The following is a 55,204-nucleotide window of genomic DNA, read 5'->3' on the forward strand; positions in this document are numbered from 1 at the left end:
CGGAGCTCTGGGCTCCGGGGCCGGAAATGGAGGGGCCGCGCCGAGCCTCGGCGGTCGGCCCCGGCGGGGTCGCGAGCCTTGTAAGCGCCGATCGCACGTCGTCAAGCAGACGTTCCCAGTCACGGTCGGCCGTGCCCATGCGGGCGATCAGCACATAGTCGTCGCCCGGGCGTCCATGAAGGGGAAGAAGCCGCCGCGCGGCCTCTCGCAGCCGACGCTTGGCGCGATTGCGCACCACGGCGCCGCCGATCTTGCGGGTGGCGGTGAAGCCGACGCCGATGTGGTCCGATCCGTCCTCGCGCCGCAAGGCCTGGACCACGACGGCGCCGCGCGCTTGGGAAACGCCTTTCGCGGCCGCCAGAAACTGGGGCCGCGATACCAGGCGATGGATTTTCGGGGAATCCGTCATGCGCCTGCTTCCAGACGCATCAGGCGGCAAGTCCGACGACCCGGAGCCGACCGGCTCAGGCGGTCAGCTTCTTGCGGCCCTTGGCGCGACGACGCGCAACGATCTTCTGTCCGTTCTTGGTGGCCATCCGCGAACGGAAGCCGTGACGGCGCTTGCGCACGAGTCGCGACGGCTGATAGGTCCGCTTCACGGTCGGCTCCTGAGACAAAAAGGTGGAGCGGGTCGGACAAGGATTGGCGTCCGCCGCAGGAAGGGCGGGCGTATAAGGGCGGAGGCCGCGCCTGTCAACGCTGGAGCACTCATGAGCCTCATCCGGCGTTTCGGTCCCCTGATCCTTCTCGCGGCCGTCATCGCCCTGATCTTCGGCATGGGCTGGAACCGATATCTGTCGCTCGACACGCTGCGTGAGCACGGCGGAGCGCTGCGCGCCTTCGCCGAAGACAACTATCTCCTGTGCCTCGTGCTGACGATGGCGATCTTCGCGATCCTGACGGCCAGCGTCGTGCCCGGCGTCTTCTTCGTCACCATCACCGCCGGCTATCTGTTCGGCCCCTGGGTGGGCGGCGTCTCCACCTCGATCGCGGCCACCCTGGGCGCCCTGATCGTCTACGGCGTGGCGCGTTCGGCGCTCGGGCGATCCCTGCGCGACCGGGCCGACCGCAACGGCGGCCTGATGGCCAAGGTCTGCGCCGCCATAGACAAGGACACGTTCTGGTATGTCCTGGCGTCGCGCCTGGCGGTCGTCGTCCCCTTCCACATGATCAATGTGGCCGCCGGCGTCATGGGGGTGCGGCTGGTTCCCTACTCCCTGGCCACCGTGATCGGCCTGTTGCCGGCCCACACCATCTATTGCTGGATCGGCGCCCGACTTAACGCCCTCCTGGCCGATGATCCGGACCCCGATGTCCAGGCCCTGTTCGCGCAGTTCTGGGCGCCGCTTCTGGGCGTCTTCGTCCTGGCGGTCGTCCTGCCCTTCATGCTCAAGACGCTCCAGGCGGCGATCGAAGCCCGCAAGGTCCGACGCCCGTGACCTCGCTGCACACCGCCCGCTCACGATTGATCCCCGGCCCGAAGCTTGCGATGCGGGGACCATGAACCCCGTCGCGGTGCATATCGAGGGCCTGAAGGACCGTCTGGGACGGCTGGCCGCCCGACGGCCCCACGCGCCGGACGGCCTGTCCTCGCGCCTTCTGGTGCTGACGACCGCCTTCGCCGTAGCGGTCTGGCTGCTGATCACGGGCCCGAACGCCGCGTCCTTCCATGAGCAGTGGCTGACCGATCGCCTCCAGGCGGCGGAGCTGGCCTCCGTGGGCGTCGAGGCCCTGCCCTATAACGCCGTCGACGACGACACCGCCGAGCAGTTGCTGCGCATCGGCGGGGTTTCGGCTGTCGCGATCAGCGATCAGGGCGTGCTGCGTCAGTTGCTGAGAGCACCGGACCTGCCTCGCGCGCCCGACTTCATCGATCTGCGCCGGCCCAGTCTCACCGCCCGGCTCTGGGACCCCGTGCGCACCCTGTTCGGGCCGCCGGACCGATCCATCCGCGTGCGTGACCGGCCGCGATACCGCTCCGGCGACTTCATCGACGTTGTCGCCCCGGCCGAGCCGCTGAAGCTCGAGTTGCGCGCCTTTCTTCTAAACGGCCTGCTGGTCTCGCTGGTGGTGTCGCTGGCGGCGGGCGCCCTGCTCTACGCCGGCCTGTCCTATCTTGTGCTCCAACCCCTGCGTCGCGTGACCCGGTCCATCGAGGGTTTCGCGGCCGACCCGGAAACGGTGGCGGCCACGCCGTCGGACCGTCAGGACGAGATTGGCCGTGTCGAGCGCGAACTGGCGCGCATGCAGGACGAGGTGCGCCAGTCGCTGCGCGCACGCTCCCGCCTTGTGGCCCTCGGCGAGGCGGTGGCCAAGATCAACCACGACCTGCGCAACATGCTGACCTCGGCCCAGATGGCCTCGGAACGGCTGGCGGATTCCGCCGACCCACAGGTGGCCAAGGCCATGCCGCGTCTTGAACGCGCCCTGGGCCGCGCCGCCGCATTGACCCGCAACGTGCTGGACTACGGCAAGTCGGAAGAGCCGCCTCCAGTCCTGGCCCGCATCGCCCTCGCTTCGGCGGCGACAGCGGCGGCCGAGGACGCCGGTCTGGAACGCGACGGCGTTCGCCTGGTCAAATCGCTTCCGGCCCGGCTGTCGATCCAGGCGGATCCCGACCAGCTGCACCGGATTCTGGTCAACCTGATGCGCAACGCCCGTCAGGCGATCGAGGGCGACCTGACGCGCGGCGTCCGGCGCGGCCGGGGTTCCGTTCGCCTGTCGGCTGACGTGACGGCCTCGGATGTCGCCATCCGGATCGCCGACGACGGGCCCGGCATCCCGCCGCGTCTGTCAGAGCGGCTGTTCGAACCCTTCGTCAGCGGCAAGTCGTCCGACGGCACCGGCCTGGGACTGACGATCTCGCGCGAGCTGGCCGCCAACCATGGAGGCGACCTGCGCCTGGTCCAGACCGGACCGCAGGGCACGGTGTTCGAACTGCGCCTGCCCCTCCAGGACTGAACGTCGCCCGATCCTGGGACGTACCGCGTCCACCTCTACCGATCAGGCTCTACTGGGTGCGGGCCTGCCCCTCGCGGCGGTCGTCCGCCCCGCCGTCCCAGCCCCAGCGCCCGTCCGCGCCCTGCCGCCACAGGCCGCCGTGCAGACCGGAATTCTCCGAGGTGTTGGGCTGGATCCGAACCCCACGCGCCGCCAGGTCCTCGGTCAGGGCCGGGCTGAACCGCTCCGCATCGGCCCCGAATCCGTCGCCTCGCGCCACCAGATTGGGCAGGTCGAACGCCGCCTGCACCGGCAACCCCCAGACCAGGGTCCCGATCAGGGCCTTGGCGTTATAGGCCAGGATGGACGATCCGCCCGGCGACCCCATGGCCCCGACCAGCCGGCCCTCGGCATCGAGGATGATCAGCGGCGACATCGAGCTGCGCGGCCGCTTTCCCGCCGCCACGGCGTTCGCCGCCGCGCCGCCGTCGGGCCGGGTCGGCGTAAAGGAGAAGTCCGTGAGCTGGTTGTTCAGGAAGAAGCCCGCCGCCATCCGCCCCGAACCGAAGATGCTCTCGACCGTGGTGGTCATGGAGACGGCGTTTCCGGCGGCGTCGACCACGACAAAATGGCTCGTCCCGGCCGGTTCGCGGGTGGCGTCGGGCCCGGTGAAGACCCCGCCGGGCGGATCGCCGGCCTGGGCCGCGCCGGTCAGTCGGGGCGCCAGGGCGGCGCGTTCCGCGACATAGTCGGCATCCAGCAGACCCTGAACCGGAACACCCACGAATCCGGGGTCGCCGACATAGCGATCACGGTCGGCGTACATCAGGCGCTGCAGTTGGGCGAAGGCGGTCCAGGCCGCCCCGTTCTCCGGCCCCCACGCGAGGTCGGGCGCATACTCGCTCATCGCCATCAGTTGCAGGACGGCCACGGCGCTGGACGGCGGAGGCGGGGCGCACAGGACATAGACCCGGAACGGCCGACACAGGGCGCCGCGCTCGACCGGACGATAGGCGGCCAGATCCTCCAGGCTGAGGGCGCCGGGTCTGGGCCCCTCGCGCACGGTCGCCACGATCGCCTCGGCGATACGGCCCCTGTAGAAGGCGCCGGCGCCCTCGCGGGCGAGGGTCGCCACGGTGTCGGCGTAGGCCGGGTTCCTCAACACGTCGCCGGCGACATATCGCGTCCCGTCGGGTTTGGTGAAATAGGCGGTGGCCCAGGGCGAGCGCGCCTGGCCTCGGGGCTGGGCGATCATGCCCGCCAGCCGCGGACTGACCACGAAACCGTCGCGCGCCAGAACCTCGGCCGCGCCGAACAGCTCGCTCCAGGCCAGGCGTCCGTGCGCCTTCTGCGCCATGTCCAGCATGGCCACCACGCCCGGCGCGCCGGTCGATCGACCGGACAGAACCGCGTCGCCGAACGGCAGAGGTCGACCATTCTCGTAGAACAGCTCGGGCGTCGCCGCCGACGGCGCCGTCTCGCGCCCGTCATAGGCGGTGATCTCGCCGGTATCGGCCTCGAACACCATCATGAAGGCGCCGCCGCCGAGACCGGACGACTGGGGCTCGACCAGTCCCAGCACCGCCTGGATCGCCACAGCCGCATCCACCGCGGAGCCGCCTCGGGCCAGGACATCGAGTCCGGCTTGAACCGCCAGGGGATTGGCCGCCGCGACGAAGGGGCCTCGCGCCGCCGGTGTCTCTGGCGCGGATACGCCGACCTCGGTCGCGGACGACCGCGCCGGCGCCTCGGACATCGCGGCGCACGCTCCGACCCCAAGGACCAGCGCCAGCGCCGCGGCATGAGACAAAAAAGGGAAGCGGAGGCGTCTGGACATCATCGGAACGTCATTTCTGGGGAGGACGGTGACGGATCGGCGACGTCTGGCCTAAACCGCCGACGGGTCGGGGCCAAGCCCGAAGCGCTCAAGAAACCCGTGTATCATCCTCGGAAAACAGGCTAATCAGCAGCCGTCTTCTTCGCCTACGGACTGTTCAGATCATGCGTTCGGCTCCTCTCGTCGCCCTCGCCGCCCTGCTCGTCGGCTGCTCCAGCCTGCCGGCCGACGCGCCCAGCGGTCGGTCGATCGATCGGAACGCCGGCTTGCCCGCCGGCGGCTTGACCTACGATGTGATCGAGGTGGATTTCGCGCTGAGTGAACGCATTCGGCAGGCGCCGCCCGCCGCCGACGCCAGCCTGGCGGTTCTGGCCAACAACGGCTCGGCCGACATCATCAACGTCGGCGACGAACTCGAGGTCTCGATCTACGACCCAAGCGGAAATCTGTTCGGCGGACGTTCGTCGGGCGGCGCCTCCGGTCCATCCGCCGGCAATCAGACCTTGCCCGCCCTGGTCGTGGATCGTGACGGCACCATCGCCATTCCGTTCGGCGGAACGGTCCGGGTCGCCGGCCTGACGGCGCGAGAGGCCGCCGCCGCCGTGGTGCGGGGCTTGCGCGGCAAGGTCGCAAATCCCCAGGCCATCGTCACCGTGGCCGACAGCCCCGCGAACGGCATCATCGTTCTGGGCGAGGTGAAGACTCCCGGCCGCGCTCCGGTCCAGCCGGGCGCCGAGAATCTTCTGGACGCCATCGCCGCCGCCGGCGGACCGACCCGCAACCCGGACGACATCGTCGTCACCGTCAACCGTGCGGGCGCGACCTATCAGGCGCCGCTGCGCCGGGTGTTGTCGACCTTCGATGAAAACGTGCGCCTGCGTCGCGGCGACCAGATCAACCTCGTCTACACGCCGCGCCGCTTCTCCAGCTTCGGCTCGACCGCCCGCGTGACCCAGACCGAAATGCCGGCGGGAGACCTGACCCTGACCGGCGCCCTGACCCAGGTCGGCGGCGTCAATCCGATCTCCGGCAACGCCCGTTCGGTGCTGGTCTTCCGCTACGAACGGCCCGAGGTCGCCGCCCTGGCCGGCGCTCAGGCCCCCGCGACCTCCAAGGGCGTGCCGGTCATCTACCGGGTGAATATGGCCGAACCCGCCGGGGTCTTCGTCGCGAACAATCTGCTGATCCAGCCCGACGACGTGGTCTTCGTGCCCCTCGCCACTGCGGCGGAGATGCGGAAGTTCTTCGACTTCGTCCGCTCGATCACCGGCATCGCCTATGACGTGCGCGTCGCCGGCACGGTGGCCGGCAACTGATGTGTCGCTGATCGGCAAGCTTCTCGGCCGACTGAACGCGTTCGGTCGCGGCGAGGGCGACATCGATCCCTTTCCGGACGAGCCGGTCGTCGACGGCGGCAGTGTCGGCGCCGGCTCAAGCCGGGTGCGTCGCCTCCTGGATCAAGCCGAAGCCGAGGCCCTGGCCGCCTATGAACGGACCGGTCTGCCGAATGTGCGCGGCGTCTATCGGCGCGGCGCGAACGACGCGGGCTGGTCGCTGATGCCCGAGCTCACGACGCCGGCGGCCCGCTTCGACTATGTCCTGAACGGGCTGGATCAGGGCGAGCGCCATGCCGGTCTGCCCCAGATCGGACGACTGGCGCGGCCGGGCGACCCGATCATCGCGCTCGCCGCCGACCTCATCGAGCAGGTGACGGCCGTGCGCGACCGGCTGGCCGGCGGAGGGATCGACCCTTCCGGGCGACATGATCTGGAGGTGGCGTTCGAACTGACGATGACCTGGATGCGCCTGTGCGAGGCTGTGGCGGAGCCGGAACCCGTCCAGGCCCCCGACGTCGCACCTCGCAAACCCGCTCCCGCCCGCCGCAAGGCCTCGTCCGCAACCCGGCGCCCGCGCAAGACCTCGACGATTGAGAGAGGCGACAAATGACCGCCGTCTGCGTCGACGGCTATAATCTGGCCCTGCCCAAGGGTTCGGGCATCGCCACCTACGCCCGCAGCACCCTTTCAGCGATCTCGGCGCTGGGCCTGGATCGTGAGATTCTGCACGGCCCGCTCGGCCCCACCGGTCGCGACCGCCTCCTGGACGAAAGCCTGATCGGCGACGCCCGCTGGCGACTGAAGACCTTGGCCGAACCCCTGTCCAATCGCCGCGTTCAGGCGGCCCTGGCCCGTTTCGGCCGGACGGCGCACCGCGTGGAGCCCAGCGGCCAGGTCCTGTGGCCGGACGGAGCTCTGCCCGAGGCCGACGCCTTCTGGCTGTCCCAGGACCTCTACCGGATCGCCGGCCGCGCCTTCTCCGACCATCGGGTCGTCACGCCCGTGCGTTTCGATCCGGTGGACAGCGCCCCCGCCGTCATGCACTGGACCCAGCCGAGCCCGCTTCGGGCGCGGGGCGCGGCCAATATCTACACGCTCCACGACCTGATCTCGCTGAAGCTTCCGCACACCACCCTGGACGACAAGGCGAGGGTCCACGACCTGCTGCGCCGCGTGGTCGCCGAGGCCGATCACCTCGTCGCCGTGTCCGAAGCCACCCGGCGCGACGCGACGGAGCTTCTGGGCGTTTCGCCCGACCGGATCACCGTCACCGGCCAGGCCTTCGACCTGCCTCCGGGCGCCCTCGACCGTCCGGACGACGATTGCGCCGTCGAGTTGAACTCGACTTTCGCCCTCGACTGGCAGGGATACTTTCTCTTCTTCGGCGCCGTCGAACCCAAGAAAAACCTCGGCCGCCTGGTCGAGGCCTATCTGCAAAGCGGTGTGACGGCGCCTCTGGTCGTGGTCGGCGCCCGAGCGTGGATGGCCGATGACGAGGTCGGTTTCCTGGAGTCGCTGATCGCCGAGGGAGTCGGCGCAGGCCGGCGGCTGCATCGCTACGATCACCTCCCGCGCAACCTGCTCATGACCCTCGTCAGAGGGGCCAGGGCGGTCGCCTTTCCCTCGCTTTATGAGGGGTTCGGTCTGCCGGCGCTCGAGGCCATGGCCCTTGGCGCGCCTGTGCTGGCGTCGACCGGGGGCGCGCTGCCGGAGGTGGTCGGCGACGCCGCCCTGCTGGCGGATCCCTATGATGTCGAGGACATCGCACGCACCATCCGCCGGATCGACGCCGACGCCGATCTGCGTCAGGACCTTTCCGCCCGCGGCCGCCGTCGGGCCGGCCTCTTTTCGCCCCAGGCCTATGCCGACCGGCTCGGCGCGGTGTACCGCCAGCTCGGCGTCACCCTTCCCTGATCCGCGTCAGGCCCGACGCCGGGTCCGCCAGGCGTCCAGGCTGCGACGAATCCAGGCGTCCGCCTGTTCCGCCGAGGGCATGCGGTGGCCGGCGAACAACCGGACGCCGTCAGGCGCCCAACCCGGATTCAGCGACGGATCGATCAGCGCATCGTCGCCCCAGATGCGGATGAGGTTTCGCCGCTCCGCCTCCGCGCGCGCCTGTCGATCGGGGTCGTCGTCGTGTCCACGCGACAGCGATTCCTCGTGACTCAACTCGATGTCCCCGGCGTACAGCACGCTCAGTCCGAGGGCGCGGACCCGAAGACAGAAGTCCGAATCGTTCCCTCCGACCTGAAACGTCCGGGCGTCGAAGCCGCCGGCATGGACAAATACGGATCGGCGCACAGCCAGGAAGGCGCCGGTCACCGCTGCGGCGGGGCGCGCCCTGACCCATCGGTCCAGGGGCCCGGCGTCGGTCGCCGCCGCCCCCAGGCCTTCATGAAGCGGCCCTGGGGAGATATCGGCAGAAGGCCTCGCGCCCAGGATCATCCCGGCATGCTGAGGGTTTCCAGACGGGTAGACCAGCCGCGCGCCCACGGCCCCAACCGTCGATCGCGCCAGATGCGCCGCCAGTCGCGCATCCCAACCCGACGTTCGCATCTCCATGTCGTTATTGGCGAACAGCAGGATGTCGGCGTCCCGCCCCTCAGCGCCGCGATTGTTCAGGTCCGACCAATTGAAGGGGGCGTCCACTCTCAGCACGTCAATGCGCGGCGTTTCGGTCCAGCGATCGAGCAGGTCCAGAGTTGCGGGGTCTCGGCTGCCATTGTCGATCACGAGGATGCGCAGGCGGCCAGGATCGGCGGCCTTGTCGAACAGACTGTCGACCATGGTCTCCAGGACGTCGCCCCGGTCGCGTGTCGGCATGATCACCAGAATGCTCTGCTGTTCTGCGACGAGGGCGGGTTCGACGGGCGGCGCGGCCGCCGGCCTCGCCACCTCCGCCAGAACCAGGGGCACATGGGCCGCTCGCCCTCGCGCCGCCGCCTGGGCCAGAGCGATCCGGAGATTCACCTCTCCCGCCGGCGCAGCATCGGCGCGAAACAGGGCGACGACGGGCGGGTGGGGGACGAGCTCCAGGTCCAGCGGATGCGGCGCCGCCTGGAGGACCGGCGTCCAGACGGCCGTTGAGCGGTCCGGGCGAAGTTCATGATCCGAATAGGCGACCTCGGCGCTCGTCACGGCCAGGGCATGGGTCAGCCACGCCATGGCTTCCGGCCGCAGGACGACGTCGACACCCGAGGTCAGAACAACGACAGACGCCGCAACGCCTTCGTCAGTCGGCAAGGGTCGCGGATGGTTTCGCACCGTTTCCCAGTCCGGCGGCGATGGCGGCGCCGCCTCCATCTCGGTCAGCGCCCGGGCTAGGGCGCCACTGTCCGATCGACCACGCTTCGCCGTCCGAAGTGCGGCCAGGGCCTCATCCCGTCGTCCGGCCGCCGCCAGGGTCCGGGCCAGCCGCACGACCACGGCCGCGTCGCCCGGCCTCTCGGCCAGATAGGCGCTGTAGACCGCCGCGGCCTCGTCCCAGCGGAACTGCCGACGCGCGACGTCGCCCTCCGGCACGCCCAGTCGCAGCCGCTCCGCCGCGCGGACGGCTTCGGCCCTGGCGCGCCGCGCCCTTCGCCATCTCTGCAGAAGCCCTTCGCTCACGCCTAGCCCTTGGCCGACCATTCCTGACGCCCATCCTAGCCCGGTTCGGCCGGACTAGGCATCGGGGAAGGCGACGTTTATGCAGGGCCGCCCGACACGTCCGCTCGGGCGGTCGCCGCCGTCGCTTCATGCCCGCCACCTCGTCCGTCCCTGTCATCTATCGCCCCCGGCGCTTCGGCGACGCCCGGGGCTGGTTCATGGAAACCTATTCCGAGGCGGCTTTGGCGGCCGTCGGCGTGCATGACCGGTTCGTGCAGGACAATCAGTCCTTCTCGGCCTTCGCCGGCACCATCCGCGGCCTGCATTTCCAGCGCCCGCCCCACGCACAGGCCAAGCTGGTGCGCTGCGTGCGCGGGGAGATCATGGACTATGCCGTGGATCTGCGGCGCGGCTCCCCCACCTATGGCCGCCACGTCGCGGCCCGGCTGACCGCCGAGGGCGGGGAACAGCTCTATGTTCCGGTGGGCTATGGCCACGCCTTCATCACCCTGACGCCCGACGTCGAGGTCGCCTACAAGGTCACCGACGTCTACGCGCCGGACTGTGACGGCGGCGTGATCTGGAACGATCCCGACATCGCCATCGACTGGCCGCTTCCGGCGTCCGGCGCGGTTCTGTCCGACAAGGACCAGACGCTTCCGACACTGGCGGCCTTCGACAGCCCGTTCGACTATGACGGCGCGCCGCTGGTCGAGCTGAAAGACTGATTTCCATGCGCATCCTGATCACCGGCGGCGCCGGCTTCATCGGCTCGGCCCTCGTGCGTCGGCTCATCGAACATACCGACCACGAGGTCCTGGTCTTCGACAAGCTGACCTACGCCGGGGTGCTCAGTTCGCTCGAGCCTGTGGCCCACAGCAATCGCTACGGCTTCGTCCAGGCCGACATCTGCGACGCGGAGGCGGTTTCTAAGGCCCTGGCCGAATTCCGCCCGCAGGTCGTCGCCCATCTGGCCGCCGAAAGCCATGTCGATCGCTCGATCGACGGCCCCGGCGCCTTCGTCCAGACCAATCTGGTCGGCACCTTCGTCATGCTGAACCAGGCCCTCGGCTACTGGCGCGGCCTGGCCGAGGCGGAAAAGGCCGCGTTCCGCTTCCACCACATTTCGACCGACGAAGTGTTCGGCTCGCTCGGCGACGAGGGCTTCTTCACCGAGACCACCCCCTACGACCCGCGCTCCCCCTATTCGGCGTCCAAGGCGGGGTCAGACCATCTGGTGCGGGCCTGGGGCCACACCTACGGCCTGCCGGTGCTGGTCACCAACTGCTCCAACAACTACGGCCCCTACCACTTCCCCGAAAAGCTGATCCCTCTGATCATCATCCGCGCCCTGAACGGCGAGCCCCTGCCGGTCTACGGCGACGGGTCGAACGTGCGGGACTGGTTGTTCGTGGACGACCACGCCCGGGCCCTGCAGGCCGTATTCGAAAGGGGAGCGCCCGGCCGCACCTACAATGTCGGCGGCGACGCCGAGCGAAAGAACATCGAGGTCGTGCGCGCCATCTGCGCCATCCTTGACCAGAAGCGCCCGCGCGCGGACGGCAAACCCTATGCCGACCAGATCACCTTCGTGACCGATCGTCCCGGACACGATCAACGCTACGCCATCGACGCGACGCGACTTCGTGACGAGCTGGGCTGGACGCCCTCAGTGACCTTCGAGGAAGGCATCGAGCGGACCGTAGCCTGGTATCTGGACAATCAGGCCTGGTGGCGGGACATCCTCGACGCCCGCTACGCCACCCAACGCCTCGGCGTGGCGAATGGCTGAACCGGTCCACATCCTGATCACCGGCGGCGCGGGCCAGGTCGGGCTGGAGCTGCTCGCCGCAGACTGGCCGGACGGCGTCGTCCTGCACGCGCCGGGCCGTGATGATCTGGATCTTTCCGATCCCGCCTCGATCCGCCGCGCCTTCGCGCGTCAGACCTGGGCGGGGGTGATCAACTCCGGCGCCTGGACCGCCGTCGACAAGGCCGAGACGGAGGCCGCCGCCGCCTTCGCCGTCAACGGCCAGGCGCCTGCGATCCTCGCCGAACTGGCCCGCGACGCCGGGGTTCCGATGATCCAGGTCTCGACCGACTATGTCTTCGACGGGTCCAGGGCCGACGCCTATGCCGAAGACGACCCGGTGGGTCCGGTCGGGGTCTACGGCGCCTCCAAACTGGCCGGCGAGCTGGCGGTGCGGACCATACAGCCGCGCTCGGTGGTGCTGCGGACCGCCTGGGTGCTCAGCCCGCACCGCGCCAACTTCCTCAAGACCATGCTGCGCCTGGCCGCCGATCGTCCGGTGCTGCGGGTGGTGGACGACCAGCAGGGGTGCCCGACCTCGGCGCGGGACATCGCCCGGACGATCCGAACGATCGCCTTGCGGATGATTCAGGATACGGACGCGCCGGCAGGAACCTATCATTTCGTCAACTCCGGCGTGACGACCTGGGCGGGCCTGGCGCGCGAGATTTTGCGCCTGTCCGCGCGGGACGGCGGCCCTTCGGCCGAGGTCGAGGGCATCACGACCGACCAGTATCCGACGCCCGCGCGCCGCCCGGCCAACTCGGCCCTGGCGACCGGGCGCATCGGCCGCGACTACGGCGTCGTCCCCCGGCCCTGGGCCGAGGCCGTCGCCGACATCATGGCCGAGCTGAAGGCCGAAGGGAGGGCCGAATGAAGGGCATTATCCTGGCGGGCGGGTCCGGCACCCGCCTGCATCCGATGACGACGGTGACGTCCAAGCAGCTGATGCCTGTCTACGACAAGCCGATGATCTACTATCCGCTGTCCACCCTGATGCAGGCGGGCGTCAGGGACGTGCTGGTGATCTCCACGCCTCGCGACGTCCCGTCGTTCCAGGCTCTTCTGCAAGACGGATCGCAGTGGGGCATGAATATCCAGTACGCCGAACAGCCCAGCCCCGACGGCCTCGCCCAGGCCTATGTCATCGGCGCGGACTTCGTCGGCAACAGCCCGTCCGCCCTGATCCTCGGCGACAACGTCTTCTACGGCGCCGGTTTCAATGACCTGTTCAAGAGCGCCCTCGGCCGACCGGCCGGCGCCACCGTCTTCGCCTATCGCGTCGCCGATCCGGAGCGTTACGGGGTCGTCGAGTTCGACGACAAGATGCGGGCCCTGTCGATCGAGGAGAAGCCGGCCCATCCCAAGTCCAACTGGGCCGTGACGGGCCTGTACTTCTACGATTCCGACGTGGTCGACATCGCGCGCTCCCTGCGGCCTTCGGCGCGCGGCGAGCTCGAGATCACGGACGTCAACCGCATCTATCTCGAGCGCGACCGGCTGTCGGTGGAGATCATGGGGCGCGGCTACGCCTGGCTCGACACCGGCACGCCCGACAGCCTGATCGAGGCGGCCGAGTTCGTGCGCACCCTCGAGAAACGCCAGGGCTTCAAGATCGCCTGTCCCGAGGAAATCGCCTTCGAGAACGGCTTCATCGACGCCGCCCAGCTCGAGCGCCTCGCCGACCGACTCGGCAAGGGCACCTACGGCGAATACCTTCGAAAGGTGATTCAGGGCGCTTAGGCGGATCCAGACCGCGCGCGGGCATGGACTTGGCCTGTCGCCCTCTCTAGACACCAGATGGGATGATGTTCGGCCCTGTCGCCCCGTCGACGGAGCCCCGGTCAAAAAAAAGCGCGCCAGAGCCTGATGTCAGATATCCAACGCGATTCCGCCGGTTCGGCGGGATCCCGCCGCCAGAAACAGATCCATCGTTACGCCCTGGCCTGCGATCTGATCGCCGGGATGAAGGTGCTGGAGATCGGGCTGGGCGACGGAACGGGCGCGGCCCTCCTCGCCGGGCGCGCCGGCGTTCTCGAGGGCGTGGATATCGATGCCCGGAACGTCGCCGTCGCGTCCGATCGGCGCCTGCCCCGGACGCGGTTCCAGGTCGCCTCGCCACAGACCCTGCCGTTCGAAGACGGGCGGTTCGACGCCGTCATCGGCTTCAACATCGACTGGTCCGGCGATGTGGCGAGCGCCTTGACCGAAATCCGGCGGGTTCTGACGCCCGACGGCTTCGCCATGCTGCGCACGGCGGCCGGCCAGGCCGAGGCCGTCGGCGTCGAAATCCGACGTGTGTTCAAGCGTCGCTTCGCCCTGGCCCAGCGCGTCATCGCCGCCTCCTATATCGGTCCGGCGTCGGCGACCGCCCTGCCGAACGCGGCCGACTATCGCGGCTACACCCTGGCCCCCGACGGCGTCGTGCCGGGCGTGGTGAGGCCGGCCGAGCCCGAAGACATCATCTGGATCGTCGGCCAGACCGCGCTTCCGCGCGCCGAAGCCGCCGACTCCCTGTTCCGGGATCCTGACGAGGACCTGCAGCTTGACATGGACCCGCCGGCGACGCCCGCGGGGCCGACGGTCACGGCGCCGGTCGCGACCGGCGACATGGCCGTGATCGCCGCTCTCGTGGAGCAAATGGCCGAAGGCCCAGTCGGTGGAGACGCGGCGTCGCTGGCCAGGGCCATCGGCCAGGCCAACGTCAGGCTGGCCGTCCAGGACCTGAAGCTGGCGGATCGCGAACGGCTCAACGCCGGGCTGGCGGCGGCCGAGCAGGAATACCGCCGCCTGGCGGACCAACTGCGCGACAGTCGGGAACAAACGGCCGCCGTTCGCCTGCTGGCGGCGGAACAGCGCGCCCTGGCCGATCAACTGGCCGAGCGCCTGACCGCCGCCACGCGCGAGGCCGACGCCCGACGTCAGGTCATCGACGAGACGCTCGACCAGACCCAGAACCTGGCCGTGTCCCTCGAACAGGCCCGAAGCGATCTGGACCGGGCGAGGGCCGAGGCCGAGGCCACCCGGTCGCTGGCTCAGGACATGGAGGCCGCTCTCGCTCAGGCCCGCTCCGAGATCGACGCCGCACGATCACGGGCGGAGGGGCTTGAGGCGGACGCTGTCCAGGCGCGCGAAGAGCTGGCGACGCTGCGCGAGACCTTCACGACCGAGGCGCAGCGCGCCCATTCGTTCGTGGCCGAGGCCGACGTCCTTCGCCAGATGGTCCAGACGGCCGACGCGGCCGCGCATGACAAGGCCGCGGAGCTCGAGGCGCTGACCCAGGTCGTTCAGCGCCTGGAACAGGAGCGCGACGCCGTCCAGAAGATCCTGGCCGAACAACTCGAGCGCGAGCGTCAGGAAGCCACGGGTCGTGGCCTCCCTCGCCCAGGCGGAAGTCGATTCCCTGAGAGAAAGGGCTCAGGACGCAGAGGCGGCCAAGGCGACCCTGTCGCAAGAGATCGAGCGCGCTCGCGCCGAAGGCGAAATCACCCAAGGCGCCCTGGCCGCCGAGATCGACCGTCTGAGAACGCAGTCGGAGGCGCTGCAGCAGACCCTGGTCGAAGAGATCGATCGGCTTCAGGCGGAGGTGGAGGCCGCTCGGCCCCGCAAGGCGGCGACGGCCGGGCCGGTCCGGGCTCCGGTGGACGCCGGATTCGCGATCGGCCTGCGGGATCGGATCCAGCACGCCGCGGTGGCCGAGGTTCAGGCCTATCGCTCAGGCCTGGCGGCGGCCGCGACGGTCCGCGCCGCGCGCAAGGACCTGACGGCCCAACTGGACGGCGTTCGAGGCTTCACCGATGCAATTCCGGTGGCCTCGCCCCGGTTCGATTCCGGTGAGCGGCGGCCGATCAGCCAGAAGGCGCGCCTGCGCGCCCTGCTGCGCGGCGGGCTGAAGTCCCACGCAGTCCCGGCCGCGCCCCTCGACGCCGTGGCCGCCCTGTTCGACCCGGCTCACTACGTCCAGCGCAACGGCGTCAAGCCGGCGGCCGGAGAGACGCCGTTCGATCACTATGTGCGGGTCGGCCGCCGTCAGGGCCTCTCCCCCCACCCGCTGATCGACGCCGACTGGATTCGCGGAACCTGGCCCGACGCCGCCGAACGTCCGTTTGACCTGTTCGCCTACATCAACGACATCCGCCTGCATGACCGGTCGCCGCATCCGTTGTTCGAGGCGGACCACTATCGCCGCGTCAACCGCGACGTGGCCGACGCCGGGGTCAATCCCCTGGCCCACTATGTGCTGAACGGCTGGCGCGAGGGACGTGCGCCGAACCAGATGTTCGACAACGACTGGTATCTGGCGACGCATGAGGACGTTCTCGCGGCCGGAATACAGCCTCTGGTCCACTACGTCGCCCATGGCGCTTCCGAACTGCGCCGGCCTCACCCGCTGTTCGATCACGGCTTCTACCTGGATCGGTATCCTGACGTGGCGGCCAGCGGCATGGACGCCTACGCCCACTTCATCGCCTACGGGCGCGCCGAGGGCCGACCGCCCTGCCGTCAGGTGCTGGACATGCAGCGTCTGGAGCGCTTCTTCGACGGCGCGACGATCAACGATCTGCTCCTGCTCGGCGATGCGCCGGAGCGTCGCCTGCGGCCTATCGAAGACGACTTCTGGCCGCCCAGGCCGACCCAGGATTACTGGCTGCCGCAACGACTTCGCGATTTCATCATCGACCGTTTCGGCGAGGACCGGCTGCAGCTGAACGCCTGGTTGTTCTCCCTGGTCGAGCGTTTCGCCGAGACGCCCGAAGCCTTCGACCAGAGCCCGGAATGCCGCCGCCTCATCGAGCGCGCGTCCCTTCTGGCCGGCACGCCCCTGAACGGCCGCCCCAAGGCTTCGATCGTCATTCCGGTCTACAACAACCTGCTCTACACCCTGACCTGCCTGGTCTCGGTGCTGGAGAGCGCGCCGAGCCACAGCTTCGAAATCCTGATCGGCGACGACGGATCGACGGACGGCACCGCCGAGGCCATCGCCGAGATCGGCGGCCTGGTGCGCCATGTGCGGCATCCCAAGAACCTCGGGTTCCTCGGTAACTGCAACGCTGTAGCCCGCCGGGCCACGGGCGAGCATCTGGTGCTGCTGAACAATGACACCATCGTCTTCCCCGGCTGGCTGGACGCGCTGGTCGAGACGCTCGACGAGAACCCGCAGATCGGCTTCGTCGGGTCCAAGCTGCTGAACGGCGACGGGTCCCTGCAGGAGGCGGGCGGCGTCTTCTGGCGTGACGGGTCGGCCTGGAACTTCGGTCGCGACGGCGATCCCCAGGCGCCGGAGTTCAACTATCTGAAGGACGTCGACTACGTTTCGGGCGCCTCGATCGCGGTTCCGGCGCGGCTGTGGAAGGCCCTGGACGGCTTCGACACCACCTACAGCCCGGCCTATTGCGAGGACTCCGACCTGGCGTTCCGGGTGCGCGAGGCCGGCTATCGCACGGTCTACCATCCTCACTCGATCCTGGTTCACCACGAAGGCCGCAGTCACGGCCGCGACGTGTCTTCCGGCGTGAAGGCCTATCAGGTCGTCAACCAGCGCAAATTCCTGGAGCGGTGGGGCCCGACCCTGGCGGAGCAGAATTTCGACAACGCCCAGAACGTCTTCCTGGCGCGCGATCGATCGCGCGGACGCCCGCACATTCTGGTGGTCGATCACTATGTGCCGCAGTGGGACCAGGACGCCGGTTCGCGGACGATGTTCCACTTCATCCGCGCCTTCGTGAATCGCGGATTCCACGTCACCCTCTGGCCCGACAACCTGAACGAGGATCGCGACTATGTCGCCCCGCTGCAGCGGATGGGCGTCGAAGTCATCTACGGCCCGCGTTTCGTCGGCGGTTTCGAGGCCTGGATGGCCGAGAACGGCGCCTATCTGGACTACGCCCTGCTCAGCCGGCCGCACATCTCGGAATCCTATATCGATGTCGTGACCCGCGCCGGCGTCAAGACCTTCTACTACGGCCACGACCTCCACTGCCTGCGCGCCCGATCGACCTATCAGGTCACCGGCGACCGGAACGATCTGGTCGAGGCCGAAAAGTGGGAAGTTCGCGAACTGTCCGTCAGCCTGAAGTCGGATGTCGTGATGTATCCGGGCATCGAGGAGATCGACTATATGTCGCGGCTCCTGCCGGCCTCGGCCCGGCTGATCCGCCCGCCGATCACCATCTTCGACGCCGATGAGCTGAACGCGGCGGAGAACGCCATCGACGCCGATTCCGCCGATCCCTATGCGCTCATGTTCGTGGGCGGCTTCTCCCACACGCCGAACGGCGACGGCATCGTCTGGTTCCTCGACCGCATCTGGCCGCGACTGCGCGCCGCCGACGAGCGGTTCTCCCTCCGGATCGCCGGCTCCAGGATGCCTGACGATCTGCGGGACCGGGCCGACCCCGGCGTGGAGTATCTGGGCCGGGTCAGCGACGAGGAGCTGTCTGCCATCTACGAGGGTTCCGGCGTCGCCATCGTGCCGCTGCGCTACGGCGGCGGCATCAAGGGCAAGGTGATCGAGGCTTTCGCCCGGGGCGTGCCGGTGGTCATGACCGATGTCGGCGCCCAGGGCATTCCCGACGCGCATCGTCTCGGCTTCGTCGCCGGCGCCGATGACGGATTCGCCGACGCCGTCGTGGCGGCCGTGACCGACCGCGCCGAAGCGCGCGAACGCGCCCGACGCGCCGTCGACTTCCTGCGCTCGGCCTATTCCGAACAGGCCTTCTGCGATCTTCTGGCCCCGGAGGCGCCGGAACTGGGCGGATCGACGGCGTGACGGACTTCCGCAAGACCCGCGCCCGCGCGCCCCTGCGTCTCGGCCTTGCGGGCGGCGGCACCGACCTGTCGCCCTATTGCGACCAGTTCGGCGGCGCGGTGCTGAACATCACCATCGACCGCTACGCCTTCGCCTCCTTCCTGCCGCGCGACGACGGCCGCGTGGTGTTCGAGGCCGACGACATCGGCGTGTCGGAGGTCTATGAGCCGAACTCGACCCTGCATTCCGAACTGGTCCTGCATCGCGGCGTCTACGACCGTATGATCCGCGAGCACAACGGCGGCCGGGCGCTGGGTCTGACCATCAAGACCACTGTCGACGCCCCGGCCGGTTCTGGCCTGGGGTCCTCATCCGCCCTCGTCGTCGCCCTGGTCGAGGGCATGCGCGCCATCCTGGACGCGCCCTTGGGCGACTATGACGTGGCCCATCTGGCCTATGAGATCGAACGCATCGACCTGGGCCTGTCGGGCGGGCGGCAGGACCAGTATGCGGCGGCTTTCGGCGGGGTGAACTTCATCGAATTCCTCGCCAATGACCGGGTGATCGTCAATCCGTTGCGCGCCTCCGACGCGGTCTGCAACGAACTGGAGAGCTCGCTGGTCGTCTGTTTCTCGGGTCGGTCGCGTAGTTCCGCCGCCATCATCGACCAACAGACGGCCGGGCTGAAGGCGGCCAACGCCGACACCCTCACCGCCATGCACCAGCTCAAGGCCGACGCGGCGGAAATGAAGCGCGCCCTTCTGGTCGGCGACATCGACGGCATGGCCGAAATCCTGAACGCCTCCTGGACGGCCAAGAAGGCGACGGCAGCGGCGGTCTCCAACGCCGGTCTGGACGCCCTGTTCGACCTGGCGATGCAAAGCGGGGCCTTGGCGGGCAAGGTCTCCGGCGCCGGCGGCGGGGGCTTCATGTTCTTCCTCGTCCACCCCGAAAGCCGCTTCCGCCTGATCCAGGCGCTCAACGCCGCGGGGGCTCAGGCCGGACCGGTCAAACTGACCCATCGCGGCTCGGAAGCCTGGCGGTTCTGACGACATGAAGATCGAACAGGCCGTCATTCTGTGCGGCGGACTGGGCAGCCGGCTCGGCGACCTGACCGCGCAAACGCCCAAGCCGCTTCTGCCGGTCGCGGGCGCGCCCTTTCTGGAGGCCCTGGTCCGCGAGATCAGCCGCTACGGCGTCAAACGGTTCCTGCTGCTCGCCGCCTACCGGTCTGATCAGATCGAACGGTTCGCCCGGGAAACGCCCGCCCGCCTTGGCCGGGACGACCTGACCATTTCCGTCTCCATCGAGCCGGATCAGGCCGGGACCGGGGGCGCCCTGTTCCATGCGCGCGACGCCCTGGACGACGCCTTCTATCTGTTCAACGGCGATACCCTTTTGGACACCCGCCTGCCCGAGCTGTCGCGCCTCCTCGACGATCCCGACGCCGTCGGCGTCCTGGCCCTGCGCCCCCTGCCCGAGGCGGGCCGTTACGGCGTCACCGTGCTGGACGGCGAGCGGATCACCCATTTCGGCGTCCGCTCCGACGCACCCGGTCCGGTGCTGATCAACGGCGGCGTCGCCGCCTTCCGCAAGTCCTTTGTCGATCGACTGTCGCCCCAGGGGTCGTTCGAGGCCGACGTCCTGCCGGCACTGGCCCAGGAGGGCCGGCTGCGCGGCCTGGCGACCGACGGCTACTTCATCGACATCGGCGTGCCCGAAGACTACGCCCGGGCCCAGACCGAAGTCCCGGACTTCCAGCGCCGGCCCGCCCTGTTCCTGGATCGCGACGGTGTTCTGAACCAGGATCACGGCCATGTGGGGTCGATCGATCGCTTCGACTGGATCGACGGCGCGCGCGAGGCGGTCGCCCTGGCCAATCGCGCCGGCTGGTATGTGTTCGTGGTCACCAATCAGGCGGGGATCGGCAAGGGTCTCTACAGCCACGACGACTACGTCGCCGTCATGGATCATATCCGCGCCGGACTATCGGAACGGGGCGCGTGGATCGACGACGTCCGCTTCTGCCCGGACCATCCGGAGGCGACGGTCGAAGCCCATCGCCGCATCACCGACTGGCGCAAGCCCGGCCCCGGCATGCTGCACGACCTGATGCGGTGCTGGCCGGTCGACGCCGGGCGCAGCCTGATGATCGGCGACCGCGAGACCGACCGCCTCGCCGCCTCAGCCGCCGGCGTCGCCTCGGCCCTGTTCACTGGCGGGCGACTGGATGATTTTCTGCGCAACCAGCCCCAGTTCGCCGCGCCGACGGAAGGCATCGCATGAGCGCCCGTGACGACCTCATCGACTGGTTGCGAACGACGGCCTTTCCGTTCTGGGCCGGAATCGGCGTCGACCGCGTCACGGGCGGATTCGTCGAGCGACTGACGCCCGGGGGCGCCGTGATCGACGATCCGCGCCGCGCCCGGCTGGTCTCGCGTCAGATCTACGCCTTCGCCGCCGCCGAACGCCTCGGGTGGGACGGTCCGGCGCGGGAGATCGTCCGGCATGGCCTCGATTTCCTGCTGAACCGCATGATGGACGGCCCCGCCATCGCCCCCCTGTGGCGGCCTGGCGACGCCTCCCCCCAGATCGGCTTCGACCTTTACGATCAGGCCTTTGTGCTGTTCGGTCTCGCGGCCGCCGCCGGCACCGGAGAACGCCCTGAAGAGCTGGCCAATCGCGCCCGCGCCGTGCGCGACCGGATGATCGCCGGCTGGAAGCATCCGACCGCCGGCTTCGAGGAATCGTCGCCCCGCAGCCTGCCGCTCAAGGCCAATCCCCATATGCACACCCTCGAGGCCGCCCTGGCCTGGAGCGCGATCTCGGACCCCGACGGCGGCTGGGCCGCCCTGGCCGACGAGATCGTCGAGCTCTGCCTGGCCCGCTTTCTCGACCCCGAGACCGGGGCGCTGCGCGAATATTTCGACGGCGACTGGAACGCCGTGACCGAAGACGGGCAGGATGGCGTCGAACCGGGCCACCAGTCGGAATGGGCCTGGCTGCTGATCCGCTGGGGCCTCTCACGCGGGCGCGACGACGCCCTCGCCGCCGCCCAACGCCTAATCGGGGTGGCCGAGGGAGCGGGCGTTTCGGATCAGGATCTGGCGGTCAACGAACTGTCGCCCGACCTGACCGTTCGAGACGGCCGCCATCGCCTGTGGCCCCAGACCGAACGGATCAAGGCCGCCGTGGCCGAGGGCTGGATCGCCGTAGACGACAGCGACCGGGATCGGGCGCGGGATCGCGCCGAACGCGCCACGCGCGGACTGATGCGCTTCTTCGACCATCCGGTCGCCGGCGCCTGGTGGGAACACCTCGGTCCTGACGGGACGCCCGCCGCCGAACCGACCCGCGCGAGCTCCCTCTATCACATCACTTGCGCCGCCCTCGAGTTGGCCGACGGATCGTCGGAGCCGCGCCGATGAAGACCCGCCGTCCGCTCGTTCCGCTGGTCCAGCCGGCCGTCGCCGGAGGAGGCGACGCCTCCGGACCGACGCCGGCTCCGCTCGAGGATCTTGCGCGTCGCGTCGCCAATATGGCGGCTCGTCTTGAAACGGCCGAAGCCGCCCTGACCCAGCTGCATCGGCGAGAGGATGAGCGGCTCGCCCGCGAAGCCAAGGCCGTGCGACGTCCGCCCCGGCCCTTGCGGGTCTTGAGGAAGCGGTTGCGCGCGGCGGGTCTTTGGCCCGACGACCGACGCGGCGGGGTGGAAGGCGCCGTCGTCCTGGCCGAGGCCAGACGAAATGTGCCTCCCCGGCTGCGGACCTGCTTCGACTCGCGCAGCCCCTACCAGGCCTGGATCGAGGCCAACGTCCTGACCGACGAGGCGCGAGCGGACCTCGAGGCTGTTTTGGCCGGGCGAACGGACCTGCCCCGCATCTCCATCGTCACCCCGGTCCACGACACCCCGCCTGAGTATCTGCGCGCCATGGCGGCCTCTGTGCGGAACCAGATATTCCAGGACTGGGAGCTTTGCCTGGCCGACGACGCCGGGACCTCGCCCATAACCCGCGCCGTTCTCGACGAGATCGCCGCCTCGGATCCTCGCATCAAACTGGTGCGCCGGCCGACCAACGGCGGCATCAGCCTGGCGACCAATTCGGCCGCGGCTCTGGCGACGGGCGAGGTTCTGCTGTTCCTCGACCATGACGACCTGATCACGCCCGACTGTCTGGCCTGGTTCGCCCTGCACTACGCCGACGAGCCCGAGACCGACCTCGCCTACAGCGACGACGACAAGATCGGCGAGGACGGCGACCGCTACGCGCCCCAGTTCAAACCCGACTGGTCGCCGACGCTTCTGCTCAACTACATGTACATGAGCCACGCCCTCACCGTCCGGCGGGATCTGTTCGAGGCGCTGGGCGGCTTCCACGCCGAGTACGACGGCTCCCAGGACTACGAGTTCGCCCTCCGCGCCACGGAACGGGCGCGCAAGATCGGCCACATCTCCCGCGTCCTCTACCACTGGCGCGCCGCACACGGCTCCACCGCCCGATCGGGGGCCGCCAAGCCGCACAGCTTCGAAGCGGGTCGGAAGGCCGTGCAGGGCGCGCTCGATCGTCGCGGGATCGAGGCGCGCGCGATCCATCCGGACTGGGCGCGCGAAGCCAGCGTCGGCATGTTCAGCCTGGTCTTTCCGGACTCCGGCCCTCGTGTGACGATCGTCATTCCGACCTGGAATCGGCCCGAACTGCTGCGCCGCTGCGTCGATTCGATTCAGGCGACCCGCTACGCCGACTATGATGTCCTCGTCGCAGACAACGGCAGCGACGATCCCACCGCCCTGTCCCTGCTGGCTGAAATCGCCGCTCGACCGAACCATCGCGTCGTCCGCATTCCCCGTCGGCCGGAGGGCTTCAGCTTCTCGGCCGTCGTCAATCAGGCCGTCCGTCACGCCCGCGGAGAGTTCATTCTCTTCCTGAACAACGACACCGAGGTCCGCTCGCCGCAATGGCTCAGCCAGATGGTCGGCCATGCCCGGATGGCCGACGTGGGCGCCGTCGGCGCGCGCCTCCTGTTCGAGGATGGGTCCATTCAGCACGCCGGCATCGTGCACGGCCTCAACGACGGCCTCGTCGGGCACGCCTTCCGCCATGCCGCGCCTCATGACTGGGGCTATATGGGCTTCGTTCGGACCTCGCGCGAATATTCGGCCGTCACGGCCGCCTGCCTGCTGACGCCGCGCGCCCTGTTCAACGACTTGGGCGGATTTGACGAGACAGACTTCGCCGTCGCCTACAACGATGTCGACTACGGCTTCCGCCTTGCGGAGCGCGGCCTTCGCTCGATCTACTGCGCCGAGGCCGAGCTTCTGCATCTGGAAGGCAAGAGCCGCGGCTATGTCGACAATCCGCGTGAGACCGCCAATCTGCGGCGCATCTACGGCGACTGGCGCGACCCGTACTTCAACCCCAATCTCAGTCTGGACAACGAGAACTTCCTGCCCGCCGCCCGACGGCTGCCCCGGTTGTCATCGGCGCCGGTGCGCGTGGTCGCCGTCACCCACAATCTCAGCCCCGAAGGCGCGCCGAACACCCTGTTCGACCTCATTTCCGGCCTGAAGGCCGCCGGGATCATCGATCCGGTGATCCTGTCGCCCCGCGACGGCCCGCTGCGCGCCGACTACGAAGCCCTGGGGATCGAGGTCCGGATGTTCGCGGCGCCTCCCGCAGATCCGGGCGGGTTCGAGAACGCCGTCGATCGACTGTCCGGCCTCTTCGACGACCTCGGCGCCGAGGTGGTGATGGTCAACACCCTGCAGATGTTCTTCGCCGTCACGGCCGCGGCCCAATCCGGCGTCGCCTCGATCTGGGCCCAGCACGAAAGCGAGCCCTGGCCCACCTATTTCGACTATCTCGCCCCCGAGGTGCGCGGTTTCGCCTACGCCGCCTTCGGCCAGACCTATCGCATGGTCTTCGTCGCCGACGCCACGCGCCGCGTCTGGGCAGGCGTCCAGACCCGTCATTCGGCCCAGACCATCCGGCACGGCGTGCCGCCCTGGCGTCTGGCCGAGGAAACCGGACGATGGACGCGGGAGCAGGCGCGGGCCGCCCTCGGCGTCGAACCGGGCGAGAAAGTCCTTGTCCTCGCCGGCACGGTCTGTCGTCGCAAGGGTCAGCTCGACCTCGCCCAGGCGCTCTCCGACCCCGGCCTGACTGCTTTGGGGACGATCCGCACCTTCATGGCCGGCGCCCAGCCCGAGCCGGACTACGCCGCCCTGGTTCAGGACGCGATCAACGCCCTGTCGCCGAGCCTGGCGCGTCGAACGGTCCTGACCGGACCTGTCGACGACATGACCGTCTACTACGCCGCCGCCGATATCGTGGTCTGCACCTCACGGCTGGAGAGCGCGCCGCGCGTCCTGATCGAGGCCATGGCCTTCTCTCGCGCCATCGTCACGACCCCGGTCTTCGGCGTCCCGGAACTGGTGGATGAGAACGTCAACGCCCTGTTTTACGCGCCCGGCGACACCGCCGCCCTGGCGAGGCGCCTGGTCGAGCTGCTCGGCGACGACGGCCGCCGCGGCCGGATGGGCGCATTGGGGCCCGAGGTCCTGGCCAGCCGGCCGGGTTACGCCGAGATGCTGGATCAATACGGACGTCTGTTCCGGGAGGCGGCCGACCTCGGCGCCTTCCGTCGCTGACCCCCGGCTCAGCCGGCGGCGAGGCTGATCAGGGCGAAGGCGATGTCGCGCTGCTCCCCCGGCGCGCGGCTCATCTTGTGGGGCGTGGCGATACGCACCGACATCACCTCTCCGTTCCGCCACGAGACCGGCAGACGGAACTCCTTCGGCTCCCCCAGATCGACGAACTCGACCACCGGAGCCGACTTGTCGGTGCCGACAGTCATCAGGACCCGTGACGCCCCCTGTTCTTCGGGCTTGAACCAGACCCCCAGCCTGAATTCCGTGGCGTCGACTGTCGCCGTGAGCGTCAGCCGGGTCTCGCCCCAGCACCAGCCGTCATCATGAAGGCCGTCTGCGGCTCCCACGATCAATCCTGTCGTCTGCATGTCGGCCCCACATCCCCAAGCCAGGCGACACTATGGGAAAACGAAGACGGCGCAATGACTTGCAGGCGATCCTGGCCTGACGCTTCCTGACCTGTGGGAAACGGGCCTTTCCGGAACCGGCCTTGATGCATGTGGAACGATGGCGGAGAGGGGGGGATTCGAACCCCCGGTACCCGTAAAGGCACGCCGCATTTCGAGTGCGGTACATTCAACCACTCTGCCACCTCTCCGCGAGGCTCGTCTTGATAGGCATGGTCGAGCGAGCGGTCTCTCTAATGAAACGATGCGGCCGCCGCAAGCGTCCCGCCGCAAAATCCGTGGATGCGGGATCCGCTGCGTCGCATGATCATCTCTGCGCGGGCAGGGCCAGGCCCGGAGCCTGGCCGCCGCGGAGGTCGGCGGTCGTGAAACGGAACAGTTCGGCCGGGCGTCCGCCGGTGGCCGAGGACAGCCGGCCGGTGGCCGCGACCAGGCCGGTGCGCTCCACGCCGCGCCGGAAATTCTGCTTGTGCAGCGTCAGCCCGGAGACCGCCTCCGCCGCCCCTTGCAGCTCGGACAGGGTGAAGGTCTCCGCCGTCAGCTCGAACAGGACAGGCCGGTATTTCACCTTGCCGCGCAAACGGCCCAGGCCGGTCGCCAGGATCCGGCGGTGGTCGGACGCCAGGGCCAGGCCCGGGCCTGCGGCTTCCGACGTGCCGCGATCGCGCCCGGTCTCCTGCACCAGCCCGGCCTCGTACAGCAACTCGTATCGCTCCAGCGCCCGCTCCTCATTCCAGCGCGCCCCCTCTTCCAGGGCGAACAGGGCGGCCGCACGGTCGCGACGCGCGGCGTCGGACCCGGCCCAGCCCATCAACCCTTCGGCCAGGTCGGGCGGCGTCATGCCCCCGCCCCGGCGGTCCTCCCACGGAAAGACGTCCAGCACCGGCGTCCAGCGCGCCTCGGCCCGGCCCGGCGCCGAGGAGAGCAGCCGGGAGGTCGATACATCCCTCGCGAGCGCCAGATAGCCGACCGACACCTCCCGCAGCCGTTCCGGTCCGGGCGAGGCCCGGGGGGCGTCGCGCCCCGCGTCGCCGAACGTGTAGAGCTGTTCCACGAAGCCGGGGCGAAACCCGGTCTGCGCCTCGACGAACCGACGCAGCGACAGCTCGAAGGTTCGGTCGTTGACGGGGTCGAACGGACCGAACGGAAGGGCCGGCGTCCCGCCGCCGTCGGTCGTCAGGACGCAGAGCTCGGGAACGGCGGCGGCGCGGGGCCCTCTATGGCCCGCTGCGGCCGGGCGCGGACGAAGAGTCATGACCACGGCCGAAAGGCCGATCCGAACGCCCCCTGCCGTGGCTTCGCCCGCGACGGCCATGCCTACTCCGTGTGCCAGGCGTCTGTCGGCGCCAGACCGCCCGCCGCCTGGGCCAGCACCCGATAGCGGTCCAGATACCGGGCCTGTGCGGCGCCCGCCGGCAAGGGGTCGATGGTCAGGTCGTATCCAGAGGGAGGCGCCCCGAACAGTTTCAGGGATTCCGACCGCCCGAACCCGGCCAGCTGGGTCGCCTCGAAATAGGCGCACGCCCGATCCGCCTTCTTGATCAAAGTCTTGATGGCGACCGGGGTCTTGGCCGGCAGGCCGAACCGCACATGGATGGCATGCTCAAGCCGGGCCTCGAACGCCTTGTAGTTGACGCCGAGCGCCGACTTGAACGGCGAGATCATGTCGCCGATCACATATTCGGACGCATCATGCAGCAGGGCGGCCAGACGCCACTTCGGGTCGAGGTCCGGCTTGATGTGCACCGCGATCTCTTCGACCACCACGCTGTGCTGGGCCACGGAAAAGGCGTGCTCGCCGATCGTCTGGCCGTTCCAGCGCGCCACCCGCGCCAGTCCGTGGGCGATATCCTCGATCTCGATGTCGAAGGGCGAGGGATCCAGCAGATCCAGGCGCCGGCCCGAAAGCATCCGTTGCCAGGCGCGCGGGGCCTGGGCCGCGCCCTTGGGCGCCGACTTGACGGTTTCAGTGTTGGATGGGGCGGGATCGGCCAAGACGTTCTCTTACCAGGACAGACGGCTGCGTCAGGTGACCCATCCGCCCTCCCGGATCAACCCCCGCCGACCCCGGGCTTTCAGTCGCCGACGTTCAGCGTGACCAGATCGCGGGCGTCGTCGAACACCCGATCCCGGCCGCGCTCCTTGGCCCGCACCGTGGCGACGACCAGCGGGCCGCCGCGCGGACCCCGGGCCTCATAGCCCACGACGGACCAGCCGCCCGGCTGCGGCGCGCCGTCCGTGAGGATGTAGTTGGCGCGCACCGCCTCGCCCGGCGCGGCGACCCGGACTTCGGTCGCTTCAGAGTTGGCGTTGACGCTGACGCCGGTGGTTTCCGTCCGCACGCCCTGGCCGTCGCGGGAATCGATCCGCATGCCGCCGATCTGAACCCGGGCGTTGTCGCCCTCCGCCTCGATGCGGATGCCCGGCAGGCGGACCGTGGCGCGATCGCCTGCGCCGCCCCGGTCTTCGGCCTCGATCCGCACGCCCGGCGCGACCACGCTGACATGATCGCCGTCGGCGCGCGCAGCCTGGGCGTCGGCCCTGGCGGCTTCGGCGTCGGCGCGGGCGGCTTCGGCGTCGGCCTTGGCCGCTTCGGCCTGCTGACGCGCCTTGTCTGCGCCCACCTTCGCCGCCGCCTCAGGCAACAGCGCCGCCAGCCGTCGTTCAAAGCCGTCTAGGGCCTCGTCGGCTGATCTTCCGTCCAGCCGAACGAGATGCAGGGTCACCTCGGCGCCGCGGGATCCGACATAGTCGCAGGACAGGCCGTCGGCGCTGGCGGAGCCCTTGCGGGTCAGGGATCCCAGGGTGTCGGGGCATTGCAGCGTCTCGACCACCTTCAACACGCCCTTGGCGTCGTCGGTGGTGCGGCTTGAAATGCGCACCGCGCCGTCATCGCACCCGGCGAGGGCGAAGGCGGAAACGGCGGAAAGCAGCAGAAGTCGAACCATGGTCTATCCTCGTGGTCGCCATCCTGCGCCGAACGACCGGGGATTCCAGTGAAATCGCGGTAACGGGCGTGACGAAACCCGACCGAAACGGTGGCGGGGCCGCTTGCTTGAAGCCTCAGACGCCGGGGCGGCCGCCCTCACGCCGGCTCAGAAAGGCCAGCCGCTCGAACAGATGGACGTCCTGCTCGTTCTTCAGAAGCGCGCCGTGCAGGGGCGGAATCAGCTTGTTGGGCGACCGCTCCCTCAGCGTCTCGGCGTCTATGTCCTCGACCAGCAGCAGCTTCAGCCAGTCCAGCAGTTCCGAGGTTGAAGGCTTCTTTTTCAGTCCCGGCGTGTCGCGCACCCCGTAGAAGGTTTTCAGCGCCTCAGCGACCAATCGCGGCTTGATGCCCGGGAAATGCACCTCGACGATGGCCTTTATCGTCTCTTCGTCCGGGAACCGGATGTAGTGGAAGAAGCAGCGACGCAGAAAGGCGTCCGGCAGCTCCTTCTCGTTGTTCGAGGTGATGACCACCATCGGCCGCACCTCGGCCCGGATGGTCTCGTCCGTCTCCTGAACGTAGAATTCCATCCGATCCAGCTCCTGCAGCAGATCGTTCGGGAACTCGATATCGGCCTTGTCGATCTCGTCGATCAGCAGCACAGGGCGTTGCGGCGAGGTGAAGGCCTCCCACAGCTTGCCCTTTTTCAGATAGTTGCGGACGTCGTGGACGCGCTCCTCGCCCAGCTGGCTGTCACGAAGACGGCTGACGGCGTCGTACTCGTACAGACCGTTGTGGGCCTTGGTCGTCGATTTGATGTGCCAGGTGATCAGGGGCGCATTCATGGCCCTGGCCAGCTCATAGGCCAGCACGGTCTTGCCCGTCCCCGGCTCGCCCTTGATCAGCAGCGGCCGTTCCAGGGTCACCGCCGCATTGACCGCGATCTTCAGATCGTCGGTGGCGATATAGTTGGACGTGCCCTCGAAACGATCCGACACCCGCGCCTCCGGTTGGTTGCTCACTGCAACCGACCCCTAAAGCGCGCGGCGGCGGCTGACAACGGCCGCGTCAGGTGATGCGTTTGACCGACACGGGGTCGCTGGCGGGGAAGGTCTCCTCCACGCCTTCGTCGACCAGGGCCTCCTGCCGGTCTTCGGCCTCGTCTTCGCGCTTGCGCAGCTGGTCCGGCTTGCCCCGGACTTCGGCGGCGCGACGGGCATGAGGGGTTTCGGCGTCACGATCCCGCTTTATGTCTTCGCGGTCGGTCATTGCAAATCTCCTTCGGCATCAGGGCCGTATCCCAGGGCGGCGATGTCGTCGTCGGACAGGCGTTTGGCCTCCCAGTGCGCGGCGCTGGCCTGGGCCCCGCGCACGTCCTCCATCAACCCGGCATAGACCAGCTCGATCTCGTCAGCGCCCGACGCGCCGCCGGCCTCGTCGTCCAATCGGTTCACCCGTTCACCGTCCACGCCCAGAAGCGCATCGGCCTCGGCCTCCACGCCCGACGCCCCGAGAACATCGTCCAGGTCGTCCTCATCCTCATCGAAATCCTCGACGTCGGCGTCGCCTTCGGCCTGGGTCACATCCAGAACCCGATCGGCTTCATCCAGCAGGAAATCGCCCTCGCCTTCGTCATCCAGATGGGTCTCGTCGAAGATTTCGGCGCCGGCCTGATCGTCGCTGTCGAAATCCCGATTGGCGGCGTCGAGATCCACGCCGTCCATTTCCGGGCCCTGGGATATGCCGTCCTGGTCCATGGTTTCCTCCGGGCCGTTCGCCCCGTTTCCCTGCTTCAACGGCGCGCCGTCGTCCGACGTTCCCGATCGTCGGCCGCATCGCGATCACAACAGACGGTTAACCACGCCCCTTTAGGGTCCCTTGGCCCCGACCGCCTAAGACTGGCGCCGCGGGGACCAGAGGGAGGCCCGCCCCATGCCGCTGAAGCTGTCGCTCAAGCCCGGCGAGAAATTCGTCCTGAACGGCGCCGTCGTGCAGAACGGCGACCGCCGCGGCGTTCTGGTGCTCCAGAACAAGGCGTCGGTTCTGCGTGAAAAGGACATCATGCAGCCGGAGGAGGTCACCTCCCCGGCGCGTCACGTCTATTTCCCGGTCATGCTGATGTATCTGGACGAGGCGGCGACGCCCAAGGCCTATGACGACTTCGTCCTGCGCCTCAGCGAATTCATGAGCGCCATCCGCAATCCCGATGTCCTTGCGGACTGCGTGACCATCTCAAAACATGTTCTGGCCCGCGAATACTACAAGGCCCTGATGGGTGCGCGGAAGCTGGTGGAATACGAGGACCAGAGGCTCGGCAATGCTGCAGGCTTACAATCAGGCGGCGACGCGGACTGAATCCCCGCGCGAAATGGAGTACCGCCTGTTCGGCCAGGTGACCCGCGCGCTGATGCACGCGGCCACGGTCGACAAGTCGGACCTCGCCACCCGTATCGACGCCCTGGACTGGAACCGGCGACTGTGGTCGACCCTGGCCGCCGCCTGCCAGGATTCCGACAACGCCATGCCGGCGCCCATGCGCGCCCAGTTCATCTCGCTCAGCCTGTTCGTGAACCGCCACTCCTCCAAGGTCATGAAGGGCGAAGAGGACTTCGAGACCCTGATCGACATCAACCGCTCGATCATGCAGGGCTTGGCGGCATAATGCCTGGGGCGCTGACGCGCCGCGCTATGTTCGCGACGCGGTCGCTCACGGCTTGAGCGCATGATCGCTGCACGTTCCCGCTCCGCTTGCGTGAGTTCGCACGTAGCCACGATATCAGATACGTTTTCTGGATGGCGCGTTTCGAACAAGCTTGGGAAAGCTTTTACCCAGGACACCACCCGATCGGCTGGATGCTGCGCGATGAAGGCGCGCAGCATTGGGTGCGTTTCCATTCGCTCCCAGAGTCAAAGCGTTACCCTGATACGGATGAGGAACGCACGGTTCTCTTGGCTCGTCAGAATGCCCTTGCTGCCGAAGTCATTGGAGGCGGACCGTGCTGGTTAGTCCAGACGCACTGGACGACGCTTCCGGGAGATCTCGATTGGCCGGATCAGCACGACTCGTTTTGGGCGACCCGTGAGTACGGCCTAGAATATGTATCTGAATTTATTAGAAAAGATGACGCGGACGCACACGAGCCGGACCGTGAACCTGACCGCCCGTGGCGTGTGTACAGCGGACAGACAGACTGGTCGCCCGGCCGGTTCGATCACTTGCTGCTGTCGATAGCCGATGATGAGGCTGGGCCCACGCTCTGGATGGGGATCACCGGCCAGATCTTTGCACCTTATGACGGCGGCGTTGATCTGTTTCTTTCCAGCCCTGCAGCCGTCGAAGCTATGAGGAAGCAGTATGCGGACTGGCTGTCAGGTCATCCTTCCGGTCTTTGAAGAGGGCCAAGACTTCGCAAACCTCGACATTGACGCGGCACAAAACGAGGCCCACCTTCGACCTCCCTGTTCAACAGTCGAAAGGAGGTGATCCAGTGTCTCATTGTCATCAATCGCGTGCGGTGGCCGCGAACCTGGGCCTCGGAGAGGTTCAGGCCTGAAATGACGATGCGCTACGCCCTTCGGGCTACATGAGCGCCTTTCAGGCTGCGGTCCGGCTGCAATGACGCGGTCAGACAATGTCAGGGCCGTCGGAGCGATCCGGCGGCCCTTTCCTTTGGGCGATCGTCATTCTCAGGGGACCAGCGCTCACCCCATCCCGTGCATCCCGGCGAAGGCCGGGATCCAGAAAACCCGGCGAGGCGGCCGGGGCGCGGCGGCTCACAGATGCGCCGGACGAAGATTCGCCGTCTGACCCCCGGCTTTCGCGGGAGTGCTCGGAGGGTGAGAATGCGGGTTCAAGGGCAGAACCACCGCACCGCAACATGAATTGTCGCCCCAGAGGTTGCGGATCGCGACCTATCGGCGCATCTGGCCCCGCATGATCTCCCCGACAACAGACGCCGCGCCCGACCGGACCAGGGGGCCGGGCTTCCCCGAATTCGTCTGCATGATCGCCCTGATGATGGCGCTCAACGCCCTGGCGATCGATTCCATGCTGCCCGCCCTGCCGGACATCGGAAACGCATTGGGCGTCACACGCGAGAACGACCGTCAGTGGGTCATCACCGCCTATCTGCTCGGCTTCGGCGGCGCCCAGATCCTCTATGGCCCCCTCGCCGACCGGTTCGGCCGCAAGCCTGTCCTGCTGATCGGCGTGGGCGTCTATGTGCTGTTCGGCGTCCTCGCCGCCTTCGCGCCCACCTTCGACACCCTGATCCTGGCCCGCGTCGGTCAGGGGCTGGGGTCGGCCGCGACCCGTGTGCTGGCGGTGTCGATCGTGCGTGACCGCTATGAGGGCCGGACCATGGCCCGGGTCATGTCGCTCAGCTTCCTGGTCTTCCTGGGCGTGCCGATCATCGCGCCCTCCCTGGGTCAGCTGATCCTCATGGTCGGCGAATGGCGCGAAATCTTCGGCGTCCTGGCTCTGTCCGGCGCGGCCCTGCTGGTCTGGACCGGGCTGCGCCTGCCGGAAACCCTCCACCCAGAGGATCGCCTGCCGATCAGCCTGTCGCGTCTGGCCGACGCCTATCGCCAGGTTCTGACCAGCCGCATCGGCATGGGCTACACCCTGGCCATGACGGCCATCACGGGCGCCCTGTTCGGCTTCATCAACTCGTCGCAGCAGATCTTCTTCGACATCTTCAAGGCCCCGACCCTCTTCCCGATGATCTTCGCCGCCATCGCCGGCGGCATCGCCCTGGCCTCGATTCTCAACGCCCGCCTGGTCGTGAAGCTGGGTTCGCGCCTCATCAGCCACACCGCCCTGATCGGCTTCACCGTCTGCGGGATCGTCCATTCCCTGGTCGCCCTCAGCGGCCATGAGACGATCTGGACCTTCGCGGTCATCCAGGCCCTGACGATGTTCTGCTTCGGCTTCATCGCCGGCAACTTCGGCGCCATGGCCATGGAGCCGATGGGCCATATCGCCGGCACGGCGGCCTCGGTCCAGGGCTTCGTCTCGACCATATTCGGCGCCTCGCTGGGCTTCGGCATCGGGCAGCAATTCGACGGCACCACCGTGCCGATGACCCTGGGCTTCACCCTGATGGGCCTGCTCGCCCTGGCCGCCGTCCTGTTCGCCGAGCAAGGGCGACTGTTCAAGGCGCGTCACCTTGCGCCGGCGCCGTCCGCCGACTGAGATCGGGAACCTCCGGCCAGCTTTGCCGCTTGACGTTTCGACACCGGGGGCGCTGTCTCGGCGCCCTGTTGCCCCGTCGCGTCCGGAGTTCCCGATGACCCGTCTTCGCCTGACCGCCCTGATGGGCGTTTCCGTCCTCGCCCTGACCGCCTTCGGCCTGGCCGCCTGCAACCAGGGCGCGCCCGAAGTCGCCTCCGACATGCCGCCCCTTCCGGCCTCGGCCACGGCGCCGGTGGCGCAGTATCCTGTCGACGACCACTCCTACGCCCAGCCCCAGGTCGCCCGCGTCCGCCACGTCGCACTGGACCTGACCGCCGATTTTGAAGCCAAGACCCTGTCAGGCGCCGCCACTCTGGACGTCACCGGCCAGGCCGGCGCGACCCAGGTGGTGCTGGACACGCGCGACCTCGAGATCCGCTCTGTCAAGGATGACAACGGGACAGCCCTGCCGTTCCAGCTCGGCGCCTCCGACCCCATCCTGGGTCAGAGCCTGACGATCACCGTCCCGGCCTTCGCCGCCGATGAGACGAAGAAGATCGTCATCGACTATTCCACCCGGCCGACCGCGGCGGCCCTGCAATGGCTGAGCCCGGCCCAGACCGCCGGCGGCAAGCTGCCCTTCCTGTTCAGCCAGGGCCAGGCCATCCTGACCCGGACCTGGATCCCGACCCAGGACAGCCCGGGGATCCGCCAGACCTATTCCGCCCGCATCGTCACGCCCGACACCGTCAAGGCGGTCATGAGCGCCGAGATGCTGACCCCCGAGGGCGAGAGCGCCGGCCGGGGTCAGAAGGCCTGGCGCTTCCGAATGACCAATCCGGTCCCGCCCTATCTGATCGCGATCGGCGTCGGCGATCTGGCCTTCGCCTCGGAAGACGGCCGCACCGGCGTCTGGACGGAACCCAGCCGCCTGCAGGCCGCCAAGGCGGAGTTCGCCGAAGTGGGCCAGATGGTCACCGCGGCCGAGCGGCTTTACGGCCCCTACCGCTGGGGTCGCTACGACCTCCTGATCCTGCCGCCTTCCTTCCCGTTCGGCGGGATGGAGAACCCCCGCCTGACCTTCGCCACCCCGACCATCGTCGCGGGCGACAAGTCTCTGGTCAGCCTGGTCGCCCACGAACTGGCCCACTCCTGGTCCGGCAATCTGGTGACCAACGCGACCTGGAACGATTTCTGGCTGAACGAGGGCTTCACCACATACTTCCAGAACCGCATCATGGAGGCGGTCTACGGCAATGATCGCGCCCAGCAGGAACGTGTCCTCGGCTGGGATTCTCTGCAGGGCGAGCTGAAGTCCCTGCCCGCCGCCGACACCCGCCTGCGTCTCGACCTCAAGGGCCGCGATCCCGACGAGGGTATGACCGACATCGCCTATGAAAAGGGCGCCGCCTTCCTCGAAACCATCGAGCGCATCGCCGGCCGCCCAGCCTTCGACGCCTGGCTGAAGGGCTATTTCGAGCGCAACGCCTTCCGGCCGATGACCACCGAGCTGTTCCTGCAGGACATCCGCGCCAACCTGATCAAGGGAGACGCGGCCCTTGAACAACGGCTGATGCTGGACGCCTGGATCTTCCAGCCGGGCCTGCCGTCGAACGCCATCGCCCCGACCTCTCGCGCCTTCGATCAGGTGGACAACGCCGCCAGGGCCTTCTTCTCCGACCGCGGTCCGGCCTCGGCGATTCCCTGGAGCGGCTGGAACACCCAGCAGCGCCAGCGTTTCCTGAACTGGCGCCCGGCCAATCTGCGGGACGGCGCCGACTGGCTGACGCAGCAGCAACTGGACGACCTGCAACGCACCCTGAACCTGAACGCCCAGGGCAACGCCGAGGTGCTGTTCTCCTGGCTGCAGGTCGCGGTCGCCCACCGCTATCAGCCGACGGTTCAGCCGCTGGAGCGGTTCCTGACCTCCATGGGCCGGCGGAAATTCGTCCTGCCGCTATTTCAGAGCCTTTGGGCCGAGGGCGACTGGGGCCGTCCGATCGCCACTCGCGTCTACGCCCAGGCGCGGCCCGGCTATCACGCCGTCACGACCAACTCGGTCGACGCCCTGATCGGCAAGCCCGCCGGGGCATGAGGGGCGCACTTGTCACCTTCTCTCTCCAGGGAGAAGGTGACGATCGTTAGCTGACGCACTGCGGCCGGAAGGAGCCCGAATGAAACACGCCCTTCTCGCCGCCCTTGCGCTCCTCGTCGCTTCACCGGCCGTTGCCCAGGACCTGGTGATCCGGGGTGGCGTGATCCACACCGGCCTCGACAACGAATCGCCGGCGGAGATCGTCGTCGTCAGGGACGGCCGGATCGCCTTCGTCGGCGAGGCGGCCGAGGCCCCGCCCGCGCCGGGCGTCCGCGTCATCGACCTCAATGGCGCGACCCTGTTCCCCGGCTTCACAGACGGCCATGCCCATCTGGACGGGGTCGGATGGCGTGAGCTGACGCTGAACCTCGAAGGCTCCGCCTCGATCGCCGCGGCCATGTCGAAACTCTCCGCCTGGGCCGCCGCCCACCCGGAAGGCGTCATCATCGGACGCGGCTGGATCGAGACCCACTGGCCGGAGGGCCGCTTCCTGTCGGCCGCCGATCTGGACGCCGCCGCGCCCGGACGCGTGGTCATCCTGACCCGCGCCGACGGCCACGCCCTGACGGCCTCGACCCCGGCTCTGGCGGCGGCGGGCGTCGACGCCTCGACCCCGGCGCCCGAAGGCGGACGGATCGACCGGCTGGCGGACGGCCGGCCCAACGGCTTCTTCGTCGACGCGGCCATGGGCCTGATCGAAGCCCTCGCCCCCCAGGCGGACCCGGCGGCCCTGCGCGAGGCGTATCGCGCCGGCTTCGCGGTCGAGGCCCGCTACGGCTGGACCGGCATCCACTTCATGAGCGCGCCCTGGAAGGACGTGCCCCTGCTGGAGCAGATGGCGGAGGCGGGCGAGGCGCCGCTTCGCCTCTACAACAACATCACCCCCGACGGCGCGCGCGCCCTGATCGAGGGCGGGCCGCGCAGCGTCGCCGACGGCCGCGTCATCACCCGCGCGATCAAATTCTACGCCGACGGCGCCCTGGGCTCGCGCGGCGCCGCCCTGTTCGATCCCTATTCGGACGACCCCCACAATCGCGGCCTGATGCTGACCACCGAGGCCGAGGTCCTTCCCCTCTATGAGGAAGCCTTGCGCAAGGGGATACAGGTCACCACCCACGCCATCGGCGACCGGGGAAACTCCGAGGTCCTGAACTGGTATCTGGACGCCATGGGCGAGGTCCAGCCCGACCAGCGCGCCATCCGTGACCCGCGCTGGCGCATCGAACACGCCCAGGTCGTCCGGCCGCGCGACGAGATGATGTTCGCCGGCATGGGGGTCATCCCCTCGATGCAGCCCAGCCACGCCATCGGCGACCTGCATTTCGCTCCGGCGCGCCTCGGCGACGCCCGGCTGGACGGCGCCTACGCCTGGCGCGACTTCGTGGAGGTCGGCCTTCCGGTGGTCGGCGGCTCCGACGCTCCGGTCGAGCGCGGCGATCCCCTGATCGAATTCTACGCCGCCGTCGCCCGCCGCGATCTGAACGGTTTCCAGGGCCCGGATTGGCGCGCGGCCCAGGCCGTATCCCGCCAGACGGCCTTGAAGATGTTCACCCTCTGGCCCGCCTACGCCTCGTTTCGCGAGGACGACCTCGGCACGATCGAGGTGGGCAAGCGCGCCGACTTCACCGCCTTCGACATCGACCTGATGACGGTCCCGGAGGCGGACATTCCCGGGGGCAAGGCCGTGCTGACGGTCGTGGACGGCGTCGTCGCCTACGAGGCCCTTGGGACGACCGGTGTGGACTGATCAGGCCCGGCCCGACTGGCTCGACAGCCAGGCCGCGTCCACGCCGATCGCCGTCAGCGCCCGGCTCCATTTGCCGTCGTGATCACCGTCGAAAATCAGGTCGAGATCAGGATCGACGGTCAGCCAGACATTGTCGCCCAGCTCGTCCTCAAGCTGGCCTTCGCCCCAGCCCGCATAGCCAAGATGCAGGGCCGATCGCCGGGGGCCGGACACCACGTCGGTCATGGCCATCAGGGCGTCCTTCGTGGCCGTCAGCGCCAAGCCGTCGCCGAAAGCCAGGCTGGAGTCATGGCTCATCCAGTCGTCCGTGTGCAGGACGAAACCACGCTCGGTGTCGACAGGGCCGCCGGCGCGCACCGGCCGGCCCGCAGCGGCGTCGGGCGCGGGCATGTCGAGCCGCGCCAGCACCGACTTCAGGTCCACCGACGGCGCCGCGGCGTCCAGCCTCAGGCCCATGGCGTGCTCGGGCTCGTGCACGCACACGAGGATCACCGCATGTTCGAAGCGCGGGTCGCCGATCCCGGGCATGGCCACCAGCAGCCGACCCGCCAGCGATTGAAATCCGTCCATGACCGAATGATCGGGGCTGGCTGCGACCTTTGCAAGGCGCGCGGCGGAGCCTATGTGCCGCAGGAGGCTTTCTCCTCCACCGCCTGCAACCCTCCTCCAGCATCAGGACATCGGCCATGACCATCCAGATCGGCGACAAGATCCCCACCGTTCAACTCGGCGCCGCCGGGCCGGACGGACCCCAGCCCGTCACCACGGACGAAGTCTTCGCCGGCAAGACCGTGGCCCTGTTCGCCGTGCCGGGCGCCTTCACCCCGACCTGCTCGGCCCGGCACCTGCCCGGCTATGTCGACAACGGCGCCGCTCTGAAGGCGAAGGGCGTGGATCAGATCGTCTGCCTGTCGGTCAACGACGCCTTCGTCATGGGCGCCTGGAAGGAGGCCAACGAGGGCGCCGAGGACATCCTGTTCCTGGCGGACGGCTCGGGCGACCTGACCCGCGCCCTGGGTCTGACGCTGGACGCCACCGGCTTCGGCATGGGCGAGCGGTCGCAACGGTATTCGATGCTGGTCAAGGACGGCGTCGTGACCGAACTGAACATCGAGCAAGGCGGCGAGTTCAAGGTCTCGTCCGCAGAGCATCTGCTGGCGCAGCTTTAGGCAGGGCGCTTCGCGCCGCACTATGCTCGGCTCGCGGAGCCTCGCGGCTTGAGCGCATCTTTGGGCGCTATCGCTTGCGACGCAGTCGCTCGCTGCTTGAGCGCATTCTGGAGGCGCTAGGTTCGCGACGCGGTCGCTCACGACTTGAGCGCGAGGTGACCCTGTGACCACCGACGTCTTTTCTCCTGAAAAGCGCAGCGCCGTCATGCGGCGGGTACGTGGCCGGGACACGACGCCGGAGCTGAAGGTCCGCCGCCTGCTGCGGCAGGCCGGCATCGGATACCGGCTGGGCGGCTGCGGCCTGCCCGGCCGGCCCGATCTGGTCATGAAGGGTCGGCGCATCGCCCTATTCGTTCACGGCTGCTTCTGGCACGGCCACGATTGCCCGCGCGGCGCTCGCCGGCCCAAATCGAACGCGGACTACTGGCAGGCCAAGATCGAGCGCAACCGACGCCGGGATTCGCGCGTGACGGCCGATCTGTCGGCGATGGGGTGGTCGGTGATCACGATCTGGGAATGCGCCCTGGGTCGGCCCGACCTGGCAGAGCGCCTGATCGGCGCCGTCACGGCCGGTCAGGCGACGACCGTCTCGCGCGCGACCTCTTCATCCGTGTCTTCGCCGCCACCCAGCACGAACTGCAGCGCGCCCAGCAGGGCCGACGGCGTCAGCGGCTTCGACACGAAATAGGTCATGCCGGCGGCCATACAGGCCGCGATGTCCTGTTCGGCGGTGTCGGCGGTGACGGCGATCACCGGGGTCAGGGCGTTGACGCCGCCGCCGGCCCGAAGGCGCCGCGTGGTTTCGCGACCATCGAGGTCGGGCATCCGCACATCCATGAAGATGACGTCGAACGCCTGGGCTCCACACAGGTCCAGCGCGGCCAGGCCGTCGGCGGCCGAGGCGATCTCGCATCCCAGCGGCGCCAGAATGAGTTCGACCGCCCGCCGATTGATGTCGTGATCGTCGACGACCAGGGCCCGCAGCGGGCGCTCCCCATCGCCGTCATTCGCCTCCTCGAGGGCATGCGGCGCTTCGTCCGGCGATGCCGCCGGCACGCTCGGAGCCTCAACCGGCGCCGGCGGCGACGCGGAAGGGGTCGCGGCCGGCCTGGAGGTCGCCAGGGGGGCCAGCGCGCGCGCCACATCGGCGCGTGCGGCGGCGTCCAGGGCGGTCGTCCGGATCGTCGCGTCGGTGGCGGGGGCGAAGACGACCGAAACCGTGAAGCAGGCCCCCTCGCCGGGCCGGCTCCGCGCCACCAGCCGCCCGCCCATGAGCTCGACCAGGTTGCGGCTGATGCTCAGGCCCAGACCCGATCCCCCGTGGCGCGCGCTGACGCCAGCCTCTGTCTGGTCGAAAGGCGTGAACAGCCGCGCCAACTGCTCGGACCTCATGCCGGGTCCTGTGTCGGCGACCTCGATCAGGACCGCATGGCCGTGGGGTTCATCGACCCAGGCGCGCAGCCTCAGGGTGATGCTTCCCGTCTCGGTGAACTTGACCGCGTTCGAAATCAGATTGTTCAGCACCTGGCGCAGCCGCATCGCGTCGCCGCGCACCATGGCGGGCATCCGATAGGCGCCCTCGATGCGAAGCTGCAGGCCCTTGCCCCGGATCGGTCCGGCCCACAGGCGCAGCGTCTGGGCCAGCATCGCGCGCAGATTGAAATCCGCCGCCTCGATCGACATGGCCCCGGCCTCAAGCCGGGAGTGATCGAGAAGATCGTCCAGCAGGGCCTTCATCATCAGGCCCGCGTCGGTGATCAGGGCGGTCTGGGACCGGGCGGCATGGTCGGTCGCGCCCCGTTCCAGTTCCGCCGCGCCGGTCAGAATGGCGCCGATCGGCGTGCGCAGGTCGTGGGCGACCGCGGCCAGATAGGCGGATCTGCGCTCGGCTTCGCGTTCAGCCCGACGCTGGCGTTCGTCGATCGCGGCCCTCTCCAGCCGATCGCGGTGGCGCAAGGTCGTCTGTTTCTGCCAGCCGACGAGGCAATAGGCGGCGAAGACCACCACCGCAGCCGTGACCGTGATGACAAACTGCCGGGGCGCGCCCAGGAAGAACATGAACACCGGCGTCGCGCCGAGAAAGACGAACTCGGGCGTCACCGTGCACAGAAGCACGCGGGACGAGGCCGGCGCGTTCAGGGTGGAATACAGAATCGCGGCCGACAGCATCACGGTCGCCGCCAGGCCGCCCATCGGCCCGCCGATCATCCACAGGGGAATGGCCGGAACGCAGTACAGGGTGGTGTTGGCGGCCAGGACGACACAGCCCAGCACGCTGCGCCATCGTCCCAGCGGCGCCCGCTGCGGCCCTGTCAGGGGCTTGAAGACCTCGATCTCGACGAACTGCATCGCCAGATAGGCCGTCACCCAGAACACGCTGAAGGCGGCGCCGACGACGGGGGTGATGATCAGGGCCGTGGCCAGGCTGACGCCGATCCTCTGGATCGCCGTCTCGCGCCGGTTCACAGCGGCGTCGGACCAGTCCGTCGGCAGTGTCTCGGCGGCGTTCGGCATCCGGCTCCCAGACCAATCGGACCACGCCCCCAGGCGCCTCCATGGCCCCGCCATCATGCGCAGGTTAGACTAACGCCCCGTCAACGCCGCGCTGTGGCGGCTTCCAGAACAGTGGAAAACCCTTCCGCGCGCAGTCGGGCGGCGAGGTCACGCTTGATCGCGGTCACCAGGCCCGGCCCGCGATAGATCAGGGCGGAATAGACCTGAACCGCCTGCGCGCCCGCCCGGATTCGCGCCCAGGCGTCGGCGCCGCTGGCGATTCCGCCCACCGCGATCAGCGGCAGCCGCCCTTCCGAGGCCTCTGCCGCATGTTCCAGGGCGCGCTGGGCGATGTCCCTGACCGGGGCCCCGGACAGGCCGCCGGCCTCGACGGCATGGCGAGATTTCAGGGTCTCCGGTCGCTCCAGCGTCGTGTTGGAGACGATCAGCCCGTCGAGGCGATGCGCCAGCGCGGCCTCGACGATCATGCCGATCTCTGCGCGAGAAAGATCCGGCGCGATCTTCAGGAAGACCGGCGCGGCGGACCGACGCGCCGCCATCGCCCGTCCGAGCAGATCGTCCAGGGCGGCGCGGCCTTGCAGGGCCCTCAGCCCGGGCGTGTTCGGCGAGGAGATGTTGATGGTGAAATAGTCACAGGCGCCCGCCAGCCGTTCCAGGCCCTGCACATAGTCCGCCGCCTTGTCCTCCGTGTCCTTGTTGGCCCCCAGATTGGCGCCGACCACCACCCCGGCGGGTCGGGCCGCCAGACGGCGCGCGAAGGCGTCCAACCCGTCGTTGTTGAACCCCATCCGATTGATGATCCCCTCGTCTTCAGACAGGCGGAACAGGCGGGGTCTGGGATTTCCGGGCTGGGGCCGCGGCGTCACGGAACCGCACTCGACGAAGCCGAACCCCAGGCGACCCAGTCCGCGCAGGGCTTCCGCATTCTTGTCCAGACCTGCGGCCAGGCCGACGGGATTGGACAGCTCCAGTCCGGCGAGCCGCGTCTTCAGGATCGGATCATCGGCCGCAGGCTTGGGCAGGGGCGACAACGCCAGCCCCTGGATCGCCAGCCGATGCGCTGTCTCCGGGTCGAGACGCCGCAGAACGGCGGCGCCGAGTGTCATCAGTCCGCTCATCAGGTCTCCGCCGGCCCCAGCGTTATGACCCCGTCCTCTGCGACCGCCATCGTTCGCCGCGCCGTGACCGCCCCGACCGGCAGCGGCCCGTAGATATGCGGGAACAGGGCCCCGCCGCGAGAGGGCTCCCACACGACGGTCGCCTCCACCTGTGACAGGGCGACCGTCAGCAGCAACAGGCCGCTCCGGCCCGCGTAATGCCGCGCCGCCGTCCCGGCCAGCTGGTCGGCGGTCGATAGATGGATATAGCCGTCAGCCAGATCGACAGCGGAGCCCTCATAGGCGCCCAGGGCCTCGGCCCGCGCCCAGTCTCCTGCATCGACGATCTTGAACGCTTCGCCCGGGGTCACGGCCTCACCCCTCCGGATCAAAGGCGGGTCCGCCGACGGACTGGGGCGTGAACCAGCCGTCGTAGGCGCAGCGTCCCGCCACATCGACCTCGAAAACCGCCGCCCCGGCGGTGGGGAATCCGCCCGCCATCCGCTCCAGGATGGTCGGCGAGGCGGCGCTCTCGATCAGATACTCATGGGCGAGAATGTGGACGCCCGGATTGTGAGCCAGGACGATCAGACAGCCGGCCTGGTCCTCGGCCCCCTCGACGAAGGCGCGGATCGTCTCGGCCGGCGCATTGTAGAGGCCCGGTTCGAGTCGGACCTCGACGTCTCCGAACGCCTCCTGCGCCAGTTCCCACGTCTCGCGCGTGCGTTGGGCGGTTGAGACGATCGCCAGATCGGGACGCAGTCCCCGTTCCGCCAACGCCCGGCCGATGACGGCGGCCTCTTCTCGCCCGCGTGGAGACAGCGACCGGTCGCGGTCCAGGCCGGACGGCGCCGCGCGCTCCGCCTGGGCGTGTCGCATGAGGATCAGTCGGTGCATGACGCCCGTTTACGGGTGTTCGACGCCGCCCGCCAGCATCCGGCCAGGCGCGACCTCGTGATTTTTCCACGCCCGCTCACTCTGGCTTCCGCCGCGCGCGACCTCGCCGTACCGCCCGCTGGGCTGGGGCGCGAGGCCGGGAGCGGCCGCGGCGACCCTCTGGGTCGCGCCTCCCGGCCGGATCCGGGCATAGGCCTGACGCGAGGCCTCCAGCAGGATGACGCCGGCGGTTCCTGGCGCGACCGCCCCTCCCAGGCGCTCGATCCCGTCGGCAAGCCCCAGCAGGGGACGCCAAGGCGGCGTGTACAGGGTCTGGGACCAGGCCGTCGGCTCCAGGCCGACCTGACGCACCAGCCGTTCCATCTGCCCGCGCGTGAACGGACGCCCGTGGCCGAACGGCGTGGCCTCGGCGCGCGCCCACAGCCCTCCGCGCGCCGCCGCCGCGAGGATGACCCGCCCCGCCGGCGCCAGGGCGCGGACCGCCTCGGTCAGCAGCAGGATCGGATCGTCGGCCTCTTCCAGCGCATGGACCAGCAGGATGCGGTCGAATCCTCCGGCCGGAAACGGCAGACGGTTCTCATCGATCAGCAGGCTGCGATTGCGCCCGGTCGCGGGCCAGGTCTCCACGCCCTGCCGTCCCGGCATGGCGGCCACGACGCGTCGCGCGCCGACGAAGGCCCCCAGCCAGGGCGTGGCGTAGCCCAGTCCCAGCACGTCACACCCGTTCGCCTCACCCCAGGCGTCATTGAGGCGACGCGCGATCAGTCGCCGCACCAGGGCGCCGGTGGGCTCGCCGTAGAAGGCGCGAAGTTCGTCGATGCCGCGTCTCATCGGTCACACTATATGCGAAGAACGGACGTGCGTCCCTCGGGTCGCCGGGCTTCATCGGTCGATGGCTGCGGCGCTGCAAAAGGAGATTTCGATGGCGTTGAAGGTTCATCTCTTCCCCTGCCTGACGGACAACTACGGCTTTCTGGTCCGCGACGAAGCCTCCGGCGCCGTGGCGTCGGTCGACGCTCCGGACGGTCCGGCGATCCTGGCCATGCTCGAGCGATTGGGCTGGGGGCGACTGGACATGATCCTCAACACCCACTGGCACCCGGACCACACCCAGGGCGCCGCCATGATGCAGGCCGAAACGGGCTGCCAGATCGTCGGACCGGAAGAGTCGCGTCGCGTCTGCCCGGTCGATCGGGTCGTGGCGGGTGGAGAGGCGATCGCCTTGGGAGACACCACCTTCGACGTGTCCCACACGCCGGGCCACACCCTCGGCCATGTGGTCTTCCGTTCTGCCGCAGATCGGCTGGCCTTCGTCGGCGACGTGATCTTTCCCCTGGGCTGCGGCCGGCTGTTCGAGGGAACGCCGGATCAGATGTGGTCCAGCCTGCAGGCCGTCGCCGCCTGGCCGCACGACACGGCCCTGTTCGGCGCTCACGAATACGCCGCCGGCAACGCCCGCTTCGCCCTGACGCTCGATTCCCGTCCGGAGATGCAAGCCCATGCGCAGGCGATCTTTGCGCAGCGGGAGCGAAATCAGGCGACCGTGCCCACCACCGTTGGGATCGAGGCCGCGTTCAATCCGTTCCTGCGCGCGGCGGATGTTGCGGACTTCGCCGTCAGACGTCTCGCCAAGGATCAGTTCAAGGGCTGACCGGCGCGGTCAGTCGGCCGAAACCGTGCGGATGACCATGGCGGAGGACGGCCTGCCGGTCAGGCCGGAACCGGGGCGGACGGTGACCCGCAGGTCGCCGCGCTCGAACGTCACGCCCGGCGACCGACCCTCGACGATGGTCACCGACCGCAGCGATTCCAGCCGCCGGCGCAGGCTGGCCGAACCGGCCATCCGCATCACGGCGTCGGTGGTCACCATCAGGGCGTCCACGCACAGGGCCTCGTCCCGTTCGCCGTCCAGCTGGACGACGACGATGCGGCCCAGGGCGCGGCTCAGCTGTCCGCTGCGGCGGATCATCAGATCCGCCAGGGCGATCGGCCCCAGCATCGGCGGAGCCAGGGCCGGCGCCGCGCCACGGAAGCTGGCCGGACTTCCGGCGGGATTGCGCACCGAATACAGGGTCACGCCGCCGTCCGGCGTCACGCGCAGGATCTGGTCGCCGGTGTCGTTGCGATAGACGATGTCCCCGCGCGGCGCGGGGGTCCCGCGCAGAGCCCAGGTCTCGTTGCGGCTTTCGAACCTGAACAGCGGCCGCGATCCGGAACGGTCGAAGACGAAGCCCTCTCCGGCTTCCGACACATAGCGCCCCGTCGGCGGAAGCGTTCGGGTCGGGCGCGCGTCCGAGAGTCCGCGGGACTGTTCGGTCTGGACGTTGCCCCTGGTCTGGAACAGCGGCCAGGCCTCGGCGCGAGCCGACAGCCCCAGGGCGGACGCCGCAACGGCGGTCGCGACGGCGACGCGTGTCACCGCCGGCGAAATCGGCCTCGACGCCGCTTCGACCCGAACCCTGAAACTCATGGCCTCATGGGTTGCGGGGCGGCGGCGGCGGATTTTGGGCGAATCCGCGTCAACCGACCAGATATTGACCGCCGTTCAGGCTGAGGGTGCAGCCTGTGACATATCCGGCACGCTCGCCGCACAGCCAGGACACCATGTCGGCGATCTCCTCGCCCTTGCCCAGGCGACCGACCGGGATCTGGGCGATGATGCTGTCCAGCACCTTCTGGTCCATGGCGCCGACCATTTCGGTGTCGATGTAGCCGGGCGCGATGCAGTTCACAGTGACGCCCTTGCGCGCGTTCTCCAGGGCCAGCGCCTTGGTGAAGCCGATCATCCCCGCCTTGGCGGCGGAATAGTTGGCCTGGCCGATCTGCCCCTTCTGGCCGTTGATCGAGGAGATGTTGACGATCCGGCCATGGCCGCGATCACGCATGCCGTTGATGACCTGGCGCGTCATGTTGAAGACGCTGTCCATGTTCACGCGGATGACGTCCGACCACTGGTCGTGGCTCATCTTGTGGAAGAAGCCGTCCCGCGTGATGCCGGCGTTGTTGACCAGAACGTCCACGGGGCCGAGCGCCGCCTCGACCTCCGCCACCGCGCGGGCGCAGTCGTCGTAGGATCCGACATTGCCCTTCACCACCATCACGCCCAGTTCGCGCGCCGTGGCCTCAGCCGCCTCGGTGTTGCCGGAATAGCCGGCGGCCACCTCCAGCCCGTCTTCCTTCAGCCGCTGAACGATGGCCTTGCCGATGCCTCGGGTGCCGCCGGTGACGAATGCTACGCGCGTCATGCCTGTTCCTGTCCCTTGTTGAGCCCCGTCTGAACGCAGAGCCTTCGCAGAAGGTCTAACCCGACAATCTGCGCGCGAACAGGCGCCGTTACGCAGCTTTACCCATCTGGGAGATGTCGATGACGAACCGATAGCGGACGTCGGACTTCTCCAGCCGGGCATAGGCCTCGTTGATCTGGTCCGGCGCGATCACCTCGATGTCCGAGGCGATCCCGTGCTCGGCGCAGAAATCGAGCATCTCCTGGGTCTCGCGGATGCCGCCGATCAGGGATCCCGCGACCGAACGACGACGCCACAGCAGCGGCATGGCGAACACCGGCAGGCCCTCGGTTGTCAGGCCCAGCATGACCATGGTTCCATCACGCGCCAGCAGCTGCAGATGGCCCGCGATCTCATGTGTCGCTGAAACCGTATTAATGATCAGATCGAATTTCTCGGCCGCCGCCTTCATCGCGTCCTTGTCGGAGTTGATCAGAAAGTGCGCGGCGCCCATGCGCTCGGCGTCGGCCTTCTTGCGATCCGAGGTCGACAGGACGGTCACCTCGGCGCCCATGGCCACGGCCTGTTTCACCGCCATGTGGCCCAGTCCGCCCAGCCCCACCACGGCCACCTTCGATCCCGGCCCCACCTTCCAGTGCCTCAGCGGCGAATAGGTGGTGATGCCCGCGCACAGCAGCGGCGCGGCGGCGTCCAGCGGCAGAGCGTCCGGGATCGACAGGACATAGTTCTGGTCCACGACGATGGCGTCGGAATAGCCGCCCTGGGTGATCGTCTGGCCGACCGCGGCGCCTTTGGGATCAGCCGAGCCATAGGTCTGGGTCATGCCCGGCACGCAGTACTGCTCCTCGCCCTCGCGGCAGGAGACGCAGGTGCGGCAGCTGTCCACCATACAGCCCACGCCGACGCGGTCCCCGATCTTGAACCGGGTCACATTCTCACCGACGGCCGTCACCACCCCGGCGATCTCGTGGCCGGGAACGATGGGGTAGCGGGTGTTGCCCAGGTCGTTTTTCACGATGTGGACGTCGGAGTGGCAGACGCCGGCGAACTTGATCGCGACGGCCACATCGTCCGGCCCCGGATCGCGGCGATCGAAGCTGTAGGGCGTCAGCGGCGAGGACGAATCCGTGGCGGCGAAGGCGCGGGTGGCGATGGGCATGGGAAACCTCCTTCAGGGCTGAGCGACAGTTGTGTCATCGCGTCGCCCGGCACAAGATCAGCGGCGCGAACGGAGACTGAAATGTCCGAGACCGAACGTCTTCGCCCCATCGTCCTCGCTCCCGGCGAAGGCCGAGCCTATGCGCTCGGCGCCATGAGCGCGGTGTTCAAGGCCGACGAGGCGGAGACCGGCGCGGCCTATTCGATTTCCGAGTGGTTTCTCGAACCGCACAGTTCGGGTCCCGGTCCGCACAGCCACGTCGATCACGACGACATCTTCTACGTCATAGAGGGGGTCATGAGCGTGCGGGTCGCGACGACTGGGTTGATGCGGGCGTCGGCGCCTTCGTGCGCGCCCCGGCAGGGGTTGTCCACGACTTCGCCAATCGCTCGGACCGGCGCGCGGGCGTGCTCAACATCTACATTCCCGGCGGCTTCGAACGCGACATGGCCGGTATCGTCGAATGGTTCGAGACCCAACCCAGGCCTTGACCTCTCAACCCAGCTTTTTGATCAGGGCCTGGGCCGCCGCCGGATTGCGCACCTTCGCCCCTGCGATGAAATAGGCGAACACGTCGCCGCCCCGCGCCCAGGCCCGGCTCTGATCGGCGACCGCATCCAGTTCCGCCGACGTCATCCCCGTCGGCTCCTCCTCGCGGCTCGACATCAGCCGGGCGTATCTGAAGTCTGCTGTTTGCTGATCGATCCGCGGCCATTCCGGCGCCTCGTCATCCACGGCATAGACGATGGCCGCGCCGTATTTCGTCGCCAGGTCATAGAATTCCGGCGTCTCGAACGTCGGGCTGCGCACCTCCAGGGCGTGGCGCAGGCGAAGACCGTCCTTCTCCTTCGGCAACAGCTTCAGAAACCCCTCGAAGTCGACCGGATCGAACCTCTTCGTCGCCATGAACTGCCAATTGATCGGCCCCAGCTTGGGCCCCAGCGCCGTCAGCCCCTGATCCAGGAAGCGGTCGAAGCTCTCCTTGCCGTCCGACAGCACCTTGCGGTTGGTGCAGTAGCGGCTGGCCTTGACCGAAAACACGAAGCCGTCCGGCGTCTCGTCCCGCCACTTCATCCAGCTGTCGGGCTTGAAGGTCGAATAATAGGTGCCGTTGATCTCGATCGAGGTCAGGGCGCGGCTGGCGAACTCCAGCTCCCGCTTCTGGGTCAGCCCCTCCGGATAGAAGACCCCCCGCCACGGCTCATAGGTCCAGCCGCCTATGCCAGCATAGATGGAGTGGGGCATTCAGATGTCTCCTATGGGATCATCAATCCAGTTCTCGGCCGCATGGCGCACGCGCAGGATGACAACACCGTCCGACGCATCTTCATAGATCACCACATGGGCCTTGAACGAGAAGGCCCGGACGGGAGGAACGATCTCCGACCTGACTCTCGCAATACCTGGATAGTCCGCAAGTCTTTGAAACAGGGCATGCAGGTCGTCGTGATAGCGATCCGCCTGCGGCTCCCCGAACATGTCATGGCCCTGAAGATAGACCGCCAGAATGTCGTCATCGGCCCGCCGCGTGAGCCGATAGACGCTCATGCAGCGGCATCGCGCGCCGCGATCCGCGCCTTCGCGTCGGCTCGGATGTCTTCCATGGTGCGCTCGCTCAGCCCGCTCGCCCGGGCGTCATCGACGAGCTGCTGCATATGCGCGATCTTCTCCGCCTTGATCTGCTCCCTGCGGATCAGGTCGCGCACATAGTCGCTGGAGTTGGCGTAGCGCCCATCGGCGCTCTGGGCCTCGACCCAGGCCTTCATCTGATCCGGCAGTGAGATGTTCATCGTGGCCATGGCGACAAGGGTCCGCCCGATGGCAAACCTTGTCAAGGGCGGGTCGTCACGCCGACCTTTGCTTGATCGGCGCCGCGCCGTCCGCCAGGGACTCGTTCAGATAGACCTCGGCCTCCTGCGGCGGCAGGGCGGGCGCATAGCCGAAACCTTGGCCGTAGTGGCAGTGATCGGCCAGCAGCAGCCCGGCCAGATGGGCGTTCTCGACCCCCTCGGCCACGACCTCCAGCGCCAGATCGCGCCCCAGGTTGACGACCGACTTGACGATCTTGGCCGACCCCTCGTCCTTGTCCATGGTCAGGACGAAGTAGCGGTCGATCTTGAGCGTATCGAATGGCAGCCGCGCCAGATAGGACAGCGACGAGAAGCCGGTGCCGAAATCGTCCAGGGCGAGGGAGGCCCCCACCTCCTTCAGCCGACGCAACACCTTGGCCGAGGCCTCGGTGTCGCGCATGATGTCGCCCTCGGTCACCTCGAGCTTCAGCGCGCCGCGCGGCAGGCCGGCCTCCTTGATGATCCGCTCGACGTCCTCGACCAGATAGGGCCGTTCGATCTCCCCCACCGACAGATTGACGCTGCAGAACAGCCGCCCCGCCTTGGGATGACGCCGCAGCCATTCGGCCAGTTGGCGCGCGGACTGGGTCATCATCATCAGACCCAGTTCGTGCATCAGCCCCATTTCCTCGGTCAGGCTGAGGAATTCGTCGGGCGGCACCAGACCGCGCTTGCCGTGCCGCCAACGCGCCAGGGCTTCGAACCCGGCCACCGCGCCGGTGTTCAGATTGACGATCGGCTGGAAGAAGGGCCCGATCTCGCCGCGCACGAAGGCGTTCCTGAGATCCGCTTCCATGGCCAGACGCGACAGGCTGTCCCGTTCCAGCGCCCGCCCATAGGCGGCCTGGCCGCCGCGTCCCGCCGCCTTGGCCTGGCCCATAGCCAGTTCGGCGCGGCGCAGCAGTTCGGCCGCGTCCGGCGCATCGGCGCCGCCGTCGCACACCACCGATCCGATGGACACCGTGGGATAGATGTCGAAGCCGGCGACCCGAAGCGGCTGCTGCAGGGCGTCCCGCATCCGCTCGGCCGCCCCGCCCGCGTCCCGACGCACCACCACGGCGAACTCGTCCTCGCCGATCCGGGCCGGCGCCTCGTCCGGCTGGAAGGCCGCCGCCAGGCGCGAGCCGAGCGCCGACAGGATCAGGTCGGCCCGTTCATGGCCGAGGGCCTCGTTCAGTCGCCTCAGCCGGTCGACGTCAGCGACGATCATCTCGTGTTCCGTCGGCGCGGCCAGGATTTCGGTCGCACGGGAGAGGAAGCCCCGGCGATCCAGCAGGCCGGTCAGGCTGTCGTTCTCTGCGGCGCCCGATCGGGCCTCTCGCGCCACGATGCCTGCGGCGCGCAGACCGTCTTCCAGCCAGACGCCGCGCCAGAGACAGGTCTCCGACCCTCTCATCCGCAGGCGAATGACCACGGGCGTGCCCTCCGCCTTGGGTGAGAGCAGGCTTTCGGCCAGCGCCCGGTCCTGCGGCAGGGCCACGGCGACAAAGGCGGCGCCTGAACATTCGGGTGCCAGCGGTCCGACACCCAGGGCGTGGGTGGCCCCGGTCAGGCGCAGGGAGTCCTCGGCCGGCGTCCAGACCCAAAGGGCCGACTCGGCGGCGGCCAGGGCCTCGATCGCCATGGTCGCGTCCCAGGTCAGGCTTCTGGATCGCGAGAGGGTCAAGGTGTGATTCTAAATCCCTAGGGGCGGCCGGGGTCGTGCGCCCCGTCGCCGGAAGTCACGTCTTCCGACAACAGGCCGAACAGCAGATGATCTGCCCATTGACCGTTAATTTTAAGATAAGCCCGGGCTTCGCCCTCGCAGCGGAAGCCCGCCTTTTCCAGCACCCGCCGAGAGGCGGCGTTGGTGGGCAGGCAGGAGGCTTCCAGCCGATGCAGCTTCAGGCGGTCGAAGGCGTGGCCCGCGACGGCCCGGACGGCGGCGGTCGCATGGCCTCGCCCGGCGTGCGGTTGACCGATCCAGTAGCCGAGGGTGCCGGTCTCGGCGACGCCGCGCCGGATGTTCGACAGGGTCACGGCCCCGACCAGCCGGTCGCCGCTCCAGTCCCCATCGGTCTTTTCGAAGATGAAGAAGGGCCAGGCGTTGCCCAGCTCCATTTCGCGCGCATAGACGGCCAGGCGGCGTCGAAAGGCGGCCCGTGTCAGGTCATCGTCCGGCCAGGCCGGCTCCCAGGGCTGCAGATAGCCCCGCGACGCCTCACGCAGGCTGGACCAGGCGGGATAGTCGCCCGCCCGCGGCGTCCGCAACAGGACGCCGTCGCCCCGGATCACCGGGCCGGCCGCATCGATCATCCAGTCCAGCAGGGCCATGGGCGCGGAGGTTAACCCGACGCGAGGCTCCGGCCAAAGGCGGCCCCTGCCCCGGCCGCCGCGCGGGGCCCCAGGACGGCCGTCGCCGACAGGCCGGAGGCCAGCATCCGCCCTCCCACCTCGACCACCTCGTCGCGTGTCAGGGCCTGAATCCGGGCGACGGAGTCCTCGGCGGAGACAGGCGCGCCGTGAATCAGGGTCTGGGCGGCGTTCGTGGCCGATCGCGCGGCCGGCCGTTCCTCATGCATCCAGTGGCCGGCGACAAACCCCATCTTGGATCGCGCCAGTTCGGCCTCCCCCGGCCCTTCGTCCGCCAGACGACGGATCTCGGTCGCGCAGAGTTCCGCCAGTTCGGTCGCACGATCTGCGGCGGCGCCGGCGAAGACGCCGATGAAGCCGGCGTCGTCATAGGCCTCGACATAGGCGTCCACGGCATAGGCCAGGCCGCGCTCCTCGCGCGCCGACTGGAACAGGCGCGAAGCCATGCCTCCGCCGAGGATGTCGGCGAACACGCGTGCGGCCGGGAAGGCGGGATCCACCGCACTGACGGCGGGGATCTGGAAGACCAGATTGGCCTGTTCGATCCGGCGCGCCAGCCGGGCCTCCCCACCGACGAAGCGTGCGGCGTCAGGGACCTCGGTCTCGGCGGAGGGCTCCGAACCGAACCATTCTTCCGCCAGCCGCAGCAGCTCGTCTTCATCGACGGCCCCCGACACGGCGACCACCATGCGGTCCGGCGCATAGAGGCGGGCGCGCCAGTCGGCCATGTCGGCCCGGGTCGCGGGCGCCAGGCTGGCGATCGAGCCCAGGATCGGCCGACCCAGGGCCTGGCTGGCGAAGGCTCTCGTCTGGGCCATTTCGAACACATGGTCGTCCGGCGTATCGAAGGCCTCGGCGATCTCCTGGGCGACGACGTCCTTCTCGCGCTCGACCTCATCCGGATCGAGCGTGGGCCGGAACACCAGATCGGACATGACCTGCAGGGCCAGCGGCAGCGAGCCGTCCAGACCGCGGACGTCGAAGCTGGTCCGCTCATAGCCCGTGGAGGCGTTGATGGAGCCGCCCTCAGCCTCGATCCGCTCGACGATCTCGCGCGCGCTCATCTCTCCGGCGCCCTTGAACACCAGATGCTCCAGGAAGTGAGACCAGCCGGATCGGGCCTCATCCTCCCATCGCGCGCCGCCACGCACGGCCACCGTGGCCGACAAGGTGCGCAAGCCCGGCATCGGGTCGCACACGACGCGCACGCCGTTCGACAGGGTATGCAGCCGGCTTGTCAGGGGATGTCTCCAGGTTCGGCCGCGTCCGGACGCAGGCGGCGCAGAAGCAGGGCCAGATAGACTCCGGCCAGCACGATCGCCAGTCCGAACCAGGTCAGGGCATAGCCGAAATGATTGTTTGAGAAGGCGGCCGGCGGCGCCGAAGGCTTCAGGTCGGCGATCTCCGGATTGGTCGTGGCCAGGGCGTAGAGGGTGAATTCCCCGACCGCCGATGCGCCGAGCGCCCGCCCCATGGCGGCGCCGTCACGCGCGTAGAATCGCCCGCCGGACGGCGCCGGGGTCAAGGGTCCGGGCGGCGGCGATCGGCGCAGTTGCGCCAGGATCGACAGCGGCATGGCGGCCGACGCCTCGATCTTCGGCCGCACCGCCTGCCCTCCGGTCTCGACGTCGGCGATGAAGCCACGATCCAGCAGCAGCGGCGCCTCCAGCCCCGGCGCCCGGCACAGGGAGATCAATCGCGCGCCGGGCCGCCCCTCGGCGTCGATCGACTGGAGCTCGACGAAAGGCGCGGTCGACGCCCCCGGACAGACTGCAAGGACGCGCCGGAACTCCGGGTCGCCGGGCGTGGCCAGAACCTCGGGGAGCGGCGCCGGCGGCAGGCTCGAGGCGGCGTCGGACGCGGCGATCAGACCCATCTTCCAGTGCAGTCGCTGCACCTGCCAGACGCCAAGGGTGATCAGCAACGCCAGCAGCGCGGCCGTCGCCAGGGTCAGGATCCAGGGGAAGCGGGAGGCGGTCACGCGACACGGCTCCGGTGCTGCAGGGCGATCATCAGCGCCTTGCCCGGCCGCATCAGGCCGATCGCCAGGACGGCGACCAGCGGCGGCCAGATCAGCAGATGCAGCCAGATCGGCGGATGCCAGGCGATCTCGAAGGCGAGCGCCGAGAAGCCGACCAGGAAGCCCGCGATCTGCATGATGAAGGTCGCGGGACCATCGCCCGTCTCGATCGCCTTAAGGTCCAGACCGCATACGTCGCACGCGGGTCGAACCTTGAGGAAACCCGCAAACACCGGTCCCTCGCCGCACCGGGGACACCGGCAAAGCAGACCGGCCCGGATCGGGTCGATCCGGGCCGGCGCGCTGATGTGAGAGTCGGTTCCCATCGTCACCCGCGAAACGCGGGGGCTCAGCCGAAGGCGACGTAGACGAAGGCGAACAGGAACAGCCAGACCACGTCCACGAAATGCCAGTACCAGGCCGCCGCCTCGAAGCCGAAATGCTGCTTCGGCGTGAAGGCCCCGCCCATCAGACGCAGCAGGCAGACCGCCAGGAAGATGGTCCCGACCAGAACGTGGAAACCGTGGAAACCCGTGGCCATGAAGAAGATCGAGCCATACAGGCCCGAGTTGGCGGCGGCCTCGTTGAAGAAAAGGTTCTCGTGGAGGATCTCGTAGTATTCGTAGGCCTGGATCAAGGTGAAGAAGACACCCAGGGCGATGGTCAGGCCCAGGGCCAGCCTGGCGTCCTTGCGGTTGCCGTCGATGATCGCCTGGTGCGCCCAGGTGACCGTCGTGCCCGACAGCAGCAGGGTGATGGTGTTCAGCAGCGGCAGGTGCCAGGCGTCGATCGTTTCGACGCCCTTGGGCGGCCAGGTGGACCAGGCGGCCGCCGTGTCGGCCCAGGTTCCGACCTCAGGGACGTGCGTCCGGGCCTGATCGAACAGGCTCATTTCGAAGAACATCCAGAAGAAGGCGGCGAAGAACATGATCTCCGAGGCGATGAACAGCACCATGCCGTAGCGCAGGCCGATCGCCACCACCGGCGTATGATCGCCCTGGTTGGCCTCCTTGACCACGTCCGCCCACCACAGGCCCATGCCGCCGACGGTCAGGATCAGGCCGACGAAGAACAGCCAGTGGGTTCCGGCCGGCAGGCCGAACACGCCCTTCATCCAGGCGACGGCGCCCACCATCATCACCACCGAGGCGGCCGAGCAGAACAGCGGCCAGATGCTGGGATTGACCAGATGGTAGTCGTGTTTCGGAGCGGCGTGCGAATCGGCCATTGGGGTCTCTTGCAGCGGTCGAGAGTCTCTTTGGATGGGCTATAGCCCATTTTCCGCTCAGGTCGAGCGGGGGCGGTTCAAAAAGCGGCGGAAGCGTGGCCCGGCGTTGGCCTCAAGCCTTCCGGCCCGGATCCCGCGTTCCGTCCGGCGGGCCGTCCTTGGACGGATAGAAGGTGTAGCTGAGGGTGATCTCGGTCGCCCCCCGCGCCTCGGCGTCGGTGGCCAGTTCCGGGGCCACGAAATACTGGATGGGGAATTTCATCGTCCCGCCCGCCGGAATGATCTGCTCATCGAAGCAGAAACACTGCAGCTTCTGGAAATAGGGGCCGGTGTGCTCGGGCACGACGTTATAGCCGGCGCGCGCCCGGATCGGCTGGTCGGAGGTATTGGTGACATCGAAATAGGCCATGCCC

55 protein-coding genes and 1 tRNA gene (2 of these 56 cut by a window edge) are annotated in these 55,204 nt (G+C 68.6%); 25 read left to right on the top strand and 31 right to left on the bottom strand.

Going from position 1 to position 55,204, the window contains the following annotated elements:
- On the bottom strand, nucleotides 1-409 hold the 5' portion of the coding sequence (rnpA, locus tag ACO2Q1_RS05485) for a ribonuclease P protein component (RefSeq protein WP_423328536.1). Its footprint begins 29 nt before the window's first position; only the first 409 of its 438 coding nucleotides appear in the window; the start codon lies at nucleotides 407-409; its stop codon lies beyond the left edge, outside the window.
- Nucleotides 410-464: 55 nt separating this feature from the next.
- Complete coding sequence (gene rpmH, locus ACO2Q1_RS05490) at nucleotides 465-599, bottom strand: 50S ribosomal protein L34 (protein WP_013268133.1); 135 nt, start codon at nucleotides 597-599, stop codon at nucleotides 465-467.
- Between the two features lie 111 nt (nucleotides 600-710).
- Here rpmH and ACO2Q1_RS05495 point away from each other — a divergent pair, with 111 nt between their 5' ends.
- Together ACO2Q1_RS05495 and ACO2Q1_RS05500 are read left to right on the top strand one after the other, a co-directional pair.
- A complete protein-coding gene (locus ACO2Q1_RS05495) occupies nucleotides 711-1,439 on the top strand; it encodes a TVP38/TMEM64 family protein (protein ID WP_423328537.1) in 729 nt (242 codons plus the stop codon).
- Nucleotides 1,440-1,500: 61 nt separating this feature from the next.
- Nucleotides 1,501-2,961: a sensor histidine kinase gene (locus ACO2Q1_RS05500; protein ID WP_423328538.1), complete on the top strand. Its 1,461-nt coding sequence runs from the start codon at nucleotides 1,501-1,503 to the stop codon at nucleotides 2,959-2,961.
- A 49-nt stretch (nucleotides 2,962-3,010) separates the two neighbouring features.
- Here ACO2Q1_RS05500 and ACO2Q1_RS05505 read toward each other — a convergent pair whose 3' ends face one another.
- Nucleotides 3,011-4,696, bottom strand: a complete 1,686-nt coding sequence (locus tag ACO2Q1_RS05505; RefSeq protein ID WP_423328539.1) for a gamma-glutamyltransferase family protein — start codon at nucleotides 4,694-4,696, stop codon at nucleotides 3,011-3,013.
- 245 nt (nucleotides 4,697-4,941) lie between these two features.
- Here ACO2Q1_RS05505 and ACO2Q1_RS05510 point away from each other — a divergent pair, with 245 nt between their 5' ends.
- From ACO2Q1_RS05510 to ACO2Q1_RS05520, 3 genes are read left to right on the top strand one after another with little or no spacing between them, the layout of a single operon-like run.
- Nucleotides 4,942-6,093, top strand: a complete 1,152-nt coding sequence (locus tag ACO2Q1_RS05510; RefSeq protein ID WP_423328540.1) for a polysaccharide biosynthesis/export family protein — start codon at nucleotides 4,942-4,944, stop codon at nucleotides 6,091-6,093.
- 1 nt (nucleotide 6,094) lies between these two features.
- Nucleotides 6,095-6,724 carry a hypothetical protein gene (locus ACO2Q1_RS05515; protein WP_423328541.1) on the top strand — a complete coding sequence of 210 codons (630 nt, stop codon included), beginning with the start codon at nucleotides 6,095-6,097 and terminating at the stop codon, nucleotides 6,722-6,724.
- Nucleotides 6,721-8,028, top strand: a complete 1,308-nt coding sequence (locus ACO2Q1_RS05520; RefSeq protein ID WP_423328542.1) for a glycosyltransferase family 4 protein — start codon at nucleotides 6,721-6,723, stop codon at nucleotides 8,026-8,028. Before ACO2Q1_RS05515 ends, ACO2Q1_RS05520 begins: the two co-directional genes overlap by 4 nt.
- A gap of 6 nt (nucleotides 8,029-8,034) precedes the next feature.
- On the opposite strand, the gene ACO2Q1_RS05525 is transcribed toward ACO2Q1_RS05520, so the two are convergent.
- Complete coding sequence (locus tag ACO2Q1_RS05525) at nucleotides 8,035-9,723, bottom strand: glycosyltransferase (protein ID WP_423328543.1); 1,689 nt, start codon at nucleotides 9,721-9,723, stop codon at nucleotides 8,035-8,037.
- 128 nt (nucleotides 9,724-9,851) lie between these two features.
- Here ACO2Q1_RS05525 and rfbC point away from each other — a divergent pair, with 128 nt between their 5' ends.
- The 10 genes from rfbC (at nucleotide 9,852) to ACO2Q1_RS05575 (ending at nucleotide 24,909) form a co-directional block, all read left to right on the top strand.
- Complete coding sequence (rfbC, locus tag ACO2Q1_RS05530) at nucleotides 9,852-10,430, top strand: dTDP-4-dehydrorhamnose 3,5-epimerase (protein ID WP_423328544.1); 579 nt, start codon at nucleotides 9,852-9,854, stop codon at nucleotides 10,428-10,430.
- A 5-nt stretch (nucleotides 10,431-10,435) separates the two neighbouring features.
- Nucleotides 10,436-11,494 (top strand): dTDP-glucose 4,6-dehydratase, encoded by a 1,059-nt coding sequence (rfbB, locus tag ACO2Q1_RS05535; RefSeq protein WP_423328545.1) that lies wholly within the window; start codon nucleotides 10,436-10,438, stop codon nucleotides 11,492-11,494.
- Nucleotides 11,487-12,389: a dTDP-4-dehydrorhamnose reductase gene (gene rfbD, locus ACO2Q1_RS05540; RefSeq protein ID WP_423328546.1), complete on the top strand. Its 903-nt coding sequence runs from the start codon at nucleotides 11,487-11,489 to the stop codon at nucleotides 12,387-12,389. The genes rfbB and rfbD overlap by 8 nt, the downstream gene beginning before the upstream one ends.
- Complete coding sequence (gene rfbA / locus ACO2Q1_RS05545; RefSeq protein WP_423328547.1) at nucleotides 12,386-13,255, top strand: glucose-1-phosphate thymidylyltransferase RfbA; 870 nt, start codon at nucleotides 12,386-12,388, stop codon at nucleotides 13,253-13,255. Before rfbD ends, rfbA begins: the two co-directional genes overlap by 4 nt.
- Nucleotides 13,256-13,381: 126 nt before the next feature.
- Entirely contained in the window at nucleotides 13,382-15,349 is a 1,968-nt protein-coding gene (locus ACO2Q1_RS05550) for a methyltransferase domain-containing protein (RefSeq protein ID WP_423328548.1), read from the top strand.
- Between the two features lie 679 nt (nucleotides 15,350-16,028).
- On the top strand, nucleotides 16,029-18,281 hold the full coding sequence (locus ACO2Q1_RS05555; RefSeq protein ID WP_423328762.1) for a glycosyltransferase: 2,253 nt from the start codon (nucleotides 16,029-16,031) through the stop codon (nucleotides 18,279-18,281).
- Complete coding sequence (locus tag ACO2Q1_RS05560; protein WP_423328549.1) at nucleotides 18,278-19,309, top strand: dehydrogenase; 1,032 nt, start codon at nucleotides 18,278-18,280, stop codon at nucleotides 19,307-19,309. The genes ACO2Q1_RS05555 and ACO2Q1_RS05560 overlap by 4 nt, the downstream gene beginning before the upstream one ends.
- Before the next feature lie 4 nt (nucleotides 19,310-19,313).
- Nucleotides 19,314-20,546, top strand: a complete 1,233-nt coding sequence (locus ACO2Q1_RS05565) for an HAD-IIIA family hydrolase (protein WP_423328550.1) — start codon at nucleotides 19,314-19,316, stop codon at nucleotides 20,544-20,546.
- Nucleotides 20,543-21,688: an AGE family epimerase/isomerase gene (locus ACO2Q1_RS05570; protein ID WP_423328551.1), complete on the top strand. Its 1,146-nt coding sequence runs from the start codon at nucleotides 20,543-20,545 to the stop codon at nucleotides 21,686-21,688. The genes ACO2Q1_RS05565 and ACO2Q1_RS05570 overlap by 4 nt, the downstream gene beginning before the upstream one ends.
- A complete protein-coding gene (locus ACO2Q1_RS05575) occupies nucleotides 21,685-24,909 on the top strand; it encodes a glycosyltransferase (protein ID WP_423328552.1) in 3,225 nt (1,074 codons plus the stop codon). The genes ACO2Q1_RS05570 and ACO2Q1_RS05575 overlap by 4 nt, the downstream gene beginning before the upstream one ends.
- Before the next feature lie 8 nt (nucleotides 24,910-24,917).
- Here the strand turns inward: ACO2Q1_RS05575 and ACO2Q1_RS05580 are convergent, their stop codons facing one another.
- The 8 genes from ACO2Q1_RS05580 to ACO2Q1_RS05615 all read right to left on the bottom strand — a co-directional run bounded on the left by ACO2Q1_RS05580 (nucleotide 24,918) and on the right by ACO2Q1_RS05615 (nucleotide 30,002).
- Complete coding sequence (locus ACO2Q1_RS05580; protein WP_423328553.1) at nucleotides 24,918-25,277, bottom strand: hypothetical protein; 360 nt, start codon at nucleotides 25,275-25,277, stop codon at nucleotides 24,918-24,920.
- A 140-nt stretch (nucleotides 25,278-25,417) separates the two neighbouring features.
- Nucleotides 25,418-25,507 (bottom strand) — tRNA-Ser (locus tag ACO2Q1_RS05585).
- 116 nt (nucleotides 25,508-25,623) lie between these two features.
- Nucleotides 25,624-26,631, bottom strand: a complete 1,008-nt coding sequence (locus ACO2Q1_RS05590; RefSeq protein ID WP_423328554.1) for an NUDIX hydrolase — start codon at nucleotides 26,629-26,631, stop codon at nucleotides 25,624-25,626.
- 2 nt (nucleotides 26,632-26,633) lie between these two features.
- On the bottom strand, nucleotides 26,634-27,227 hold the full coding sequence (locus ACO2Q1_RS05595) for a YfbR-like 5'-deoxynucleotidase (RefSeq protein ID WP_423328763.1): 594 nt from the start codon (nucleotides 27,225-27,227) through the stop codon (nucleotides 26,634-26,636).
- A gap of 164 nt (nucleotides 27,228-27,391) precedes the next feature.
- Entirely contained in the window at nucleotides 27,392-28,264 is an 873-nt protein-coding gene (locus ACO2Q1_RS05600) for a methyltransferase type 11 (protein ID WP_423328555.1), read from the bottom strand.
- Nucleotides 28,265-28,379: 115 nt separating this feature from the next.
- Nucleotides 28,380-29,243, bottom strand: coding sequence for an AAA family ATPase (locus tag ACO2Q1_RS05605; RefSeq protein ID WP_423328764.1), 864 nt, complete (start codon nucleotides 29,241-29,243; stop codon nucleotides 28,380-28,382).
- 70 nt (nucleotides 29,244-29,313) lie between these two features.
- The gene (locus ACO2Q1_RS05610; RefSeq protein WP_423328556.1) at nucleotides 29,314-29,514 is read right to left on the bottom strand and encodes a hypothetical protein; all 201 of its coding nucleotides are present in this window, start codon (nucleotides 29,512-29,514) and stop codon (nucleotides 29,314-29,316) included.
- On the bottom strand, nucleotides 29,511-30,002 hold the full coding sequence (locus tag ACO2Q1_RS05615) for a hypothetical protein (protein ID WP_423328557.1): 492 nt from the start codon (nucleotides 30,000-30,002) through the stop codon (nucleotides 29,511-29,513). The genes ACO2Q1_RS05610 and ACO2Q1_RS05615 overlap by 4 nt, the downstream gene beginning before the upstream one ends.
- Nucleotides 30,003-30,177: 175 nt before the next feature.
- On the opposite strand from ACO2Q1_RS05615, the gene flbT reads away from it, so the two are divergent.
- The 6 genes from flbT to ACO2Q1_RS05645 all read left to right on the top strand — a co-directional run bounded on the left by flbT (nucleotide 30,178) and on the right by ACO2Q1_RS05645 (nucleotide 37,260).
- Nucleotides 30,178-30,600 carry a flagellar biosynthesis repressor FlbT gene (gene flbT / locus ACO2Q1_RS05620; protein ID WP_423328558.1) on the top strand — a complete coding sequence of 141 codons (423 nt, stop codon included), beginning with the start codon at nucleotides 30,178-30,180 and terminating at the stop codon, nucleotides 30,598-30,600.
- The gene (flaF, locus tag ACO2Q1_RS05625) at nucleotides 30,563-30,907 is read left to right on the top strand and encodes a flagellar biosynthesis regulator FlaF (RefSeq protein ID WP_423328559.1); all 345 of its coding nucleotides are present in this window, start codon (nucleotides 30,563-30,565) and stop codon (nucleotides 30,905-30,907) included. Before flbT ends, flaF begins: the two co-directional genes overlap by 38 nt.
- 131 nt (nucleotides 30,908-31,038) lie before the next feature.
- Nucleotides 31,039-31,638, top strand: a complete 600-nt coding sequence (locus ACO2Q1_RS05630) for a DUF3885 domain-containing protein (RefSeq protein WP_423328560.1) — start codon at nucleotides 31,039-31,041, stop codon at nucleotides 31,636-31,638.
- A gap of 541 nt (nucleotides 31,639-32,179) precedes the next feature.
- Nucleotides 32,180-33,439 carry a multidrug effflux MFS transporter gene (locus ACO2Q1_RS05635; RefSeq protein WP_423328561.1) on the top strand — a complete coding sequence of 420 codons (1,260 nt, stop codon included), beginning with the start codon at nucleotides 32,180-32,182 and terminating at the stop codon, nucleotides 33,437-33,439.
- A 94-nt stretch (nucleotides 33,440-33,533) separates the two neighbouring features.
- A complete protein-coding gene (locus tag ACO2Q1_RS05640) occupies nucleotides 33,534-35,513 on the top strand; it encodes a M1 family metallopeptidase (RefSeq protein ID WP_423328562.1) in 1,980 nt (659 codons plus the stop codon).
- Nucleotides 35,514-35,592: 79 nt separating this feature from the next.
- Nucleotides 35,593-37,260 (top strand): amidohydrolase, encoded by a 1,668-nt coding sequence (locus tag ACO2Q1_RS05645; RefSeq protein WP_423328563.1) that lies wholly within the window; start codon nucleotides 35,593-35,595, stop codon nucleotides 37,258-37,260.
- On the opposite strand, the gene ACO2Q1_RS05650 is transcribed toward ACO2Q1_RS05645, so the two are convergent.
- Nucleotides 37,261-37,830, bottom strand: coding sequence for a YqgE/AlgH family protein (locus ACO2Q1_RS05650; protein ID WP_423328564.1), 570 nt, complete (start codon nucleotides 37,828-37,830; stop codon nucleotides 37,261-37,263).
- A 116-nt stretch (nucleotides 37,831-37,946) separates the two neighbouring features.
- Here ACO2Q1_RS05650 and ACO2Q1_RS05655 point away from each other — a divergent pair, with 116 nt between their 5' ends.
- Complete coding sequence (locus ACO2Q1_RS05655; RefSeq protein ID WP_423328565.1) at nucleotides 37,947-38,429, top strand: peroxiredoxin; 483 nt, start codon at nucleotides 37,947-37,949, stop codon at nucleotides 38,427-38,429.
- A 163-nt stretch (nucleotides 38,430-38,592) separates the two neighbouring features.
- A complete protein-coding gene (locus tag ACO2Q1_RS05660) occupies nucleotides 38,593-39,117 on the top strand; it encodes a very short patch repair endonuclease (protein WP_423328566.1) in 525 nt (174 codons plus the stop codon).
- Here the strand turns inward: ACO2Q1_RS05660 and ACO2Q1_RS05665 are convergent.
- The 5 genes from ACO2Q1_RS05665 to ACO2Q1_RS05685 all read right to left on the bottom strand — a co-directional run bounded on the left by ACO2Q1_RS05665 (nucleotide 39,003) and on the right by ACO2Q1_RS05685 (nucleotide 43,768).
- Nucleotides 39,003-40,943, bottom strand: a complete 1,941-nt coding sequence (locus tag ACO2Q1_RS05665) for an ATP-binding protein (RefSeq protein WP_423328567.1) — start codon at nucleotides 40,941-40,943, stop codon at nucleotides 39,003-39,005. The two genes, ACO2Q1_RS05660 and ACO2Q1_RS05665, sit on opposite strands and share 115 nt — an antisense overlap.
- 80 nt (nucleotides 40,944-41,023) lie before the next feature.
- On the bottom strand, nucleotides 41,024-42,061 hold the full coding sequence (locus ACO2Q1_RS05670) for a quinone-dependent dihydroorotate dehydrogenase (RefSeq protein WP_423328568.1): 1,038 nt from the start codon (nucleotides 42,059-42,061) through the stop codon (nucleotides 41,024-41,026).
- A complete protein-coding gene (locus ACO2Q1_RS05675) occupies nucleotides 42,061-42,411 on the bottom strand; it encodes a DUF952 domain-containing protein (RefSeq protein ID WP_423328569.1) in 351 nt (116 codons plus the stop codon). The genes ACO2Q1_RS05670 and ACO2Q1_RS05675 overlap by 1 nt, the downstream gene beginning before the upstream one ends.
- A 4-nt stretch (nucleotides 42,412-42,415) precedes the next feature.
- Complete coding sequence (locus ACO2Q1_RS05680; RefSeq protein WP_423328570.1) at nucleotides 42,416-42,937, bottom strand: SixA phosphatase family protein; 522 nt, start codon at nucleotides 42,935-42,937, stop codon at nucleotides 42,416-42,418.
- Between the two features lie 9 nt (nucleotides 42,938-42,946).
- Nucleotides 42,947-43,768 (bottom strand): class I SAM-dependent methyltransferase, encoded by an 822-nt coding sequence (locus tag ACO2Q1_RS05685; protein WP_423328571.1) that lies wholly within the window; start codon nucleotides 43,766-43,768, stop codon nucleotides 42,947-42,949.
- Between the two features lie 91 nt (nucleotides 43,769-43,859).
- Between ACO2Q1_RS05685 and gloB the strand changes: the two genes are divergently transcribed.
- On the top strand, nucleotides 43,860-44,588 hold the full coding sequence (gene gloB, locus ACO2Q1_RS05690; protein WP_423328572.1) for a hydroxyacylglutathione hydrolase: 729 nt from the start codon (nucleotides 43,860-43,862) through the stop codon (nucleotides 44,586-44,588).
- Between the two features lie 9 nt (nucleotides 44,589-44,597).
- On the opposite strand, the gene ACO2Q1_RS05695 is transcribed toward gloB, so the two are convergent.
- From ACO2Q1_RS05695 to ACO2Q1_RS05705, 3 genes are all read right to left on the bottom strand, one after another.
- Complete coding sequence (locus ACO2Q1_RS05695) at nucleotides 44,598-45,407, bottom strand: DUF4908 domain-containing protein (RefSeq protein ID WP_423328573.1); 810 nt, start codon at nucleotides 45,405-45,407, stop codon at nucleotides 44,598-44,600.
- Nucleotides 45,408-45,456: 49 nt separating this feature from the next.
- Nucleotides 45,457-46,182, bottom strand: a complete 726-nt coding sequence (phbB, locus tag ACO2Q1_RS05700; protein WP_423328574.1) for an acetoacetyl-CoA reductase — start codon at nucleotides 46,180-46,182, stop codon at nucleotides 45,457-45,459.
- An 88-nt stretch (nucleotides 46,183-46,270) separates the two neighbouring features.
- Nucleotides 46,271-47,341 carry an NAD(P)-dependent alcohol dehydrogenase gene (locus tag ACO2Q1_RS05705; protein WP_423328575.1) on the bottom strand — a complete coding sequence of 357 codons (1,071 nt, stop codon included), beginning with the start codon at nucleotides 47,339-47,341 and terminating at the stop codon, nucleotides 46,271-46,273.
- Between the two features lie 347 nt (nucleotides 47,342-47,688).
- On the opposite strand from ACO2Q1_RS05705, the gene ACO2Q1_RS05710 reads away from it, so the two are divergent.
- Nucleotides 47,689-47,832, top strand: a complete 144-nt coding sequence (locus ACO2Q1_RS05710; protein ID WP_423328576.1) for a hypothetical protein — start codon at nucleotides 47,689-47,691, stop codon at nucleotides 47,830-47,832.
- A 4-nt stretch (nucleotides 47,833-47,836) separates the two neighbouring features.
- On the opposite strand, the gene ACO2Q1_RS05715 is transcribed toward ACO2Q1_RS05710, so the two are convergent.
- From ACO2Q1_RS05715 to ACO2Q1_RS05760, 10 genes are all read right to left on the bottom strand, one after another.
- Entirely contained in the window at nucleotides 47,837-48,586 is a 750-nt protein-coding gene (locus tag ACO2Q1_RS05715) for a DUF72 domain-containing protein (protein WP_423328577.1), read from the bottom strand.
- Nucleotides 48,587-48,889 (bottom strand): type II toxin-antitoxin system RelE/ParE family toxin, encoded by a 303-nt coding sequence (locus ACO2Q1_RS05720; protein WP_423328578.1) that lies wholly within the window; start codon nucleotides 48,887-48,889, stop codon nucleotides 48,587-48,589.
- Nucleotides 48,886-49,140, bottom strand: coding sequence for a type II toxin-antitoxin system ParD family antitoxin (locus tag ACO2Q1_RS05725; RefSeq protein ID WP_423328579.1), 255 nt, complete (start codon nucleotides 49,138-49,140; stop codon nucleotides 48,886-48,888). The genes ACO2Q1_RS05720 and ACO2Q1_RS05725 overlap by 4 nt, the downstream gene beginning before the upstream one ends.
- Before the next feature lie 46 nt (nucleotides 49,141-49,186).
- Nucleotides 49,187-50,857, bottom strand: coding sequence for a putative bifunctional diguanylate cyclase/phosphodiesterase (locus ACO2Q1_RS05730; protein ID WP_423328580.1), 1,671 nt, complete (start codon nucleotides 50,855-50,857; stop codon nucleotides 49,187-49,189).
- Between the two features lie 17 nt (nucleotides 50,858-50,874).
- Complete coding sequence (locus tag ACO2Q1_RS05735) at nucleotides 50,875-51,504, bottom strand: GNAT family N-acetyltransferase (RefSeq protein ID WP_423328581.1); 630 nt, start codon at nucleotides 51,502-51,504, stop codon at nucleotides 50,875-50,877.
- An 11-nt stretch (nucleotides 51,505-51,515) separates the two neighbouring features.
- Nucleotides 51,516-52,730 carry a M16 family metallopeptidase gene (locus tag ACO2Q1_RS05740; protein WP_423328582.1) on the bottom strand — a complete coding sequence of 405 codons (1,215 nt, stop codon included), beginning with the start codon at nucleotides 52,728-52,730 and terminating at the stop codon, nucleotides 51,516-51,518.
- 50 nt (nucleotides 52,731-52,780) lie between these two features.
- Complete coding sequence (locus ACO2Q1_RS05745; protein WP_423328583.1) at nucleotides 52,781-53,524, bottom strand: SURF1 family protein; 744 nt, start codon at nucleotides 53,522-53,524, stop codon at nucleotides 52,781-52,783.
- Complete coding sequence (locus ACO2Q1_RS05750; protein ID WP_423328584.1) at nucleotides 53,521-53,889, bottom strand: DUF983 domain-containing protein; 369 nt, start codon at nucleotides 53,887-53,889, stop codon at nucleotides 53,521-53,523. Before ACO2Q1_RS05750 ends, ACO2Q1_RS05745 begins: the two co-directional genes overlap by 4 nt.
- Nucleotides 53,890-53,912: 23 nt before the next feature.
- Nucleotides 53,913-54,791, bottom strand: coding sequence for a cytochrome c oxidase subunit 3 (locus ACO2Q1_RS05755; protein ID WP_423328585.1), 879 nt, complete (start codon nucleotides 54,789-54,791; stop codon nucleotides 53,913-53,915).
- Between the two features lie 112 nt (nucleotides 54,792-54,903).
- Nucleotides 54,904-55,204 carry the 3' portion of a cytochrome c oxidase assembly protein gene (locus tag ACO2Q1_RS05760; protein WP_423328586.1) on the bottom strand. Its footprint extends 257 nt past the window's final position, so only the last 301 of its 558 coding nucleotides appear in the window; its start codon lies beyond the right edge, outside the window; the stop codon is at nucleotides 54,904-54,906.

The organism is Brevundimonas sp. VNH65 (assembly GCF_049445955.1).
Lineage (GTDB): Bacteria > Pseudomonadota > Alphaproteobacteria > Caulobacterales > Caulobacteraceae > Brevundimonas.

What these genes read in the sequence shown, in the direction of transcription:
- ACO2Q1_RS05495 (WP_423328537.1), top strand. Translation starts at nt 711, where the DNA reads ATGAGCCTCATCCGGCGTTTCGGTCCCCTGATCCTTCTCGCGGCCGTC.
- ACO2Q1_RS05500 (WP_423328538.1), top strand. Translation starts at nt 1,501, where the DNA reads ATGAACCCCGTCGCGGTGCATATCGAGGGCCTGAAGGACCGTCTGGGA.
- ACO2Q1_RS05505 (WP_423328539.1), bottom strand. Translation starts at nt 4,696, where the DNA reads ATGTCCGAGGCGCCGGCGCGGTCGTCCGCGACCGAGGTCGGCGTATCC.
- ACO2Q1_RS05510 (WP_423328540.1), top strand. Translation starts at nt 4,942, where the DNA reads ATGCGTTCGGCTCCTCTCGTCGCCCTCGCCGCCCTGCTCGTCGGCTGC.
- ACO2Q1_RS05520 (WP_423328542.1), top strand. Translation starts at nt 6,721, where the DNA reads ATGACCGCCGTCTGCGTCGACGGCTATAATCTGGCCCTGCCCAAGGGT.
- rfbC (WP_423328544.1), top strand. Translation starts at nt 9,852, where the DNA reads ATGCCCGCCACCTCGTCCGTCCCTGTCATCTATCGCCCCCGGCGCTTC.
- rfbB (WP_423328545.1), top strand. Translation starts at nt 10,436, where the DNA reads ATGCGCATCCTGATCACCGGCGGCGCCGGCTTCATCGGCTCGGCCCTC.
- rfbD (WP_423328546.1), top strand. Translation starts at nt 11,487, where the DNA reads ATGGCTGAACCGGTCCACATCCTGATCACCGGCGGCGCGGGCCAGGTC.
- rfbA (WP_423328547.1), top strand. Translation starts at nt 12,386, where the DNA reads ATGAAGGGCATTATCCTGGCGGGCGGGTCCGGCACCCGCCTGCATCCG.
- ACO2Q1_RS05550 (WP_423328548.1), top strand. Translation starts at nt 13,382, where the DNA reads ATGTCAGATATCCAACGCGATTCCGCCGGTTCGGCGGGATCCCGCCGC.
- ACO2Q1_RS05555 (WP_423328762.1), top strand. Translation starts at nt 16,029, where the DNA reads ATGCAGCGTCTGGAGCGCTTCTTCGACGGCGCGACGATCAACGATCTG.
- ACO2Q1_RS05565 (WP_423328550.1), top strand. Translation starts at nt 19,314, where the DNA reads ATGAAGATCGAACAGGCCGTCATTCTGTGCGGCGGACTGGGCAGCCGG.
- ACO2Q1_RS05570 (WP_423328551.1), top strand. Translation starts at nt 20,543, where the DNA reads ATGAGCGCCCGTGACGACCTCATCGACTGGTTGCGAACGACGGCCTTT.
- ACO2Q1_RS05575 (WP_423328552.1), top strand. Translation starts at nt 21,685, where the DNA reads ATGAAGACCCGCCGTCCGCTCGTTCCGCTGGTCCAGCCGGCCGTCGCC.
- ACO2Q1_RS05580 (WP_423328553.1), bottom strand. Translation starts at nt 25,277, where the DNA reads ATGCAGACGACAGGATTGATCGTGGGAGCCGCAGACGGCCTTCATGAT.
- ACO2Q1_RS05590 (WP_423328554.1), bottom strand. Translation starts at nt 26,631, where the DNA reads ATGGCCGTCGCGGGCGAAGCCACGGCAGGGGGCGTTCGGATCGGCCTT.
- ACO2Q1_RS05595 (WP_423328763.1), bottom strand. Translation starts at nt 27,227, where the DNA reads ATGCTTTCGGGCCGGCGCCTGGATCTGCTGGATCCCTCGCCCTTCGAC.
- ACO2Q1_RS05600 (WP_423328555.1), bottom strand. Translation starts at nt 28,264, where the DNA reads ATGGTTCGACTTCTGCTGCTTTCCGCCGTTTCCGCCTTCGCCCTCGCC.
- ACO2Q1_RS05610 (WP_423328556.1), bottom strand. Translation starts at nt 29,514, where the DNA reads ATGACCGACCGCGAAGACATAAAGCGGGATCGTGACGCCGAAACCCCT.
- ACO2Q1_RS05615 (WP_423328557.1), bottom strand. Translation starts at nt 30,002, where the DNA reads ATGGACCAGGACGGCATATCCCAGGGCCCGGAAATGGACGGCGTGGAT.
- flbT (WP_423328558.1), top strand. Translation starts at nt 30,178, where the DNA reads ATGCCGCTGAAGCTGTCGCTCAAGCCCGGCGAGAAATTCGTCCTGAAC.
- flaF (WP_423328559.1), top strand. Translation starts at nt 30,563, where the DNA reads ATGCTGCAGGCTTACAATCAGGCGGCGACGCGGACTGAATCCCCGCGC.
- ACO2Q1_RS05630 (WP_423328560.1), top strand. Translation starts at nt 31,039, where the DNA reads ATGGCGCGTTTCGAACAAGCTTGGGAAAGCTTTTACCCAGGACACCAC.
- ACO2Q1_RS05635 (WP_423328561.1), top strand. Translation starts at nt 32,180, where the DNA reads ATGATCTCCCCGACAACAGACGCCGCGCCCGACCGGACCAGGGGGCCG.
- ACO2Q1_RS05640 (WP_423328562.1), top strand. Translation starts at nt 33,534, where the DNA reads ATGACCCGTCTTCGCCTGACCGCCCTGATGGGCGTTTCCGTCCTCGCC.
- ACO2Q1_RS05645 (WP_423328563.1), top strand. Translation starts at nt 35,593, where the DNA reads ATGAAACACGCCCTTCTCGCCGCCCTTGCGCTCCTCGTCGCTTCACCG.
- ACO2Q1_RS05650 (WP_423328564.1), bottom strand. Translation starts at nt 37,830, where the DNA reads ATGGACGGATTTCAATCGCTGGCGGGTCGGCTGCTGGTGGCCATGCCC.
- ACO2Q1_RS05655 (WP_423328565.1), top strand. Translation starts at nt 37,947, where the DNA reads ATGACCATCCAGATCGGCGACAAGATCCCCACCGTTCAACTCGGCGCC.
- ACO2Q1_RS05665 (WP_423328567.1), bottom strand. Translation starts at nt 40,943, where the DNA reads ATGCCGAACGCCGCCGAGACACTGCCGACGGACTGGTCCGACGCCGCT.
- ACO2Q1_RS05670 (WP_423328568.1), bottom strand. Translation starts at nt 42,061, where the DNA reads ATGAGCGGACTGATGACACTCGGCGCCGCCGTTCTGCGGCGTCTCGAC.
- ACO2Q1_RS05680 (WP_423328570.1), bottom strand. Translation starts at nt 42,937, where the DNA reads ATGCACCGACTGATCCTCATGCGACACGCCCAGGCGGAGCGCGCGGCG.
- ACO2Q1_RS05685 (WP_423328571.1), bottom strand. Translation starts at nt 43,768, where the DNA reads ATGAGACGCGGCATCGACGAACTTCGCGCCTTCTACGGCGAGCCCACC.
- gloB (WP_423328572.1), top strand. Translation starts at nt 43,860, where the DNA reads ATGGCGTTGAAGGTTCATCTCTTCCCCTGCCTGACGGACAACTACGGC.
- ACO2Q1_RS05695 (WP_423328573.1), bottom strand. Translation starts at nt 45,407, where the DNA reads ATGAGTTTCAGGGTTCGGGTCGAAGCGGCGTCGAGGCCGATTTCGCCG.
- phbB (WP_423328574.1), bottom strand. Translation starts at nt 46,182, where the DNA reads ATGACGCGCGTAGCATTCGTCACCGGCGGCACCCGAGGCATCGGCAAG.
- ACO2Q1_RS05705 (WP_423328575.1), bottom strand. Translation starts at nt 47,341, where the DNA reads ATGCCCATCGCCACCCGCGCCTTCGCCGCCACGGATTCGTCCTCGCCG.
- ACO2Q1_RS05715 (WP_423328577.1), bottom strand. Translation starts at nt 48,586, where the DNA reads ATGCCCCACTCCATCTATGCTGGCATAGGCGGCTGGACCTATGAGCCG.
- ACO2Q1_RS05720 (WP_423328578.1), bottom strand. Translation starts at nt 48,889, where the DNA reads ATGAGCGTCTATCGGCTCACGCGGCGGGCCGATGACGACATTCTGGCG.
- ACO2Q1_RS05725 (WP_423328579.1), bottom strand. Translation starts at nt 49,140, where the DNA reads ATGGCCACGATGAACATCTCACTGCCGGATCAGATGAAGGCCTGGGTC.
- ACO2Q1_RS05735 (WP_423328581.1), bottom strand. Translation starts at nt 51,504, where the DNA reads ATGGCCCTGCTGGACTGGATGATCGATGCGGCCGGCCCGGTGATCCGG.
- ACO2Q1_RS05740 (WP_423328582.1), bottom strand. Translation starts at nt 52,730, where the DNA reads ATGCCGGGCTTGCGCACCTTGTCGGCCACGGTGGCCGTGCGTGGCGGC.
- ACO2Q1_RS05750 (WP_423328584.1), bottom strand. Translation starts at nt 53,889, where the DNA reads ATGGGAACCGACTCTCACATCAGCGCGCCGGCCCGGATCGACCCGATC.
- ACO2Q1_RS05755 (WP_423328585.1), bottom strand. Translation starts at nt 54,791, where the DNA reads ATGGCCGATTCGCACGCCGCTCCGAAACACGACTACCATCTGGTCAAT.